At 45.7% G+C, this 47,949-nt stretch carries 40 protein-coding genes; 17 read left to right on the forward strand and 23 right to left on the reverse strand.

Features of this window, described 5'->3' with window-relative positions:
* The 5 genes from HZB61_00005 to HZB61_00025 all read right to left on the reverse strand — a co-directional run.
* Positions 1 to 239 (reverse strand): putative metal-binding motif-containing protein (locus tag HZB61_00005; GenBank protein MBI5054986.1); only part of this gene is annotated, 239 nt, incomplete at its 3' end.
* A gap of 195 nt (positions 240 to 434) precedes the next feature.
* Entirely contained in the window at positions 435 to 1,085 is a 651-nt protein-coding gene (locus tag HZB61_00010; GenBank protein MBI5054987.1) for a response regulator, read from the reverse strand.
* A 2-nt stretch (positions 1,086 to 1,087) separates the two neighbouring features.
* A complete protein-coding gene (locus HZB61_00015) occupies positions 1,088 to 2,530 on the reverse strand; it encodes a GHKL domain-containing protein (protein MBI5054988.1) in 1,443 nt (480 codons plus the stop codon).
* A 294-nt stretch (positions 2,531 to 2,824) separates the two neighbouring features.
* Entirely contained in the window at positions 2,825 to 3,112 is a 288-nt protein-coding gene (locus HZB61_00020) for a tetratricopeptide repeat protein (protein ID MBI5054989.1), read from the reverse strand.
* 175 nt (positions 3,113 to 3,287) lie between these two features.
* A complete protein-coding gene (locus HZB61_00025) occupies positions 3,288 to 5,615 on the reverse strand; it encodes a PBP1A family penicillin-binding protein (GenBank protein ID MBI5054990.1) in 2,328 nt (775 codons plus the stop codon).
* A gap of 264 nt (positions 5,616 to 5,879) precedes the next feature.
* On the opposite strand from HZB61_00025, the gene ileS reads away from it, so the two are divergent.
* Both ileS and lspA read left to right on the forward strand, forming a co-directional pair.
* The gene (gene ileS / locus HZB61_00030) at positions 5,880 to 8,687 is read left to right on the forward strand and encodes an isoleucine--tRNA ligase (protein ID MBI5054991.1); all 2,808 of its coding nucleotides are present in this window, start codon (positions 5,880 to 5,882) and stop codon (positions 8,685 to 8,687) included.
* An 8-nt stretch (positions 8,688 to 8,695) separates the two neighbouring features.
* Entirely contained in the window at positions 8,696 to 9,148 is a 453-nt protein-coding gene (lspA, locus tag HZB61_00035; protein ID MBI5054992.1) for a signal peptidase II, read from the forward strand.
* Between the two features lie 254 nt (positions 9,149 to 9,402).
* On the opposite strand, the gene tsaD is transcribed toward lspA, so the two are convergent.
* The 3 genes from tsaD to bamD form a co-directional block, all read right to left on the reverse strand.
* Complete coding sequence (gene tsaD / locus HZB61_00040) at positions 9,403 to 10,401, reverse strand: tRNA (adenosine(37)-N6)-threonylcarbamoyltransferase complex transferase subunit TsaD (GenBank protein MBI5054993.1); 999 nt, start codon at positions 10,399 to 10,401, stop codon at positions 9,403 to 9,405.
* 243 nt (positions 10,402 to 10,644) lie between these two features.
* Positions 10,645 to 11,268: a bifunctional precorrin-2 dehydrogenase/sirohydrochlorin ferrochelatase gene (locus tag HZB61_00045; protein MBI5054994.1), complete on the reverse strand. Its 624-nt coding sequence runs from the start codon at positions 11,266 to 11,268 to the stop codon at positions 10,645 to 10,647.
* Positions 11,265 to 12,035, reverse strand: coding sequence for an outer membrane protein assembly factor BamD (gene bamD, locus HZB61_00050; protein MBI5054995.1), 771 nt, complete (start codon positions 12,033 to 12,035; stop codon positions 11,265 to 11,267). The genes HZB61_00045 and bamD overlap by 4 nt, the downstream gene beginning before the upstream one ends.
* Positions 12,036 to 12,174: 139 nt before the next feature.
* On the opposite strand from bamD, the gene HZB61_00055 reads away from it, so the two are divergent.
* The 6 genes from HZB61_00055 (at position 12,175) to HZB61_00080 (ending at position 20,268) form a co-directional block, all read left to right on the forward strand.
* The gene (locus HZB61_00055; protein ID MBI5054996.1) at positions 12,175 to 12,981 is read left to right on the forward strand and encodes a CbbQ/NirQ/NorQ/GpvN family protein; all 807 of its coding nucleotides are present in this window, start codon (positions 12,175 to 12,177) and stop codon (positions 12,979 to 12,981) included.
* On the forward strand, positions 12,981 to 15,224 hold the full coding sequence (locus HZB61_00060; GenBank protein MBI5054997.1) for a hypothetical protein: 2,244 nt from the start codon (positions 12,981 to 12,983) through the stop codon (positions 15,222 to 15,224). The genes HZB61_00055 and HZB61_00060 overlap by 1 nt, the downstream gene beginning before the upstream one ends.
* Positions 15,225 to 15,246: 22 nt before the next feature.
* Entirely contained in the window at positions 15,247 to 16,392 is a 1,146-nt protein-coding gene (locus HZB61_00065; GenBank protein ID MBI5054998.1) for an aminotransferase class V-fold PLP-dependent enzyme, read from the forward strand.
* Positions 16,393 to 16,409: 17 nt separating this feature from the next.
* Positions 16,410 to 16,793, forward strand: a complete 384-nt coding sequence (locus HZB61_00070; protein ID MBI5054999.1) for a hypothetical protein — start codon at positions 16,410 to 16,412, stop codon at positions 16,791 to 16,793.
* A 39-nt stretch (positions 16,794 to 16,832) separates the two neighbouring features.
* Positions 16,833 to 19,526: an excinuclease ABC subunit UvrA gene (gene uvrA / locus HZB61_00075; protein ID MBI5055000.1), complete on the forward strand. Its 2,694-nt coding sequence runs from the start codon at positions 16,833 to 16,835 to the stop codon at positions 19,524 to 19,526.
* Positions 19,527 to 19,761: 235 nt separating this feature from the next.
* Positions 19,762 to 20,268, forward strand: coding sequence for a cytochrome P460 family protein (locus HZB61_00080; protein MBI5055001.1), 507 nt, complete (start codon positions 19,762 to 19,764; stop codon positions 20,266 to 20,268).
* Positions 20,269 to 20,282: 14 nt separating this feature from the next.
* On the opposite strand, the gene hflX is transcribed toward HZB61_00080, so the two are convergent.
* The 4 genes from hflX to polA form a co-directional block, all read right to left on the reverse strand.
* Entirely contained in the window at positions 20,283 to 21,791 is a 1,509-nt protein-coding gene (hflX, locus tag HZB61_00085) for a GTPase HflX (protein MBI5055002.1), read from the reverse strand.
* 265 nt (positions 21,792 to 22,056) lie between these two features.
* On the reverse strand, positions 22,057 to 23,139 hold the full coding sequence (locus tag HZB61_00090) for a Fic family protein (GenBank protein MBI5055003.1): 1,083 nt from the start codon (positions 23,137 to 23,139) through the stop codon (positions 22,057 to 22,059).
* A 454-nt stretch (positions 23,140 to 23,593) separates the two neighbouring features.
* Positions 23,594 to 24,427 carry a Bro-N domain-containing protein gene (locus HZB61_00095; protein MBI5055004.1) on the reverse strand — a complete coding sequence of 278 codons (834 nt, stop codon included), beginning with the start codon at positions 24,425 to 24,427 and terminating at the stop codon, positions 23,594 to 23,596.
* A gap of 197 nt (positions 24,428 to 24,624) precedes the next feature.
* Entirely contained in the window at positions 24,625 to 27,276 is a 2,652-nt protein-coding gene (gene polA / locus HZB61_00100; protein ID MBI5055005.1) for a DNA polymerase I, read from the reverse strand.
* A 209-nt stretch (positions 27,277 to 27,485) separates the two neighbouring features.
* Here polA and HZB61_00105 point away from each other — a divergent pair, with 209 nt between their 5' ends.
* The 3 genes from HZB61_00105 to nrfD are packed head-to-tail and all read left to right on the forward strand — an operon-like array spanning position 27,486 to position 30,333.
* Positions 27,486 to 28,118 carry a hypothetical protein gene (locus HZB61_00105; protein ID MBI5055006.1) on the forward strand — a complete coding sequence of 211 codons (633 nt, stop codon included), beginning with the start codon at positions 27,486 to 27,488 and terminating at the stop codon, positions 28,116 to 28,118.
* Positions 28,119 to 28,138: 20 nt separating this feature from the next.
* Positions 28,139 to 29,080: a 4Fe-4S dicluster domain-containing protein gene (locus HZB61_00110; GenBank protein ID MBI5055007.1), complete on the forward strand. Its 942-nt coding sequence runs from the start codon at positions 28,139 to 28,141 to the stop codon at positions 29,078 to 29,080.
* Between the two features lie 32 nt (positions 29,081 to 29,112).
* Positions 29,113 to 30,333 carry a polysulfide reductase NrfD gene (gene nrfD, locus HZB61_00115; GenBank protein MBI5055008.1) on the forward strand — a complete coding sequence of 407 codons (1,221 nt, stop codon included), beginning with the start codon at positions 29,113 to 29,115 and terminating at the stop codon, positions 30,331 to 30,333.
* A gap of 119 nt (positions 30,334 to 30,452) precedes the next feature.
* Here nrfD and cysC read toward each other — a convergent pair whose 3' ends face one another.
* Entirely contained in the window at positions 30,453 to 31,100 is a 648-nt protein-coding gene (gene cysC / locus HZB61_00120) for an adenylyl-sulfate kinase (protein MBI5055009.1), read from the reverse strand.
* A 28-nt stretch (positions 31,101 to 31,128) separates the two neighbouring features.
* Positions 31,129 to 31,827, reverse strand: a complete 699-nt coding sequence (locus HZB61_00125; GenBank protein MBI5055010.1) for a sulfotransferase domain-containing protein — start codon at positions 31,825 to 31,827, stop codon at positions 31,129 to 31,131.
* 154 nt (positions 31,828 to 31,981) lie between these two features.
* Here HZB61_00125 and HZB61_00130 point away from each other — a divergent pair, with 154 nt between their 5' ends.
* A complete protein-coding gene (locus HZB61_00130; GenBank protein MBI5055011.1) occupies positions 31,982 to 33,970 on the forward strand; it encodes an ATP-dependent helicase in 1,989 nt (662 codons plus the stop codon).
* Here the strand turns inward: HZB61_00130 and HZB61_00135 are convergent.
* Together HZB61_00135 and HZB61_00140 are read right to left on the reverse strand one after the other, a co-directional pair.
* Positions 33,906 to 35,900, reverse strand: a complete 1,995-nt coding sequence (locus tag HZB61_00135) for a PAS domain S-box protein (GenBank protein ID MBI5055012.1) — start codon at positions 35,898 to 35,900, stop codon at positions 33,906 to 33,908. The genes HZB61_00130 and HZB61_00135 overlap by 65 nt on opposite strands.
* A gap of 2 nt (positions 35,901 to 35,902) precedes the next feature.
* A complete protein-coding gene (locus tag HZB61_00140) occupies positions 35,903 to 36,757 on the reverse strand; it encodes a substrate-binding domain-containing protein (protein ID MBI5055013.1) in 855 nt (284 codons plus the stop codon).
* A 213-nt stretch (positions 36,758 to 36,970) separates the two neighbouring features.
* On the opposite strand from HZB61_00140, the gene xth reads away from it, so the two are divergent.
* Positions 36,971 to 37,753: an exodeoxyribonuclease III gene (gene xth / locus HZB61_00145; protein ID MBI5055014.1), complete on the forward strand. Its 783-nt coding sequence runs from the start codon at positions 36,971 to 36,973 to the stop codon at positions 37,751 to 37,753.
* Between the two features lie 228 nt (positions 37,754 to 37,981).
* On the opposite strand, the gene HZB61_00150 is transcribed toward xth, so the two are convergent.
* The 3 genes from HZB61_00150 to HZB61_00160 all read right to left on the reverse strand — a co-directional run bounded on the left by HZB61_00150 (position 37,982) and on the right by HZB61_00160 (position 39,206).
* The gene (locus HZB61_00150) at positions 37,982 to 38,452 is read right to left on the reverse strand and encodes a hypothetical protein (protein MBI5055015.1); all 471 of its coding nucleotides are present in this window, start codon (positions 38,450 to 38,452) and stop codon (positions 37,982 to 37,984) included.
* A complete protein-coding gene (locus tag HZB61_00155) occupies positions 38,418 to 38,795 on the reverse strand; it encodes a helix-turn-helix domain-containing protein (protein MBI5055016.1) in 378 nt (125 codons plus the stop codon). The genes HZB61_00150 and HZB61_00155 overlap by 35 nt, the downstream gene beginning before the upstream one ends.
* A gap of 165 nt (positions 38,796 to 38,960) precedes the next feature.
* Positions 38,961 to 39,206: a recombinase family protein gene (locus HZB61_00160; GenBank protein MBI5055017.1), complete on the reverse strand. Its 246-nt coding sequence runs from the start codon at positions 39,204 to 39,206 to the stop codon at positions 38,961 to 38,963.
* A gap of 333 nt (positions 39,207 to 39,539) precedes the next feature.
* Between HZB61_00160 and HZB61_00165 the strand changes: the two genes are divergently transcribed.
* From HZB61_00165 to HZB61_00180, 4 genes are all read left to right on the forward strand, one after another.
* Positions 39,540 to 39,932: a TIR domain-containing protein gene (locus tag HZB61_00165; protein MBI5055018.1), complete on the forward strand. Its 393-nt coding sequence runs from the start codon at positions 39,540 to 39,542 to the stop codon at positions 39,930 to 39,932.
* Positions 39,933 to 39,942: 10 nt separating this feature from the next.
* Positions 39,943 to 40,749, forward strand: a complete 807-nt coding sequence (locus tag HZB61_00170; protein ID MBI5055019.1) for a hypothetical protein — start codon at positions 39,943 to 39,945, stop codon at positions 40,747 to 40,749.
* A 274-nt stretch (positions 40,750 to 41,023) separates the two neighbouring features.
* Entirely contained in the window at positions 41,024 to 41,806 is a 783-nt protein-coding gene (locus HZB61_00175; protein MBI5055020.1) for a hypothetical protein, read from the forward strand.
* Positions 41,803 to 42,690 carry a metal-dependent hydrolase gene (locus HZB61_00180; GenBank protein ID MBI5055021.1) on the forward strand — a complete coding sequence of 296 codons (888 nt, stop codon included), beginning with the start codon at positions 41,803 to 41,805 and terminating at the stop codon, positions 42,688 to 42,690. Before HZB61_00175 ends, HZB61_00180 begins: the two co-directional genes overlap by 4 nt.
* A gap of 419 nt (positions 42,691 to 43,109) precedes the next feature.
* Here the strand turns inward: HZB61_00180 and HZB61_00185 are convergent, their stop codons facing one another.
* From HZB61_00185 to HZB61_00200, 4 genes are read right to left on the reverse strand one after another with little or no spacing between them, the layout of a single operon-like run.
* Positions 43,110 to 44,315, reverse strand: a complete 1,206-nt coding sequence (locus HZB61_00185) for an ABC transporter permease (protein ID MBI5055022.1) — start codon at positions 44,313 to 44,315, stop codon at positions 43,110 to 43,112.
* Positions 44,315 to 45,052 (reverse strand): ABC transporter ATP-binding protein, encoded by a 738-nt coding sequence (locus tag HZB61_00190; GenBank protein ID MBI5055023.1) that lies wholly within the window; start codon positions 45,050 to 45,052, stop codon positions 44,315 to 44,317. The genes HZB61_00185 and HZB61_00190 overlap by 1 nt, the downstream gene beginning before the upstream one ends.
* Complete coding sequence (locus HZB61_00195; protein ID MBI5055024.1) at positions 45,049 to 46,335, reverse strand: efflux RND transporter periplasmic adaptor subunit; 1,287 nt, start codon at positions 46,333 to 46,335, stop codon at positions 45,049 to 45,051. The genes HZB61_00190 and HZB61_00195 overlap by 4 nt, the downstream gene beginning before the upstream one ends.
* 21 nt (positions 46,336 to 46,356) lie before the next feature.
* Entirely contained in the window at positions 46,357 to 47,820 is a 1,464-nt protein-coding gene (locus tag HZB61_00200) for an efflux transporter outer membrane subunit (GenBank protein MBI5055025.1), read from the reverse strand.
* Positions 47,821 to 47,949: the final 129 nt, after the last annotated feature.

Below are 47,949 nucleotides of genomic sequence, written 5' to 3' on the forward strand. Positions count from 1 at the left end.
AAGTCCAGCCTGCCGTCACAGTTGTTGTCTTTGCCGTCGCATATCTTCGGCGCTCCGGGATAGACTTTGTTGTCGTTGTCGTTACAGTCTGTTAACTTTCCCTTCGGACATGAAATGTCTCCGGGGCTGCCGTAACCGTCTGAGTCATTGTCTGTACATGCCGCGTGAACCGGAACAAATGACAGGGCAAGCACAAGTACAGAAAACAGGATGATAAAAATTGATCGATACTTAAACATAATCCCTCCTCTTTTTTAAGTCTTTAATTGGTTTTATTCCAACGTGTTTGATTTGTACGCTGGTACTTTAGTTAATTTAAAGTACCGCAGGGAAGGGATTCAATAGAAATGTTACTTACTGATTCGGTGTATTTTGTGAATAAAAATTCACAGATTGAGGGGGAATTGACTTAGAAAACAAGGTTGAATGCCGGATCATTTTGAGAGGTAATTCTCTAAAATCTTCATGCACTCCAGGGTCTTTTCACCTTCTTTTGTAAGAAAATATGACTTCTCTTTGTCCTGCTCAATGATCCCGGACTCTTTAAGATTCTTAAGATGAAAAACTACTTTTGTGTGGTCTTCTATGTCCAGCGCCTTTGTTATTTCCATAAGGTGCAGGCCTCTGTTCTGGTGGAGCAGTTTGATAACTTTTCTCCTTATGGAATTGGTCAAAGAGCTTAGGGTAAAATCCATGTCCAATTTTTTAATGCCTTCTTCAAATCTGGACTCTTCCAGCGCGCGCCTTATTATTGCGTGCAGGTCTTCTATCTTGAAGGGCTTGGATATGTAGTCGCTTGCGCCTTTTTTTATCGCCTTAACTGCGTTATCAACTGTGGCAAAGGCGGTAATCATAATTACCTTCGTCCCCGGACTGCGCTTCCTGATTTCTGCAAGCGCATCCATGCCGCTCATCTTCGGCATCATAAGGTCCAGAAGCATAACATCAAATTTATTTGCTGTAACTTTCTCAATGGCCTCTATCCCTGTGGACGCTTCGTCTGTATGGTATCCCTTCTTGCTCAGTATCTCGGAGAGATTGGCCCTTAGTTCGCTATCGTCATCAACTATAAGGATGTTTTTCATATTCAAAATTTTCCCGCATTTTTCCCGTTTGCCGCAGGGAGTCTGACAGTAACTGTCGTCCCCAGTCCTTCCCTGCTCTCTATGTCTATCTCGCCATTGTGCTGGTTAATGATGCCGTAGCATAGCGATAAACCAAGCCCTGTGCCGCTTCCGACTTCCTTTGTAGAAAAAAAAGGGTCAAATACCTTTAACAGGTTTTCCTGAGAGATCCCTGTGCCGGTGTCGGCTATCTTTATTTTGACCCAGCTGTCGGAATGCGAGCATTCTATGTTGATATGGCCGCTCTCAGGAATAGCTTGAATGGAATTGGTCAAAATGTTTATAAAAACCTGCGTTAATTGTACCGCATCTCCCATCACATTTGATACATTCAAAAGCGTCTTGTGTACAATCACATTCCTTAATTTATTCTTAAGCAATGAAAGCGCTTCATCAATGACGGTGTGTATGTTAACGGGCTTTTGTACAGGCTCAGTTATACGGGAAAACTGCAGCAGGTCTTTTGTAATGGCGGCTACCCTGTCTGTATTTTTTTCTATGGAGTCAACCCTTCTTCTAATCTCATGGTTGTCCATGCCTTCTAATTCATCTCTCAACATTTGCACATTTAATGATATGCTCGTAAGCGGATTGTTTATCTCATGCGCGGTGCCGGCGGCAAGCCGTCCGAGGGGCGCTAATTTTTCATAACGCGCAAGCCGCCTTACCTGCTGTTCCAGACTTCTCCTGGTTTCTGTATCGAATATATTCAATGCCCTCACGACGAAATAAGTAATAAGGACAGCACACAGTCCGCGCAGGCCCTCTACCGGAACCTGAAAATAAGGCACTGCTATGCGGGAGGGGAACAGCCCTGCAAAAATACCGTAAAGTAAAAATATGACGCCGGCATAGAAAAGCTTTCGTGAAACAGGAATGCCTAAGCCTTCTTCCCTTAATGAATACATTATTAATCCGTAGGCTGTCAGGAGCCCTCCAACAAAACCAAAGGTCTTTCTCGTCAAGATCTCTAATTGTTCAAATAATTGATGACCTATGCTGAATCCTGTATTCAACAGATAGATACACCAGAAGAGAAATAGAATAGCAGGAATTCCCTTTAACCATTTCTTAATGCTGTTATGGGTTAGTGATATAAGTGATAAGCCGAACAGCAACAGGAACAAGAATGACAGTACAGCAACAAATACCGCTACCATTTTTACCCAGAAGACCTCGTGCATCAATACATATCGTCCTTTTAAAAGCAGGTAGAGTTCAAGCCATTCGTGTGTTCCATGTGTGAACCCGAACCACGCCAGCAATTGAAGATGGTTTGCAAGTTTCAGGTCACTTGTCTTTATCTTTAATACAATGAACAGACCTAACAACAAAAAGGAAAGACCATAAAAGAAATACAGGTGGCCAATTGGAGGGATGTCAGAAAACACGGCAAAATCAATCATTCCTAAACCTCAAGGCTGCCATGGAAGGGAGCTGCTGCCTTCCCATTTCTTTTTTTAATGGAAAAAAAACCACCTTAAAGATTTGAGCAAAAAAGATACCAAACGAAAGATATTGTAAAATCAAAGTATTGAGCAGACACGATGCTGATGGATTGCCATCCTGGCATGTCATTACGGCATGAAGCTCAATCTCAGAGGCTTCGGAGGGCGAAGGGCGAAAATTATTTTATCAGTGACATCTTATTATGCGATCTGCGCCCAGTACAGTATTTATCTCTGTAATAATTACTTTTGTTACTTTGGAACGATCGGCGCGTAAAAAGATTCCAGCTGATAAGCCCTGTCAAAATACTCCTTGGCCACGTCCATCTTTTTCATCTTGTAATAAGCGTAGCCGATGAAGTAGTAGGTCTTCGGGTCGGGTTTTTTCTCGGCCTCATCTTTCATAATGCTGATGGCCTCGTCCATTTTGCCCTGGAAATAAAGAGAGTAGGCCTTTTCCATCGGCGTCTTCTGCGCCCAGGCCAGAGAGAAGGACAAGGTGAAAGCAATAATTAATAATGTTACGATAATTTTTTTCATAAGCACCTCCCCGTAAATGTTAGCATATTTCCCGTGTATTTTAAAAAGTATTTGAAACCATTTCTGTGATTGTAATCGCTATTACAGTTGCGAGTAACCAGTAGCAACTGACGAGTTGGAATTTTCATCTATCTCGTCACTCGTTACCCGTCACCTATCACTATTCAATTGCAGCTCAATCCGCCTCATGCTCAGGCTCTTCAGGCGCGCCGAATTCCATTTTCTTTTTTCTGACGGCTTCCCTTTGGGACTTTGATGAGTATGCCCTGGGGACAGTCCCCTCTTTGAAAAATTCCACCATTTTTTCCGTATCACTTGTAGCGAGAAGTCCGGTCAGCGGATCAATCACCGCGGTAACAATGCCTTTGGGTAAAGGAAAGGTTTTGTTCGCGGGCACGTCTTTCATAAAGTCCATCCATATTGGCAGCGCGGCTTTTGCCCCTGTCTCCCTTGCCCCAAGCGGCCGCATGTTATCAAAGCCAACCCACACTCCCGCGGCCAATTCAGGGGTATATCCTACAAACCACGCATCCTTGAAGTCGTTAGTTGTCCCCGTCTTTCCCGCTATCGGCATCTGCAATTCCCGCGCGCGCTTGGCGGTCCCGTATTTCACCACATCCTCAAGCATCGATGTGGCAAGAAACGCGGTCTGAGCGCTGATGACTCCTGTGCCTTTGGGCTGATTATTTTCAAGGACATTTCCATCAGCATCCAGTAAGTATTTAATTGCGATCGGATTTATTTTCATTCCGTCATTGGCAAATACGCAAAAGGCGGAAGTGAGTTCAAGCGGTGTGACACTCAGGCTGCCGAGGGCGAGAGACAGGTTGTAAGGAAGCGGACCGGGAATGCCGAGTGCGCCTGCGAATTTAATAACGTCCTTGACGCCGACTTTTTCAAGCAGTTTTATCGTGACAATGTTCCTTGAATACGCGAGCGCCTCTCTCAATCTTGTGGGCCCGTGGAACTTCCTGTCATAGTTTTCAGGCCTCCATTCGCCGAACTGTTCAGTCGAGTAACTTACAGGCTCATCCACTATCGTGCTTGCCGGAGTGTAGCCGCTGTCCATGGCCGCCGCGTAAATTACAGGCTTGAACGCGGAGCCCGCCTGCCTCTTCGCAAATACAGCCCGGTTGAATTCACTCTTTCCGAAATCATATCCGCCGACGATGGCCTTGATATAACCGGTGGAAGGCTCTACGGCAACAATTGCCCCCTGCACAACAGGCTCCTGCTCAAGCTGAAAAACAGGCTCATTGCTTATCATCTCTTTTACCTTGACCCTGATGACATCGCCTGACCTCAGAATGTCAGGGAGCTTGAAATATCTGAAATCCTTGATCACCTTGCCGCTTGAATCAAGTAATCTTTTTGCCCATGTGGTGTCAGGCAGGAATATCCTGCCGGTAAAGCCCCTTGCTTTGACAATCGCCTGCGAGTCGGAAACTGTAATCACAGTCGCAGTCATGATGTCGCCCTGCCGCATGACAACTTTCCCGAACGGTTTTTCTTCCTTTAACTCATTCTCCAGGATAATGTCTTTGTGTCCGATCGCCCCTCTGTAGCCCTGCCTTTTGTCCAGCTCCCGCAGGCCGTTTTGCATTGCCCTGACAGCGGCAGCCTGCATTCTTTTATTCAACGTCGTATACACCTTGAGCCCGCCTTTATACACCTTTTCAACGCCGTATTCGTCTTCAAGATATTTTCTGATATATTCGAGGAAATAATTTTGCGTATACAGTTCATACCTCATACTTGAAAGATGAAGGGGCTGCCTGTATGCCTTTTCCGCTTCATCTTTGGTTATGTACTTTTCCTCCTCCATTCTTCTCAGAACGATATGCTGCCTTTCCTTTGCCTTGTCAAGATCGCTGTATGGCGAAAATTTGCTCGGCGCCTTGACGAGCCCGCCGATAAGCGCGGCCTCCGCGAGGTTTAAATCAGAAACAGACTTGCCGAAATAAGTCCTCGCCGCCATCTCGACACCGTAAGCGCCGTGTCCGAAATAAACCTTATTAAGATAAAGTTCGAGGATCTCTTCTTTTGTCAAGTTCTTTTCGATCCTGAATGCCAGGGTCGCCTCTTTTAATTTTCTGACCACGGTTTTTTCGGGGGAAAGGAAGATCACCTTCGCAAGCTGCTGGGTGATAGTGCTTGCGCCTTCCTTTATCCTGCCTGCGATAATATCTTTTAATATCGCCCTTATGATCGCGATGTAGTCGATGCCTTTATGCTGCCAGAACCTTGAATCCTCAACAGCCACAACAGCGCGTATTAAATTTTCAGGGATCTTGCTGATGGGCACGAATATGCCTTTTTCAACCTTGAACTCGCCGACGAGGCTATCGTCATCCGCGTAGACCTTTGTCCCGTTTGCAGGGACATAGCCTTTGATCTCATTTATTTGCGGGATGTCCTTTATCAGCGCAAGATAGCCCCCTACGGCTGAGCCTGCTATTAAGACGAGTACAAAGATGAGAGTGTTAAATAAAAATTTTTTCATATCGATGATTATAGTAACGATTTATTTGAACTGTCAATTAAAGATTCCGCGCAGCTTGCTGCGGGAATCTTAATGCAATGAATTATTATTTTCTTCATTCGCTCGCTTGACCCTGCAGCAAGTTTGCAGGAATACGCTCGCTACCCATTTATGGTAGTGCGTTGTTGACACAAGCTTCTCAATGATGTTAAATTTTTTGATTAAATCAGCCCTCTCCGTTTTAATACAAAAAGAGGTATAATTAATCTTGTCGCTCAAAAACATATGACCACTGATTATAAAGATACATTAAATCTTCCCAATACTGCATTTCCCATGAAGGCGAATTTGGCCCAGAAAGAGGTGGAGCTGCTTGCCGTCTGGGAGAAAAGCGGGACTTACCACAAGATGCAGCAGAAAGACCGGGCCAAAAGCTACATCCTGCATGACGGCCCTCCGTACGCAAACGGCAATATTCATCTGGGACACGCCCTCAATAAGATCCTTAAGGACATGATCGTGAAATATAAGGCAATGAAAGGGCACTACGCGCCTTACGTACCGGGCTGGGACTGTCACGGCCTTCCCATTGAGCATCAGGTGGATAAAAACCTCGGGGCCAAGAAAGAGAACACGACCATAACGGAAAAGAGAAAACTTTGCAGGGAATATGCCGCGAAGTTTTTAGACATTCAACGGGAGGAGTTTAAACGCCTCGGCGTATTCGGCGACTGGCAGGACCCGTACATTACAATGTCTTTTCTCTATGAAGCGACTATAGTCAGAGAGCTTAACAGGTTTGTTCAAAATGGCTCTGTTTATAAAGGGAAGAAACCCGTTCACTGGTGTCCGACTTGCGTGACTGCGCTTGCCGAGGCAGAGGTGGAATATGCTGACAAGGAATCTCCTTCAGTCTATGTGAAGTTTAGAGTGAAAGATCCAAGAGGTAAGTTCTCGCCGGATGCCGTGAAAGGTACGTACTTTGTAATATGGACGACAACCCCGTGGACGCTCCCTGCAAATATGGCTTTGGCGCTGCACCCAAAATTTATTTACCGTCTTGTCCAGACACCTGAAGGGGAACTGATACTCGCTCAGGACCTGATTCAAATCTGCATGGAGAAATTTGGATATAAAGAAGGCGATTATAAAATCACAGACGGAGGATGGGCCGGCTCAGAGCTCGAAGGCATTGTTTGCAGACATCCGTGGATTGAAAGAGATGTGCCTGCAATTTTAGGCGAACATGTGACCCTGGACCAGGGCACCGGAATAGTCCACACAGCTCCGGGTCATGGTGAAGAGGATTATGAAATAGGATTGAAATACGGATTGGATGTGTATGCGCCGGTTGATAAAAAGGGTTGCTTCACTGATGAGGTTGAAGGTTTTACCGGTCAATTTGTTTTTAAAGCCAACCAGGAAGTTATTAATAAGCTCAAAGAAGAACATGCGCTTCTCGGTGTACCTGAGAATATAAAACATTCCTATCCTCACTGCTGGAGATGCAAAAGGCCAGTGATCTTCAGGGCCACGGAGCAGTGGTTCATTTCTATGGAGAAAAATGATCTGAGACATCGCGCCCTTGATGAAATTAAAAAAACTAAATGGGTCCCGACATGGGGTATGGACAGGATCAACGGGATGGTAGAGAACCGGCCTGACTGGTGTATCTCAAGGCAAAGGTCATGGGGCGTGCCCATAGCATTGTTCCAGTGCAAAAAATGCAAGCAATTCATAAACGACAAAGCGGTTATGGAAAGGATTGAGCAGGAATTTGCACAGCATGGGGCGGACATCTGGTTTGAAAAGACCGAGGCGGAGCTGCTTCCCGCTAACTACAAATGCGCAAAGTGCGGCTCACAGGAGTTTATAAAAGAGATGGATATCCTTGATGTGTGGTTTGATTCAGGCGTAAGCCACGCGGCGGTCATGGAGGCTGATGAGCGGCTCACGAGTCCTGCTGACCTTTATCTTGAAGGCAGTGATCAACACAGGGGTTGGTTTCAGAGTTCGCTCCTCACTTCTGTCGGCACTCGCGGCAGGGCGCCGTATAAGGCAGTCCTCACCCACGGCTTTGTTGTGGACGGGCAAGGGAAAAAGATGTCCAAGTCCCTCGGCAATGTTATTTCGCCTCAGGAAATTACAAAGAAACACGGCTCTGAAATATTGCGGCTCTGGACTTCATCTGCCGATTACAGGGAGGACATGAGGATCTCAAATGAGATCATGTCCCGTCTTGTCGAGGCATATAGAAAAATCAGGAACACCTGCCGGTTTCTTCTTGGGAATATAAATGACTTTGATCCGGCGATGGCGGAATTAAGTAAGATACAAAAAGATGACTTACTTGAGATAGACAGATACGCCCTGAGCATTCTTCAGGGACTGATCAGGAAAGTAAGTACTGCCTACGAGACCTTTGCGTTTCATGAGGTCTACCATGCCATATATAAGTTCTGCGTAATTGACATGAGCTCATTCTATCTTGACATCCTCAAAGACAGGCTGTATACATTTAAGGCTGGCTCAAAGGAGAGAAGGTCGGCGCAGATAGTTTTATATAACATATTGATATCATTAACAAAAATGGTAGCTCCAGTCCTGTCTTTTACTGCTGAAGAGATCTGGCAGCATATCCCCGGTAAGAAGGAAGAGAGTGTGTTTCTTTCTACCTTTCCGGAGGTGAAAGAAGAATTTATTGACACGGAACTGGAGCAAACCTGGGAGAGGCTTGCAAAGGTTCGTGATGAAGTCAATAAGGCATTAGAAATTAAACGCCAGGAGAAAGTTATCGGCAACGCCCTTGAAGCAAAGGTTACATTATTCGTAAATGAAGAAATGTCTCAACTCCTTGAAAAATACAATGAATTTCTACCGACACTTTTTATAGTCTCTGCTGTAGAAGCCTTGAAAGATTCAAAGGCGGCTGAAACTGCATATCAAAGTTCAGAAGTTGAAGGGCTTTCCGTCTTTGTAGAAAAGGCAGAGGGAAATAAGTGCCAGCGGTGCTGGAACTGGGACGTCAATGTCGGAAAATATGAGACCCATCCCGAGCTGTGCAAAAAATGTTATGAAGTGATTGCATCGTGAGGAAAGTCATGCTCATAGCTATAATTGCTTCTCTTGTTGTGATTACCGATTACATAACTAAAAAGGCTATCGTCGCCAAACTTACACTCTTTGACAAGATTGATGTGCTGCCATTCTTAAGGATAGTTCATGTGGAAAATAAAGGGGCCGCCTTTGGGCTTTTCGCTAATCTCGGCAATAATATATTTATGGCAATTTCAGTTATCGCAATTATCGCGATCCTGGTATATGTATCCAAATTTGCTAAAGGAAGCGAGGTGTTTTCTTTTTCCCTGATTCTCGGCGGCGCAGTCGGGAACTTGTTAGATAGAATTACCACTGGGAAGGTAGTTGATTTTATTGATGTTTATATTAATAAATGGCACTGGCCGGCATTCAACGTGGCAGACTCCGCGTTAACAGTTGGGATCATGTTGTTTATCTGGTCGAGTTTAAAATCCGGGAAACCTAAAGAAATCTGAGAGATATGCCGTTAATCACTTTAAAAAATATAACGACACAAATGAGAGGTAAAACCAATGAATAAAACATGCGGTCATAATACAACCTCACAGGATACGGAAAAGAAATCAAAAATTAAAAACTTCTTTGAAAAGCAGGCGACCAAGCTGAGACAACGCAAATTTACATGTCCGATCTGCAAAGAAGTCTTTCACGGACTCTCCAAGCTGAGCGCCCATCTCAAGAAACACTGCACGTGATAGTCTGTTGAAGGTCAGTCGTCGGCTGACCCAAGCGGCAGATAAGCCTTTGGATTTAAGGAAAGATCTACTGTTTTCGCGTTTATAAGATGATGGTATCCTGCGGCAGCTATCATTGCCGCATTGTCAGTGCATAAGTGCAGCGAAGGAAAATAAACCTCAAAATCTTTTTCAAGAGCTTCCCGCTTGATATTTTCTCGTAAGGCGCTGTTTGCGGCTACTCCTCCAGAGAGAATGATTGTTTTAATACCGGTTGCTCTCGTCACGTCAATTATTCTGTTTGTCAAACTTCCCACAACAGCGGATTGAAAGCTTGCGGCAATATCCTCTTTGCTTGCCTCAGGGTTTTTTCTGACATAGTTTAATACCGCAGTTTTTAATCCGCTAAAACTAAAGTCGAAACTATCTTTAAGAAGCGCCTTTGGGAAGGCCACAGCTTGGGGATTCCCTTTTGACGCAAGCGCATCAATGATCGGGCCACCGGGGTATCCAAATCCAAGGAGCTTCGCCACCTTATCATATGCTTCTCCCGCGGCATCATCCCTTGTCCTGCCCAATTCAATATATTGTCCAAAGCCGTCCACCTTGTATATGCTTGTATGCCCGCCTGATACTACAAGGGCGAGAAAGGGAAACTCGGGCTTAGTCTCAAGAAATACTGAAAATATATGCCCCTCCAGATGATTTACGGCAACCAGCGGGACAGTGTGGACAAATGAAAGTGATTTCGCAAAGCAAACCCCGACAAGGAGCGAGCCGATCAACCCGGGCCCATGACTTACTGCAATCGCAGAGATATCACGTATCCCAACCCCGGCTTGCTTTATTGCCTCATCAACAACGGGGCAGATCATCTCCAGGTGTCTTCTTGATGCAAGCTCCGGGACTATGCCGCCATACTTTTTGTGGATTTCATTCTGGCTTGAGACGATATTTGAAATGATACTGCTTCCATCCATAACAATAGAGGCGGCGGTGTCGTCACAGGATGTATCTATTCCCAAAATCAGCATCTTCAAATATCATTGTTCCACGTGGAACATATTTTCTTTCTGCTATATGATGTCTTCAAAAAAGATTTTTAATACGAAATGAAAGTCTATTCCAGAATTTCTATAATCGACAAACAGTTTATTACATCTCTGCTTTAGGGGCTATAGTGTTCAAGCCTTTAACTCTATGCCCTCAGCTTTTCAAAGGTGTCGCATAGAAATTCTTCCACAGCCTTCCATTTCAGCAACCATTGGGCGCAGAGTTCATAATGGATAAACCTGCTGATTAATATATTCAGAGGCAGCCCGAAAGCCGTTTTTTCTAAGAATGCGAAAGATGTTTTCTGAAGCAAGAGATTTAAGAAGTTTCTCCCTTTTTTTATTGTCCAGTAGTTTCTTTATCGCCCTGTTACGGGTTGATTCGACAAACTTTAAATAAAGTGCAAATTCTTTATCGTAAAGTTTTTCCATTTCTTTTCTAATGGCCTTTGAGATTGCTGGACTCGCGCCTTCAGTTGAGATAGCAATAGTCAAAGGCCCGCGCCTTACGATTGAAGGTGCGATAAAATTTCCCTCTGAGGGCAGATCAATTACATTTACGAGATGTCCCGCCTCACGCGCTATCTGGGTATTTACCTCAGTGGAAGAGGTGCACGCGATTACGACAAAGGCGTCTTTAGTGTCTCCAGTTTTATAGGCCCTTATAATATGTTTAATCTTCCCTTTATCTTTAAGTATCCGTAAGTTGCGTGTAATTTCAGGGCTTATTATTTTAACCAAAGCTCCTGCCTTGAGAAGTATGCGCACCTTTCTTTCCGCAACACGGCCTCCTCCAACTACAACTGTTTTTTTATTTTTCAGATTCAAAAAGACGGGATAATATTTCACTTTTTTTCTTTAAACGAAGTGATGAGTTCTCTCGCATCATTGGCACGTTTTATTGTGGGGAATTTTACAATTAGAGAAGTCAGGGCATTTATCGCCTTGTCACGCTGTCCCAGATTTTCATAAGAAAGACCGAGATAATAAAGCGTTTCAGATTCTTTCATTGAGTCAGGGTAGTTTTCAAGCAGGCCGGTAAAGCGCTGCACTGCCGCATTGTAAGAGCCTTTTTTATAATAGAAATTTCCAATGGAGAATTCATATTCAGCAAGCACTCGCCGGCACACGGTTATCCTGTCGTCGACAATATCCATGTATGGGTTTCTGGGATAATCCCGTCTAAGCTTTTCAAATTCCTTTAAAGCCCGTTGAGCATAAGAGTAACTGATGTCAACGGTTGTTATCCTTTTAAAAAAGCTCAGTGCCAGATTATATTGAGCGTAAGGCGCATACTTGCTATATGGATATGTATTCAGGAATGTTTCGTATTCAACCGCTGCTTCATCATAGGAGGCGTCCTCAAAATATGTGTCAGCGATGCGAAGCTTGGCCAACGTTGAATATTGCTGAGAGGCATCCTTTAATTTAATTTTTTCAAGAAGCTCCCTTGCTTCCGCATAGGAGCCGGCAGATATAAGGTCATTTGCCTTTTTCAAAGATCCTTCAGGGTCAAAAGGCGGTTCCTGGACCTGGGCGGCCGAGCATCCAAGCACAATCAGGAGGATAAGCAGAAAAAAGATTTGCCGGACATATTTAGTTTTTTTGTATTTCATAACTTCCCTTATTACAAAGTAAATAATTTTATCTTAACGCAAGTATTTTTATCAAACTGTATCGCGCAATAAAAATAATAACTTTATAACTAATTGTTCAGTTTACTATCTGTCATGAATTTATTACAATTAACTTATTATGAAAACAATAAAGACGGAAGAATATATTATCGAAGAAGAGCCGTACTATCTGCCTTCAGGCAGGGAGATAGAGATATTTGAGGCAGCTTACAAGAATCAGATACCGGTCATCTTGAAGGGACCAACCGGATGCGGCAAGACCAGATTTATGCAGCATATGGCCTGGAGATTGAAGAGACCTCTTATTACTGTTTCTTGTCATGATGATCTCACTGCCTCCGACCTTGTTGGCAGATATCTTGTGCGCGGAGGGGAGACGGTATGGGTTGACGGGCCTCTTACAAAGGCCGTGAAGGTCGGCGGCTTCTGCTATCTCGATGAAATTGTCGAGGCGAGGAAGGACACCACAGTCGTAATCCATCCCTTGGCGGATGACAGGAGGATCCTCCCCATAGAGAAGCTGGGCGAGACACTACAGGCGCCTCCGCAATTCCTCTTCAGCATATCCTACAATCCGGGATACCAGAGCATCCTCAAAGACCTCAAGCAGTCTACACGTCAGCGGTTTCTTGCAATTGAGTTCAGCTATCCTGACAAGAAGCTTGAAAAGCAGATCATAATGCACGAATCCGGTATTGATGAAACCACTGCGGAAAGACTGGTGAGTTTCGCCGAAAAAACTCGTAATCTGAAAGACAGGGGGCTGATCGAGGGGGCAAGCACAAGGCTTTTAATTCACGCTGCAAAATTGATCTCTTCCGGCATTGAAACGACAGAGGCCTGCAAGACCGCAATTGCCGAGCCCCTTACCGATGACCATGAAATGCTGTCGGCCCTTTCCGAACTAATAAGCTCCATATTTTAATGCATGAGATTGAAGAGAAATATATTGAGCAATTAAAAGAAGAGATCATAAAAAATCTACGCCTGGATTTTTTTGATGATGAAGAGATAAAAGCGATCTTAATGGACCTGACGTCCTTTGACAAAAAGATAAGACAAAAAGCTGTTGCCCTCTGCCAGACCCTTTCCCATAAAAGCTCATCCCTGGTCCCGACTACAATTAAACGCGTTAAAAACGCCTCCCGATTCCTTGTGCCAAGAGAGATGGAAAAATGGATAAACCACGCCTATGATTTGTTAGACCATCAGGGAGTTGATCCTTTTTTAGGTTTTATTTCAAGGATGGATGCTGAGACCCTTTGGAATTTTCTGATGCCAAAAGGGCTTTCACTTCAGGAAGTTGCGCCGTTTCTTGAAACTTATCTGAGGGGCATATCGGGGCTTGAACTGAAGGTCATGCCAAACAAAGAATCTTATACCAACACATCAACGATATATCTTCCTCCCTTTTTAGACAAATATGAAGAGCACGATAAAAATCTTCTGATTTATAAATTCATGGCAGCCCACAAATGGGCACAAATAGTACAGGGCACACTGACCCCTGACGCAGCCACACTAAAAGCCTTTCTGAAAGATGATGTTACAGCCCATCCCGACATAGAAACCTTCTTCGGACTTTTTCCTGAAAAGGAACTCGCGATCGATCTTTACAACCTTATTGAAGCCTTCAGGCTTGAATCATTTCTTAAAAAAGAGCTCCCCGGACTTATGAGAGAAATGCGTAACATTAAGAAAGATTTCATTAAATTCAGGGCCCCTCTTTCAAGCCTTTCAGAAAAAGCAGCGTTTGTTGAACTGCTTTATCAGTCTTATCTGAGGGGAGAAACTGAAACCTCTTTTTTAAACAAAGAGATCGGAGAAATTTTAAATCTGAAAGAAGAGACCGGTAATTATGAAAGCATGACAGCCCTTTTTAAACTTTATGACATGGCAATTAAATTTGCAGGCACTTACCAGCCGCGAAGTTATCTGCTTCTTCTTGGTGCAATAAGGCCGGAAGAAATCTCCGTTCATTTGAAAGAGGAGAGACGGGCGCACAAAAAGAGGCTTGAGGGCTTCGTCACAAAAATCATAAACATGCCCTCATTTGATCCTCAGAAGATGTCCGCGCATAAGAGCCTCTTTCGGGACAGGATGGCTGACCCTGCGAAAGAATACCTGCTTATCAAAGGCAGGATAATCGATCTTGACACCGAGACAAAAGACTTTATCGCTGAGAGGGGCGGGATACCGGGCGGCGTAATGGTCAAGGGGGCAGACATTGGCGGGGCGGGAAGTCCTATCACCCTGACCGAACTAATGGAAGAAGAGGAAATATTTCAGGAGGCTACGGGCGGGATAAAATATGATGAATGGGATTATAACAGGGGAGGCTACAAGAAAAAGTGGTGTACCCTTTATGAACATAATATCCATCCGGTGCACGACTCATTTGTGGAGCTGACCCTCAGGCGTTACAGCGGACAAGTCAGCGTGCTGAGGAAGAAGTTTGAACTTTTAAACAGAGAACCCAAGATAATCAGAAGACAGAAGGACGGAGACGATATAGATATTGATGCAGTTGTCGATGCGTTTTCAGACATACACGCGGGCCTTTCACCGGCTGAAAATTACTTCACAAAATACGACAGGCAGCAAAGGAACCTCGCAGTATTGTTTCTTATCGATATGAGCGGTTCCACAAAGGGCTGGGTAAATGAGGCTGAAAGAGAATCCCTTATACTAATGGCTGAGGCGCTTGAAGCGCTTGGTGACCGGTATGCTGTTTATGGTTTTTCCGGCATGACAAGAAATAAGTGCGATTATTATTGTGTAAAGAGTTTTGACGAACAGTACTCAGACATTGTAAAGCGGCGCATCAGCGGCATAGTCCCAAAAGACTACACCCGCATGGGGCCGCCTATCAGGCACTCAATATCTCTTCTTAAATCTGTTGATGCAAGGACAAAGCTGCTTATCACTCTCAGCGACGGGAAGCCGGAAGATTATGATGCGTACAAAGGCAACTACGGCATTGAAGATACCAGAAAGGCGCTCATAGAGGCAAAGGAATACGGGATCCATTCCTTCTGCATAACCATTGACAGAGAGGCAAGCTCGTACCTGAAACGCATGTACGGTGAGGTAAATTATACAGTGATAGATGATGTCAGGAAGCTCCCGCACAGGATCACGGAGATTTACCGGCGGCTTGCAACCTGATTTATCAGCTCGGATTATGACTATGAAAGAAGAGGGCCGGGATTATTTTCACAATGAGTTCAATCTGCGCGAGGGACTGATATACCTTAATCATGCCGCTGTATCCCCGTGGCCTGTACGCACGGCAAAGGCTGTGCAGCAGTTTGCGGAAGAGAACATGGTCCAGGGTTCTTTGAATTATCTTAAATGGATCGAGGTTGACAACGGACTGCGCGCACAGGCGAGGGAACTTTTAAACGCCCGTTCAAAAGACAGCATTGCCCTTGTCAAAAATACCTCTGAGGCCCTGTCTTTTGTGGCATACGGGCTGGACTGGAAGGGGGGTGATAACATTGTCAGCGCCGATCAGGAATTTCCATCCAACCGCATTGTCTGGGAGTCGCTCCGTCAAAGAGGTGTTGAATTCCGCGAAGCTGACATCAGTAAAACAGAGAGTCCCGAGGATGCTCTTTTCTCAATAGTCGATAATCGAACACGTCTGATTACAATCAGCTCCGTACAGTTTTCAACAGGCCTCAGGATGGATATTGCACGCATCGGCGAGTTTTGCAAAAGCAAAGGCATCTTATTTTGTGTTGATGCGATCCAAGGTCTCGGAGCCTTGCGGTTTGAAGTTGAAAATATTGGCGCGGACTTTGTTATGGCAGATGGGCACAAGTGGATGCTCGGCCCTGAAGGGCTTGGACTTTTTTACTGCCGTCCTGAAGCAATGGACCGTTTGAATCTTACTCAATACGGCTGGCACATGGTTGAGGCCGCAGGGGATTTTGACCGCAGGGGTTGGAGCATCGCAAAGACAGCCCGCCGCTTTGAATGCGGAAGCCCCAACACCGTTGGCATTCACGCACTCAGCGCGAGCCTTTCACTTTTGTTGGAAACAGGAATGGAGCAGGTGGAAAGAGATGTGCTGAAAAGAAGCGAATATCTTTTTGACAAGATTACGTCAAACCCTGAACTCGAATTGCTCACCTCAACAGCTTCAGGCCGCTATGCCGGCATCGTCACTTTCAGAAGACGCAATGTTGATCCGGCAGCGCTTTACCGTCATTTGAGTCAGAACAATATAGTATGCGCCTTGCGCGGAGGAGGTATTCGCCTGTCGCCTCACTTCTACACCCCGTATGATCATCTCGACCGCGCGATAGATCTTGCCAATGATATTTCATAAAACATAACCGGGTCTCTATGCGTCCTAAACATAAACAAATTTTTTCCGGCGGCATCCTGGCGACAATCGGATATTTGCTGTCGCCGCTCTCGTGGTGGAATGATTTGTATTTGAATATCCCGCTCGCATACGTCTGTGCCTGGCTGGCAAGCTTATTATATAAGCCTGCATTTCTTCCCGTATTTATTGTCTCTTACTGGATAACAAACATAACCGGCTTTGTACTGATGCATAAGGGAATAGAAAAAATTGCGGGAAAAGAAGTCAAAAAATCATTTTCAAAAAAAGTCCTTTTAAAGGATCTCGCGCTTTCATTGGCGTATACTGTCTTGATAATCATCCTGATTAAATTACATATAATCAGACCCATCGAGCAGTACTTCACCAGCCCTGCTTTGTAACCATTCCAAACCCCTCTCAATACCTGTTACAATATTCGGATGTCCAGACACGAACTCATAATTGAAGGGGCCAGGCAGAATAACCTGCAGAATATAAGCCTCCGCCTGCCGCACAATACCTTCATCACAATAACAGGCGTTTCCGGCTCAGGCAAGTCTTCTCTTGCGTTTGATACGATCTTTGCCGAAGGCCAGTGGAGGTTTATAGAATCCCTTTCAACCTATGCCCGGCTATTTCTTGAGAAGCTCGACCGTCCGGACGTTGATTCTATACGTAATATCAGGCCGGCGATCGCGCTTGAGCAGCGCAATACCGTAAAGACCTCACGCTCCACTGTCGGCACAACTACGGAGATATATGATTACCTCCGCCTGCTCTATGCAAAAATAGCTGAGCCTCACTGCCCGAAATGCGGCAGGAAATTAAAGTCGTGGAACCCCTCCCTTGTGGCAAAGGAACTTATCGAAAAATATCCTGATAGAAAGGCGATGATCATCTTTGACTCGGATGATACCGCGGAAGAATTACAGAAGAAGGGTTTTCACCGTCTTCGTGAAAAGGCCCCGTCCGGTCATGAAGTAATTCTTGACAGACTTGTTATAAAAGACGAACCGCGTTTGTCAGATTCAATTGAGACCGCGTGGGAGCACGGAAATAAAAGTGTGAAGGTTGAGCTTGTCAGCGATAGGGAAGAAAAGAACGAAATCCTTCATTTTATTTCCGAGCTGAAATGTCTTGACTGTAATATTGAGATCATGAAGCCTCAGCCCCTGCTATTTTCCTTCAACCATCCGCTTGGCGCGTGTCCGAAGTGCAAAGGCTTCGGCAACATACTTGAATACTCCGAGGACTGCCTCATTCCAGACAAAGACCTCACACTTGAGAAGGGGGCCATCGAACCCTGGAGCAAGCCTTCAAACAGATGGTGGTACAGGCAGTTTGCAAAGGCCGCCAAGGCGCGCGGCATAAATCTCAAGGTCCCTTACAAGGAGCTTTCCGATGAGGTGAAGGCGCTGATATTCAGCGGAGCAAGTGACTTTCACGGGATGAACGATTTCTTTGAATATCTTGAGAGCAGGCGGTACAAACTTCATGTCCGAGTTTTTTTAAGCAGGTACCGGAAGGCGGTCACCTGCGATCATTGCCTTGGCAGCAGGCTCCGTCCGGAGGCGCTCGCATTCACTGTCGGTGGATTGAATATAGCCCGGATGACAAACATGCCCATCGCGCAAATGAACAATTATTTTTCAACCCTCGGCCTCACTGAATATGAGCGAGAGATTTCATCTGAGATACTCAGACAGATTGATCTCAAGCTGAGTTTTTTAATGCGCGTCGGGATCGGTTATCTCACGTTAAACAGGGAAGCGAAGACCCTCTCAGGCGGCGAGTCGCAGAGGATAAATCTTGCAAATCAATTAGCGTCAAAATTGACCGGCACCCTCTACGTCCTTGATGAGCCAACCGTCGGCCTTCATCCAAGGGACGTTGGCAGGATTGCGGAAATTCTGAAAGAGCTTGCCGCTGCGGGAAATACTGTCATCACAGTGGAGCATGACAAGGCAATTATTAATTCTTCAGACTGGATCGTTGAGATCGGGCCCGGCGGAGGAAACAGGGGAGGCAAGGTGCTCTTTTCAGGACCAAGAGAAGATTTTCTCAAGACAGATACTCTCACCGCAAATTATCTGAAAAACATAGAACGGATCCCTGTTCCAAAGATCCGAAAAAAAGGCAGCGGCAAAAAACTCTTGATCAAGGGAGCAAGCGGAAACAATCTGAAGCACATAGACATCAATATCCCTCTTCAAACCCTGACCTGTGTAACAGGCGTATCAGGCTCAGGCAAGAGCACCATTGTTGAGGACACGATTTACAAGGCGCTTGCGAGGCATTTCAAGATCGAGTTTGAAACCCCTGACCCTTTTGAATCCGTCAAAGGACTTGAGTATCTGAAAGGGGTCAAGATCATTGATCAGCACCCGATCGGCAAAAGCCCGCGCTCAAATCCTATCACATACATAAAGGCGTTTGACCACATAAGAAAGGTTTTTTCAGAACAGCATGAAGCGAAAATGATCGGGCTTACCCCCGGGCACTTTTCATTCAATACAGAAGGAGGGCGCTGCGAGGCTTGCAGCGGCGCGGGTTATCAAAAGCTTGAGATGTATTTTTTCGAGGACCTGTTTGTAAAATGCGAAGAGTGCGGCGGCAGGCGATACAAACCTGAAGTTCTCACTGTAAACTATAACGGGAAAAATATTCATGAAGTCTTAGCCCTTACTGTTGACGAGGCAATTGAGTTTTTCAAATCCATTCCTTCCCTTGCGGACAAATTAAAACTCATGTCCTCAGTCGGACTCGGCTATCTGAGGCTGGGACAACCTGCAACAACACTTTCGGGCGGAGAGGCCCAGCGGCTGAAGATCTGCGCGGAATTAGGCGTCCTCAACAGGAAAGACTATCTCTACATACTTGACGAACCCACAGTCGGCCTTCATTCCGATGACATAAAAAAACTCCTGAAGGTCCTCAATCACCTTGTGGACGCAGGCAACACCGTGCTTCTGGTCGAGCACAATTTAGATGTAATAAAATGCGCCGACTGGGTCATTGACGTAGGACCCGAAGGCGGTGACGAGGGCGGCTACGTTGTAGCTGAGGGGACGCCTGAGAAAATCATAATGAACACAACATCCCATACCGGACTGTTCCTGAAAGAATATTTGTAAGCCTGAAAACCTGTTCCAGAATTTCTATAATCGACAACAAAACAGTAGCTGGTAGTTAGTAGACAGTAGATATGGGACCCCAACTACTTACTGCTATCTACTGACTACCTTTTCAAGGTGTCGTATAGAAATTCTTCCACAGTCTTTCATTTCGTAACCGCAGAACGGATTCGGAAATGCAGGCTATCTTGACTACCTCTGAATTAATGATATTATTTTCACAGGAGGTGTGAAAATGAAAACAAGGTTTATGTTCTTAATCAGTCTTCTGTTAATAGCGGCGAGCATAACATATGCGGCTCAAAAGGCTGTGCAGCCTGCCCCGAACGGAATTACGATGCCTGAGGGTTACAAAGACTGGCGGATCATTGCCCCGTCTCACCGCAGTGATAACAACACTATCAGGGTTGTCCTTGGAAATAATACAGCGATACAGGCGGCAAGGGAAGGAAAGACCAATCCCTGGCCGGATGGAACGGTCTTTGCAAAACTTGTATGGAAAAATAAGACCCACGAGAACTGGCCCACCGCGACAATCCCCGGAGAATTCGTCCACGCGGAATTTATGATAAAGGATTCCAAAAAATATCCTGCAACAGGCGGCTGGGGTTTTGCCCGCTGGCTCGGCATGGAGCAAAAGCCTTATGGCAAGGACGCCAACTTTGTGCAGGAGTGCTTCGGCTGTCACACGCCGGTGAAGGACAATGATTATGTGTTTACCCATCCGGCAGTGATGCCGTAAAGTACGGAAGTGCTTTACAGCGGCCAGAGTTTATTCTCTATCGCAGCCATGAGCTTGTGAAATGTTTCCGGTTTTTTGGCTGAGATGGAAATACCGCCGAACCGTTTGCAAACATTTTCGACTACTTCCCTGTTCACCAGGTCCTCTTTGTTGAAGGCCAGCAACTGCGGTTTTTGTGAAACACCCAGATCGCTGAGTATCTTGTCCACGGATTTCATGTGCTGTTCAAAGCGAGGGTTCGATACGTCAACAACATGAAGAAGCAGGTCCGCGTCTTCAAGTTCTTCAAGGGTGGACCGGAAAGCAGAGAACAGGTCCTTCGGCAGGTCCCGGATGAAACCGACAGTATCGGTGATGATCACGTCTCTTTCTTTTGGGAACCTGAGCCTCCTGCTTGATGTGTCGAGTGTCGCAAACATCTTGTCTTCAACAAACGTCGCGCTTTTTGTGAGGTTGTTGAGCAGCGTTGATTTCCCTGCATTTGTATAACCGATAATTGAAATTATCGGAAGCCCAAGCTCAACCCTGCGCGACTTCCTCTGCTGCCTTGCGCGGCTCAGGGATTCAAGCTGTTTTTCAAGCAGGGTTATCCTGTCTCTTACCCTTCTTCTGTCAACTTCAAGCTTCATTTCACCAGGGCCTCTTCCGCCGATGCCGCCCATTAAGCGGGACATCGCGGTCCCTTTACCGGTAAGCCTCGGAAGCCTGTAGCTCAATTGCGCAAGCTCGACCTGCACCTTTCCGTCCCTGCTGTGCGCGCGCCGGGCAAAAATATCGAGGATGAGCTGTGAACGGTCAATGACCTTCAGCTCCGTCAGATCACCTATCGCTTTAATTTGTGAAGGATTCAGGTCCTGATCAAAGATCAACAGCGTTGCGCCCTTATTCAATGCATTTATCACCAGGTCTTTTATCTTTCCCTGGCCCATGAGAAACTTAGGGTTGATCTCCTTCGGTTTCTGTAGCACGGTGTCGAGGACAACGACATTGCTTGAATCCGCAAGCTCCTTCAGTTCTTCCATTGATTCTTCCTGCGCGTGCCTCGGCCCTGTTGATACGCTTACAAGGATCGCGCGCTCACGCTTGTCTTTTACATCAAACCCTTTTCTCTGGGATTGCAGGCTGTCCTCGGTTGCCGAGACCATCACATCAAAGTCTTCAAAGGCGGTCTCGATCCTTTGAAAAGGGAAAGGCCCTTTTATTTCATATGATGTTTTTGCATCGGTTGAGAAAAGATGAGCAAGTGAAACATTGTCAGGCTGTCCGTCCTTTAATCCAATGACGATAAGAGCGTCAAGCCTCAGGAGTGAAAGGTCTGTAATGTCATCCTGATTTATCGCCTCGCTCTTAAGGTGTGTATGGATCAGCCTGAGGCCGCGGAGGACCTTTCTGCCGAGGGGATGATTTTCAAGTTCGGGAATAAATATCCCCCTTGCATCACCCACGATCACATGATGTATATCTCCGTCCCTGTCAGCAAGCACCCCGATCTGCCGCCCAATCGCGTCAGACCATTCAGCCATGTACCTTGCGAGCTCAGCAGTCAGCGCCTTGTCTTTTGGAATACGCCTCCTGTAGATTTTCTCAAGCGCCTTGATCTCGCTTCCCTTTAAGCCTGAGATGTTACCGTGAACAGATGGGATGATGACCTCCGTGATAAAGTTTTATTTGTAATTATAACAAAAGGGGAGAATGGGGGTATTATCTCTTTAATTCACTTTTTAATACAGGAAGTGTCCCTGCTGGTTTCTTATTAGCCAACCGAGATAATCATATTGTATTTGTCCCTTAACCATGTCCCTTAATGTCCCTTATCTTTTCTGAAATTGCTGGAGAAAGCAGATAATGCGTGCCCTTCTTTTCACCCTGTTTTACCAGCAGCTTTTTTTCAACGAGACCGGTCAAGTCACGCGTTGACGTTCTTTTTATGCTATTGCAAAGAGACTGGCATTGCTCATTATCAATTTGATCATTAATGACTAAATATCTAATGATTTTGTCCTGCCTCGGATTCAAACCATAAGCGGCAAACTCTTTAAGAACTTTTTCAGAAATGATGACCCTTTTACCCTTTTCCTGAATTTCCGTCATCTGTGAGCGCAAGCCGGTCACAAAATATTCAAGCCAGCCGGTCATGTCCATATCATTGTTGCTGACCGACTGAATGGCCTTATAGTAGGCCGGCCTGTCTTTGTCGTAATATTCGGAAATGCTGAACAGCCGTTTGAAGTCGTACCCCGTTTTGTAGAGAACAAGAGTGGACAGAAGTCTCGCAGTTCTTCCGTTGCCGTCAATGAACGGATGAATATGGACAAACTGAAATTGCGCGATTCCTGCAAGAAGAACGGAAGGAAGTTCTTCTGCCCCGTTGAGCCAATTTACAAATTTCCGCATTAGATGCGGTACTTCAAGAGGTGAGGGAGGCGTATAAATGATCTCGCGGGTTCTGGAGTTGGCAACGTAGTTTTGAATCGTTCGATAATTGCCGGGGTCCGCCTTCTCGCCGCGCACGCCTTTGACCGTAACCTTGTGAAGCTCCCTGATAATGCCTTCGGTAATCGGGTCTTCCTTTCCAAGATATTTCGATATGAAATCCATAGCTTTTTTATAATTCAAAAGCTCCTTTTCATCGTCACGATTAATGCCCTTAAGCTTTTTGCCTTCAAGAATGTTTTGGGCCTGTTCAAGGCTTAATGCCGTGCCCTCGATATGAGTGGAATGGTGGGACTCAAGGATAAGGGCTTCTTTCTGCATGTCGGCAATCCATTCGTCCTTGAGCTTGACCGCGTCAAGAAAACCGCGAACGCGCTCGATTTCAACAAGGGCCTTGTTGATCTTGGGTGTTATTGTGAATTTCGGATTAAACGGCATTGTTTAATTCCCGCCCTCTTTCCTCAATGACGAGGTTGCGTTTTAATCGCCAACTCGTTTGAGGGTGCCGGATATTGCGGCCTTTTTCCATTACCGTTATTTTATTCCTTCTTCTATTTTGTATGACATAGTAATTTCATAGATGCTTATTCAGTATCAATTTTTCTTTTAATCCATTGGGGTAGATGAAAGATAATTTCTTCCTTTCAAAAATTGGAGTTGCTTTATGTATAACCCGATAAAGCTAAATCAACCTTTGCCGGTTGTTGTCCACTTTTAATTTCGTCCAACTTGCCAAAGGGAAGACCTTCAAGTTCTTCAAGAACATCCTCAATTTCTCAAAGAGTTTTGATTTCCGACAATTTTACTTTAAAAGTGATAAAAGTTTAAAGCTCGGCTTTGATAAGCTTCTGAAGCCTCTCGATTTAGTGTTTGCACCATATAAATATTCCTTCTACCCCTTAATCCTTCTTTTCTCGCTCACACTTAATTCCTTGAAATTCTCACTTGAAACAACTTTTTTGCCTGAGCGTTTCTCAATATCTTTCCTGGTCCTGCCCGCTACCGCCCCGCCGTCCTTAGCATCTTTTTTCAGCGGGACAAAACCCTTTGAGTCTCTGTCCCTCGTCAGTTTTGTTGTAGTAGCCTCGGCAAGCATCGTAAGAATAAGTTCGATGTCGTTCATGTGGTCCCGCAGGTTTTCTCTTTCAAGGTTCTTGAGCTTCTTGTATTCCTCAACCTTAAGATCAAATGTCCCCTGCATGATCTCATTAGTCAGGATTGCGAATTCCCTTTCCGTCTGGACTCCCCTGTTGTTCCACTCTCCTGTAAGGCCCTGGCGAACAGCGATCCCGCGCAGCCTTTTGTCAATCCAGTCTTTGGGATAACCCTTTTTCTCATAAAGCTCCTTCATCCTCTCCATTGCCAGTTGAGGGTCTTCGATCTCGTCAATCCTTTCCTTTCCAACTTTTGCCAGCCAGCGTTTCAACGGTTCAACTCTTGGAGAAGGAATTGACTGGATGACACGAAACATGGTTTCGGTATTGGCGCAATCGGTTAGGCGCATCTTGCCGTCAGGAGCAGCCATTTTCAAGTGTACGATTTTTTCGTACGTTTCGTTAAACCCCTCATTAACAAGCTTTCTTTTAAGATCGCTCCAGTATCGCTTGGGAATACTGCTGTCAGTTAAAACCTCGATAACATCAATGATCGAAAACCACCACTCATTGTTATGGATGGTTTTTCTGATCCTTTTCCCTTCAAAGATAGTTAGCTTGTTTTCTTCCATATGTCCCCCCTCCTTTGAAATTATACTTGGATGTTCAATTATACAATATAAGCAGAATTGCCTGATAATAAATTTGGCTTAAACTTAAAGGGAATTAACATAGATTCCCGCTTACGACATGCCAACAACAGGTGCTTTAGGCACGGGAATGACGACCCCTGTTTTTCTATGCTTTCTACTAACTACCGGCTACCATCTCAGTGCGCCCCGGCCCAGTTTTTCCCGATACCGATGTCTACTTTAATGGGGACGTCGAGCTTGACTGCGTTTTCCATTTCTTCTTTAACGAGCGGCATGATTATATCTTTCTCGCCTTCCGGTACTTCAAATAATAATTCATCATGGACCTGAAGGAGCATCCTTGTTTTGAGATTTTCCTTTTTCAATCTCCGCCAAATGTTCAGCATCGATATTTTAATTATATCAGCGGCGGAGCCTTGCACCGGGGTGTTGATTGCAAGCCTCTCGCCAAGCTGTCTTGTATTTTTGTTTGAGCTCTTGAGTTCCGGTATCGCCCTTTTCCTATTGAACATTGTCGCAACGAATCCCGTCCCGGTTGCCTGCCCGATTGTTTTGTCCATATACTCTTTGACACCGCCGTGTTTTGCAAAGAAGGTATCTATGTAATCCCTTGATTCATCCGGCGGGATCCCAAGCTGCTTGCTCAATCCGAACGGGCTGATACCGTAGACAATGCCGAAGTTCACTGTCTTTGCGCGCCTTCTCATTTCAACTGTAACCTCATTGGCTGAACAACCGAATAGTTCTATCGCGGTCCTTGTGTGAATGTCGCCGTCATGCTGAAAGACCTCGATAAAGCCTTTGTCCCGGCTCAAATGCGCAAGCACGCGAAGCTCTATCTGCGAGTAGTCGGAAGAAAGAAGCAGGAAACCCTCTTCTGCTATAAAGGCCTCCCGTATCTTTGTGCCCCATTCACCCCTGATCGGGATGTTCTGGAGGTTCGGGTCAGAGCTGCTCAGCCTTCCGGTTGCGGTAATTGTCTGATTGAATGATGTGTGGAGCCTGCCTGTCTTTGGATTTACCAGCTTCGGAAGCGCGTCAACGTATGTGTTCTGGAGCTTTGACAATCCTCGGTATTCAATGATCTCTTTAGGAAGTTCATGCTCAAGCGCAAGCTGCTCAAGCACATCAATGTCTGTTGAATATCCTGTCTTGGTTTTTCTAAGGGTCCGCAGGCCGAGCTTTTCAAACAGAATCTCCTGAAGCTGCTTCGGCGAGTTGATATTGAATTCTTCGCCCGCGATAAAATAAATCCTCTTTTCAATGCTCGCAAGCTCCTGCGTCAGTTTTCTGGAAAAGGTATCCATCAAGGGGACATCGATCTTCACGCCAGCCATTTCCATGTCAGCAAGGACTTCAACCAAAGGCATTTCTATCTCATGAAATAATTTTGCAAGGCCCTCTATTTCAATCTTCGGCCCAAGATGGCTTTTCAATTTCAAAGTAACAGCAGAGTCTTCGCCTGAGTATTTTGCTGCGCTTTCTACTGAGACTTCCCTGAAATTAAGTTTGCCTTTATCGGTGACATCATTAAATAAAAGTTTTTTGATGCCGAGATATTCCATGCAGACGTCTTCGAGTCCATGATTTGTCTTGTTTGGATTCAAAAGATAAGAGGCGAGCATGGTGTCAAAGTTAATTCCCTGTAAATTCATTCCCTCATTTTTCAAAATGATGAAGTCGTATTTAATGTTGTGACCGGTCTTTTTAATCTCAGGGCTTTCAAGAATCGGTTTCAACTTCCCTAACACATATTCTTTAGATAGTTGTTCCGGCACGCCAAGATATGAATGGGCCAGCGGGACGTAAAAAGCTTTCTCAGGATGTATAGAAAAAGATATGCCGACAAGCTCCGCTGTAACCGGCGACTTGGAGGTCGTCTCGGTATCAATTGTTACCTCATCTTTTATTAATGAGAGAGCGTCTTCAAGGGTGTTTTTATCAAGGACAGTGATATATTCCGTTTTATCATCAGCGGATGTCTCCGGAACGAGCTTTATCAGACTGCTGAACTCGAACCTGCGGAAATACTCCATTAACTTTGCCCATTCCGGTTCACCGGGTTTCAGGTCTTTGACCTTTACATCAAGAGGAACGTCAGGATGGATCGTTGCGAGCTCTTTGCTGAGCTTAATGTTCTCAATATTGTCAGACACGGCTTTTTGCGCCTTGGCGTTTTTGATTTTGGAACGGTTTTGCAGGAGGTTGTCGAGGCTGCCGAATTCCTGCAAAAGCTTTACAGCGGTTTTTTCTCCGATGCCGGGGGCGCCTGGAATATTGTCTGACGTGTCTCCCATGAGGGCGATGATCTCAGGAAAGCGGGACGGCTCAACGCCAAAGCGTTCAAGGACGTCTTTCTCCTCAGTGATCTTCTCCTTCATGGTGTCATACAATTTGATCTTCGGGCTTACCACCTGACACATGTCCTTGTCTCCCGTGACGATAAAGACATCAAGCCCTTCCGCCTCTGCCTCTTTTGCAAGAACGCCCAATATGTCATCGGCCTCGTAACCGGGCTTTTCAATCGTCAGAATATTAAAAGCATCGATTATCTCCTTGATCAACGGGACCTGCTGCCTGAGTTCATCCGGCATTCCCGGACGGTGTGCTTTGTACGCCTCGTATGCTGCGTGTCTCGTGGTCGGGTGCGGCGTGTCAAATACTATCGCAAAATAATCAGGGTTTTTCTCTCTCAATATCTTTAATATCATGTTGGTGAAACCGTAAATCGCGTTGGTGGGAAAGCCGCTTGAATTGGACAGATTTCTGATAGCGTAGAATGCGCGGTAGAAGTAAGAATTGCCGTCAATGAGGTAGAGGGTTGGCATGGATTTAAGAGTATCAAATGTGTTACATTAATGCAATTAAAGCCCCGGTGCAATCGCTGAGCGGAGACTTTTTTTAATAAGCGATAATTATATTTGGATAATATTTTTTGTTTTGACTCCTGCAATTTTTTCTCTTATACTTTTAACCCTGAGTAGCAGTCTTAAATCACTTTTCTTTTAATACTAAATTTATTGAAGGAGTATAAAATATGAAACGCTCCATCTTTATGCTCTCCCTGCTCATTGCAGTGTGTTTCTGCATAGCATCTCTTCCTCATTACGCAATCGCTGTTCACGAAGAAGCCCCGGTACATGGCGAGCCTGCTATTAAAGAAGAGGTCCCCTTTGACACGCCTGTCGAAGAGATAGCCAAATATCTTGCCCCCATGAATGAATTAAACATATTCCCATGCGCAGACTGTCATGACGCAAGCTGGGAGACAAATTCTCAAAAACGCGAATTAGGGCCGCCGCACGATGAAACCCCGGGTAAGTTCCTGAACCACGACTCTGAAAACAGGTGGTGTCTTGATTGCCACAGCGCAAAAAGCAGAAATATGTTTCAGCTCTTAAACGGCAAGCTTGTCGAGTTCAAGGAATATTATAAAGTTTGTGAGCAGTGCCATAAGAGGATCTATCGTGAATGGAAGATGGGCGTACACGGCAAAAGGACCGGCATGTGGAATGGCGACAAGCAGTGGATGCACTGCACCCAGTGTCACAATCCGCACAATCCGCCGTTTCAGCCTATAAAGCCGATGCCGGCGCCGAGAAAACCCCTGAGTGTGAGATTAACGGATACGACCGAGAGCGTTGCTGCTGAGAGCAAGGCTGCTCACTAAAATATATTGGAGGCGGAGCAATGTCAGAAGATACAAAAGAAAAAAACAATAGCCTGATAACAAGGCGGAAACTTCTTGCCGGTCTTGCAGCTGGCGCTGCTGCACTTGCTTTACCAGTAAAAAACGCTGACGCCTATGTTGTTGAAGAATATTTAAGGCAGCATTTTAAACGGCTGACCCCTGAAGAATTAAAGGGCATCCTCAAAAAGACTGAAGAGGAATTATCATTTAAATACGGCAAGCAGATCAATGTAAAAGCGACCCCTCCAATGGACAATGTTTTATACGGCTACGCCCTCGACCTCTCGCGGTGTGTCGGCTGCAGAAGATGTGTATACGGATGCGTTAATGAAAACAATCTCTCCAGAAATCCCCAGATCCAATGGATAAAGGTATTGGAGTTTGAGAAAGAAAACCCAAAGTGGCAGATACTTGAAGAATCAAACCGCTATTATGAACCAGAACAAGTCCCTGAAAAGGGGAAATTTTATGTCCCTGTTCAGTGCCAGCAGTGCAAAAACCCGCCTTGCGTAAAGGTATGTCCTGTTCAGGCCACCTGGCAGGAGCCGGACGGGATAGTGGTGGTGGATTACAATTGGTGTATCGGCTGCAGGTTCTGCATGGCTGCCTGTCCGTACGGCGCGAGGAACTTTAACTGGGGCAAACCGTACGTGCCCAACGAGGAAATTAATCCCAACATGCATTATCTCGGCAACAGGCCTCAGTACAAAGGCGTGGTCGGCAAATGCACATTCTGTATTCAAAGGTCCAGAGAGGGCAGATACACGGCCTGTGTTGAGGCGTGCCCGGTCGGCGCGAGAAAGTTCGGCAATCTTTTAGATCCGAAAAGCGAGATACGCTATATACTTGAAAACCTGAAAGTGTTCAGACTGAAAGAGGAGCTTGATACCAACCCCAAATTCTTTTACTTTTTCAGCATGGGTATGCCGGTCAAAAGTTAAAAGAAATACTTTTCATAAAGGGAGATATTACTATGCCAGTGGATACAATAAACGGAATTGCAAGAACCATATTCAAAGGCAGCAAAGCTTACAAGACCTGGGTAGGAGTTCTGTCATTATTTGCGGCACTCGGGATTGGTCTATATTATATACAGGCAACTCAGGGTCTTATCGCAACTAACATGAGGGACCAGGTTTCCTGGGGCTGGTACATTGCCAACTTCACGTTCCTTGTCGGTGTTGCCGCCGCAGCCGTTGTGCTTGTCATTCCTTACTATATATATAAATACAAGCCTATCGGCGACATCGTGCTTATCGGCGAATGCATGGCGGTCGCCGCGGTCTCAATGTGCCTCATGTTCATCCTGCTTGACATGGGCAGCCCTGAAAGGTTCTGGCATCTTATCCCCGGTCTCGGCATCTTTAATTTTCCGCAATCTATTCTGACCTGGGACGTTGTCGTATTAAACGGTTACTTGGCCCTGAATTTATTCCTTGTAGTCTACGCACTTTCAAAAATCTATCAGGGTCAGGAATATAAAACGAAATTTATCTGGCCGTTCATTGTATTATCCATCCCTGCCGCGATCAGTATCCATACAGTTACTGCATTTTTATATCTCGGACTTCCGGCGAGGCCTTTCTGGAACGCAGCGGTATTGGCGCCAAGATTTATAGCCTCAGCATTCTGTTCAGGGCCTGCTTTTATGCTTCTTATTTTCCAGATAGTCAGGAAAAACACCAAATTGAACATCAAAGATGAGGCGCTTTTCAAGGTCGGGGAATTGATTACATGGGCGATGGCCTTTAACCTCTTTTTCCTCATAGCTGAAATATTCAAGGAGCGTTATTCCGCCACTGCTCATCTTGCCCCGATGAATTATCTCTTTTATGGACTTCACGGGCATGATCATCTTGTTCCCTGGATATGGACCGCGGTAATATTTAATTCAATCGCCTTTTTGATTTTACTGATGCCGTCTTTAAGGAAGAATTTCACAACGCTTAACATTGCATGCGTGCTGATCTTCATAGGGGTTTATATCGAAAAGGGCATAGGGCTGGTCTTCCCTGGTTTTGCCCCTGATACGTTGGGCGAAATATACGATTACATGCCTAATTCGCTTGAGCTTGTGATCTCCCTTGCCGTCTGGGCGATCGGGCTTTTGATTTTTACCGTATTCGCAAAAGTTACAATAGCAATAAAGACAGGCGAAATCGGCCACGCCGGCGCAGCTTCACACGAACACTAATAAACAATTTTTTTATCAGCGATGGCAGGAGGCAACAGCCTCCTGCCTTTTTTATTAATAAAAATGCCGCCGGAATCATCCCGGCGGCATATGGATCAACACTAAATTATAAGCAACTCTTAATCTGAATTATCTGAACAGGCGTTGCATTTCAACTCCTCAATCAGTCCCTTGTCATTCAAGTGCTTAACAATTGTGTCAACAGTCTCCGATAAGGTCAACCTGTTAGTCTCAACCACAATATCCGGGCAATCAGGCACTTCATAAGGATCGTTCACGCCTGTAAAGGACTTTATCTGTCCTGAAAGCGCTTTCTTGTAAAGCGACTTGGGGTCTCTTTCAATACAAACGCTTACCGGACAATTTACAAAGACCTCTATAAATTCATTTGCTTCAACAAGGCTCCTGGCGGTCTCCCGGTCTTCCTTAAACGGCGAAACAAAGGCACAGATGGTGATTATGCCTGCATCAACAAAGAGTTTTGCCACCTCCGCAATCCTGCGGATATTTTCCTGCCTGTCTTCCTTTGAAAAACCGAGGTCCCTATTAAGTCCGTGACGCATATTGTCGCCGTCAAGGACATATGTATGCGCACCCATTTCGTGCAGCCGTTTTTCAAGCTCACGGGCAATTGATGTCTTGCCGGAGGCTGGAAGCCCTGTCAGCCATATAACAACTGAGGCGTGCCCTTTGAGTTTCCTCCTGTCCGCTTTTGAAATCTCGAATGCCACCCAGTAGACATCACTCTTTGGTTTTTTTGAGTCCATAATTTTTCTCCTTATTAAAAATAAAATCTTACAAGTAACCCAGGTCCCTCAAACGTGCCTTGATTATCTCCGGATCTTCAGTTTCTTCAGAGGCTGCAAATTGAGCTGTCTCATCGGATTGCTGCGCCCGGTTCCTGTATAAAGAACTATCCACGACTTTTGTCATATCCTGCATATTCAGTTTTGTTCCAAGAAAGCTGCCGATATTTTCAGCTGCAGCAACAGGGTCATCTATCGCATCTGAATAATTCACATAGAGCACTTCCATGTTCTCCTGCTGCCCCATCCATTTCTTTACTTCTTCAAGATGGACCGAATAGTTTTGCCTTAAGACATTGTCATCAATATTGTCTTCCTTCTGCTGAAGCCTCGCGGCCATTTTTTTCTGCGAAGCCAGGATCTCGTCAATGCTTCTCAGCATAAATATGATCCTGTATCTGAATTTTTTATCCATATTCAGATACCGCAATAAGGGCGAAACTATTTTGACCACCTTGCCGCGCGCGAGATCAAGCCACGAGTTATCTTTCTCTAAGTCCTTCACCTTCTCAAACTCATAATATCCTTTCGGATTGTCCTCGTCGGGCTTCCTGATATTATCAATCAATAAAGGCATCTTACACGCGTCCAGCATTTTCATCATCATTGAAGTGCCTGAACGTGGGAGCCCGGAAACTACAATTATAGTGTCACCGGGATTACATCCATTTGATGGAACATTGGCCATTAGCTGTCTCCTCGTTATTTACATTTAAAAAAACAGAGCTCAGTCAAAAACCTGAACCCTCCTGTTTATAATATAACGGCAGAAACTGCCGGAAAGTTTAATGCCGGTTTGACTCTGATTTAACCTTCTTTTATACTGAAGCTGTGCAACTTAAATGAAGAAATACGAAATCAAGACATCTTCCGCTTTTAAACCTTCAATAGATTATTCATCGTATCTCAATTCTGAACAGCTCAACGCGGTAACGTCCGGCCACGGCCCGTCTCTTGTCATTGCCGGAGCTGGCTCGGGAAAGACAAGGGTTGTTACTTATAAGGTAGCATATCTTATGGAAAAAGGCATACCCCCTTCAAGAATAATGCTTCTTACCTTTACCAACCGGGCGGCGCGTGAAATGCTCCACAGGGTGGAGCTTCTGATAAAGGGAGAGGCAAGAAAGGTATGGGGCGGTACGTTTCATCACACCGGCAATATTATCCTCCGGCAATATGGCGATGAGGTCGGGCTGAACACCAATTTCACAATCCTTGACAGTGAAGACACGAAAGACCTCATAGACTCCTGTGTAGCCGAGCTTAACCTGAGGGCGGACAAGATGTTTCCAAAGGGAAAGATAATCCTTGAGGTCATTAATCGCGCAACAGGCTCTGAAAGGACGATTGCCGATGTAATTGAGAATGACTTCTCGTACCTTCTCGTTTTCGCGCAAGAGATAGAGAAGGTGAGTGAGCTGTATGTTAAAAAGAAGAAGGCCATGAGCCTCGTGGACTTTGACGACCTGCTTTATTACTGGAAAAAGATCTTAGTTGAGGCCCCGGCGATAAAAGAAAAACTTTCAGACAGGTTTCTCTACATCCTTGTGGATGAATATCAGGACACAAATAAAATCCAGGCGGAGATAGTCGACCTTATGGCATCAAAACACAGAAACCTCATGGTGGTCGGGGATGACGCCCAGTCCATTTATTCTTTCAGGGGCGCGTGCTTTGATAACATAATAAACTTCCCGGAGAGATATCCCGACGCAAAGATCTTCAAACTCACCACAAACTACAGGAGCACCGAAGAAATCCTGGCCCTTGCAAATGAGAGCATCTCCTGCAACAGGAGGCAATTCCCGAAGTCACTGGATTCGGTCCAGAGAAGGGGCGCCCTGCCCGCGCTCGTGCCTCTTCAAAATTTATCGCAGGAAGCGGAGTTTGTATCGCAGCGGATACTCGACCTCATTGACGAAGGCGTGCCGCTGAAAGACATTGCGGTCCTCTACCGTTCGCATTATCAGTCCATGGAATTACAGATGGAGCTGACAAGGAGAAGGATACCGTACGAGGTGCGGTCGGGCATGAGGTTCTTTGAACAGGCGCACATAAAAGACATCATCTCATACCTGAGGGCCGCCTTAAATCCGATGGATGAGATTTCCTGGACCAGGATTTTGAAGCTCATCCCCGGTATAGGAAACGTGACCGCAAAAAAGGTCTGGGAATTCATCAGGGCCTCGGAACATCCCTTTGAGACGGCAGTGTCGGAGGACATCACAAAGATGCTTTCACGCAGGGCAAAGGACAACTGGAAGACATATAAAACAAGCCTTGAGACGTTAAAAGACGAAACCGTTTTAAACCACCCCGCAGAGGCAATAAGGGAGATACTTGAGAGTGGTTACATTGCCTACCTGCAAAGCAATTATGAAAACTACGAAGACAGGCTGGAGGACATCGAGCAACTGTCAAATTACTCCGGGCACTTTCAATCCACAAGAGAATTTCTGAGCGACCTTGCCCTGCTGACAAGTGTTCAGGCAGAAGATGTAGTCGAGCCGGAAGAAGAATCTGAATCGATTGTCCTCTCTACCATTCACCGCGCAAAGGGGCTGGAGTGGTCCAGGGTATTTATGATCGGGCTTGCGGACGGCAGTTTTCCAACTTCAAAATCCATGGGCAGCCTTCAGGGGGAGGAAGAGGAGAGGAGGGTTTTTTACGTTGCCGTCACAAGGGCAAAGGACGAACTCTATCTCTGCTATCCTGTCATGGATGACAGATGGCAGGGCGGCTCCATTATAAAAAGGCCCTCTCAGTTTATCCAGGAGCTGCCGGAGAGGACTTACGAGAAGTGGGAGATAGAGGGACAGGAAGCCGGATAGAAAAAGTCGTCCCCCTGTCAGACGTTTTTTCAAGATGGATCTCGCCGTGATGCTGCTCAATAAGCTTTTTCGTGACCGCTAATCCAAGTCCGGTCCCTTTAGACTTTGTCGTAAAAAACGGCTTAAATATCCGGTCCTTCATTTTACCGGCAATCCCTGTTCCTGTATCGGAGACGGTTACCTCAATGGAATGCGTATCCGGCTGATAAAATGTTCTGAAGACCAATTCCCCGCCCGTTGGCATTGCGTCCACGGCATTTATTATCAGGTTTAAAAAAGCCTGCTGCAATTGAAAAGGGTCTGCCATTATTTCCGGCACCATGCCGTCAAATCCTTTTATGATCTTTACTTCTACTGCCCTTGAGGAGGGGCAGGCATGTTTTAGAGAAAACTCAATGGTCTTATCAAGGAGGTCATTAATATTTACGGTCATTAACTGAGGCTCGGACTGGGTGACGAATTTCAGGAGGCTGTTTATTGTCAGCTCTATCCTCGCCACCTCATCTATCGACTTTGATAAAATAATTCTGTCCTCTTCCGAAATGTCATATTCTTTATTGAGCAATTCAATAGATGTTTTGATGCCTGCCAGAGAATTCTTGATACCCTCGGACAGTCCCGTGGCCCATTCACCGATCAGTTTCATCTGCTCCACCCTTTGAAGCGCTTCCTCGATACGCTTGTGCTCCGTGACATCCTGGACCGTGCCGATCAACCTTGTACTCTCTCCCTTATCGTTACATATAGTCAGCATTCTGGCGCGGACAAACCTCTCTTCTCCGTCAGAACGAATGATCCTGTATTCAAGGCTTAAAGGCCAATTGCATGACGCTGTGGAAAAAATCGTGTCCTTTAACTTCTGCCTGTCATCAGGATGAACAAGGGCAAGAAAGTTGTCCACGGTAGGTTCAAAGCTCTCAGGGTCAACCCCGAAAATGCTGTACATTTCTTTGGACCAGAACCCCTTTAGATTGACAAGGTCTCTCTCCCAATGGCCCAGATGCGCAACCCCGGCGGCCTCCGCGTAACGCTCCTCGCTTTTCTTCAGCGCCTCTTCCATTTGCATGCGTTCGGTGATGTTTCTTACTATGTCCGTTGAGCCGGTCACTTTTCCATTCTCAAAGATCGCGGACGAGTTGATCTCTATATCCAGCCAGCTTCCGTCTTTTGCACGCATCTTCCCGGTAAAGTTTTTATAAGAGCCCCTGCTGCTTAACTCTCCAAACTTTTCCTTTAGCGCGGGGACCTGGTCCGGGCTGATTACATCAAGGATTTTCATTCTCAGAAATTCCTCTTTTGAATAACCGAATATCTCAACAGCCTTTTTGTTCACATCAATAAAATTGAAGTCCGGATCCAAAGTGAATATCGCGTCATTTGCGGACTCGACAATTCCCCGGTATTTCTTTTCTGACGCCCTTAGCGCCACCTCAGAGCTGCGAATGGCCCGGAGAAAGGTGATACGCAGAAATAAAAACCCTCCGAGCCATACAGGCAAAACTATTGCCGTTATGATCCCGGCGCGCATCACAACAGGATACAGGGAACGGACAATCTCAATCCGTCCCACGACTTTCCCGGAGTCAAAAAGTTTTGCGCTTTTCATAATGACCGGAGACTTCAGCGGGACCTCATTTTTGACGATCAGTTCATTTCGCGTGTTGTATACAAACCTTGACTCAGGGAGTGCCCCTTTCTTTTGCTGCGCTATAAGCTCTTCGATCCTCATTTGTTCGAATTCCCACATCAGGGGATTAGAGCTGATGATCTGCGTAATTGTGTTCGCCTTGATCTCGGCCTCGGTCTCAAGACTTCCTGATGTATTTTGATATGTAATAAGAAAATATCCGAGGGGGAAAATAACGGTCCCGCTAAACATAAGCGCGGTTGACAGCCAGGTAATGATGCGGGTCAATTTTGCGGTCTTCACAATTAGTTGTCAGGATTACCCGGCAATACCAAATGGCCGGATTCTTCCAATATCCTTCTGCCTTCATCTGAAAAGATAAAAGCAATAAATTCCCGGACGCGCCCGGGAGGCCCCGGTTTGACCACCAGGTATAATGACTTGGAAAGCGGATACCTGCCGTCCGCAAGTGATTTTACGCTTGGGAGTATGCCCTCGTAGGGAAGAATTTTTACGCGGCGTTTCTCAGAAATGATTTGCGCTAAAGTAGAGAAACCGACTGAACCGGAGACACGTTCAACCAGATCGGCGCAGTCCTGGTCGGTCAGGGCGATCAACATGCCCGGGCGGGACAAGGCGGCGTCAACAGCTTTGCTCATTTCCGGGGACATCCCTTTTATGGCAAGTGTGTCGGATTCACCGGCGGGGCGAAGCACCAGCCGCACCTGTTTTCCATCAGGCCATTGATTGAAATCCCCCCGGTATATCTTAAGAATGTCATCGGTGTTCAAGCCTGTGACCGTTACGTCCGGATTAGAAATGAGCAAAAGCGGGGTCATGGCATATTTGATTATAGATAGGTTTTTTGAATCCTCATTATCCAGCAAAAGCCTGGAGCTGAGGCCTATATCTACTGCACCCTTACTGACTGCCTTGATACCGCCGGTGCTGCCCAGGCTGGGCATGACCTCGACCTTGACGTCAGGATGGGATTTCTCAAAGGCAGCGGCAAGAAGCTTCATTGGACCAAGGGCGTTGCCGGTGCCCCCTATTTTCAGGACCTCTTCCGCGTATGCAGGCTGGATGTGTATCAGAACTGAAATTACAAGCGCGGCTATAAAATTCCGCACAAAATGTTTCACACTACAATGCGTCGACATAAATTAAATGTACCTCATTTTTAATAAAATGGCAAAGGACGGGAATTTCTATACGACACCTTGAAAAGGTAGTCAATAGATAGCAGTAAGTAGTTGGGGTCCCATATCTACTGTCTACTAACTACCAGTTCCTGTTTTGTTGTCGATTATAGAAATTCTTCCACAGCCTTTCATTGCAGCAACCATTCATGTTATAAAATCAAAGGCTGAGCTATGATTATGAAGGTCGCGAGTTTCAACGTTAATTCGATCAGGGCCAGGTTGAACATTGTTATTGACTGGCTGAAGAAGGAATCGCCGGATGTTCTCTGCCTTCAGGAAACTAAGGCGACTGATGCTGATTTTCCCTTGACAGCATTTAAAGAGACAGGTTATCACGCCGTGTTCCGGGGAGAGAAATCCTACAACGGAGTTGCCGTCATCAGTAAAGAGACGCCTGAAAATATCCGGGCAGGCTTTGATAAAAACGGCTCTGACGGCACCCGCCTGATCACGGTCACTATCAATAATATTCCTGTGGTCAATACTTACGTCCCGCAGGGGTTCCATCCTCTTTCTATGAAATTCAAAGAAAAGCTTGAATGGTTTCAGAGGCTGCATGAGTACTTTAATAGAAATTTCAAACCTGACAAGCCTCTCGTCTGGGTTGGGGATTTCAATGTCGCGCCTGAGGCCATCGATGTTCATGACCCAAAGCGCTTGCTCGGAGAAATAGGCTTTCATCCCGATGAACATGCGGCCCTGAAGAAGATCATGCAGTGGGGCTTTGTTGATGTCTTCAGGATGCATCAGCCCGATGCGGGGCAGTACACTTTTTACGATTACCGCGCAAAGAACGCGATAAAAAGAAAAACAGGCTGGCGCGTAGACCACATCTGGGCCACACGCCCTCTTGCTGAAAAGTCAGTCCGCGCGTGGATCGATATGGCCCCGAGACTACTGGAAAAGCCGTCTGACCATACGCCCATCGCGGCTGAATTCAAGATAGAAAGTTAAATCTGCTGCACGGAAAGAAAGGATATTATTTAGCCACGAATCAACACGAATTTTCACAAATAAAATAAGGCGCCCATTGCCCAAGAGCCTATTTTTATGTTTAAGGCAACCAGTGCCGGGAGCGTTTAATAAAATCGTTGAGCACCTGCAGTTGCATATCAACTTTTTGATTGTGGCATAGACGGCAACGGTCTTCTTTTTTTGTGAGATATTTGGCGGGACCCGGATTTATTGCTTTTCTGATTTAATTGTCTTTAACACATCTTTTAGCACAGGCAGCACGAGTTTATCTTTTGAACGGCCAGCCGCCTGTTTGCTTTTAATAATCAACTCAAGCGGCAGTACCGACACTTTAAAATTATCCAGAGATATTTTTATTGCCTGTTTTTTGATTTCGGCATATTCGCCTAAACCATGCACATGAGTTACAATGTCAAAAAGCTTTACGTCGTCTCCAGCGAACATAGGAGCGTTGTTTCCAATAGGAGGGATATAAATGGACTTAACTTTTTTTAAGGCTTTAGTTAACTGAGGGTTGGCCAAATCCGCAAACCAAAGATCAATATCTTGAGTAACAACCGGTGCGCCTTGTAAAGCGGCCGCTGATAGGCCGATAATCATGAAATCAACCTTGTGGCGAACTAATTCCCGTAGAAAACGGATTTCATTTTTGTTGAATATGAGGTTGTTTTTGACCACGGGTCAAGGCCCTCCTTAAACGTTCAATTGGCGGTTCGCGCATTAATAATAACGTGTGTCTGATATTGTCCCGGTCAATATTTTTGTATTTCCTGGCTATCTCATCTACTTTATTTAGTAAAAGTTTCATCTTTTCCATCTCTTGATTATCTTCGGTAAGAAATTCTGAAGGAGACATATTCAGGCTCTTCGCAATAGCTCTGATAGATTTAGGCAAGACATATTCCTTACGCGCTAATGTATAAAAGACATTGCGGCTTACCCCTGCCTGCTTAAGCAGTTCAGAGAGCGTAATATTCTGCTGACGACACTTGTCTTTAATTATTTCGAGTGATATTCTCATGGTAAATATAGTGTACCATAATATGGTACACGCAGCAATACTTTTTACTTGTTGACAGTCTTGCGATAAATGTTACATCCTGCAATTATTAAGTGCTTGTTCTGATGGCGTGAACATTGGTAGGTATTATCCTCAACGTTTAAGCCCATGGGAATTTATTGACTCTTAGATGTTATTGAGGTTTTCTCTCAGCACGGGGAATATGGGCACACCCCCATATTTATTGTAGAAATACGGGATATGTCCCTGGTCAATCCTTGTATTTGCCCCGGTGTAACCATGATCGATATATGTTTTATACAGCTTCCAGCCGGAGCGTTTTATAAAATCGCTGAGCTCCTGCAGTTGCATATCAACTTTTTGCTTGTCGGTTGATACCCTGGCATATACGGCAACGGTTTTCTTTTTCATGCGCTCATTCCTGTTAAATCAGGGTGCGGAAAAAACCCCTTTAAAATCCGGACTATTAACTTCGTTAAAACAAAGTGTTTTTTATTATACAAAATGGTGCGGAAAAAACTAATGTTTTTTCCTCAGTAGAGATCACATCAAATTTATGTGCTATTAGGCAGATAACTGCATAATATGACAAACGGAATATTAGTCAACACGGTTAGTGTAATGAAGATGAATAGTTACGCCAAATAAACAATTTTTATTTTATTTACTCGGCTAATATTTATGTTATTATCTATAAAATTATCTAATAACTGGTTGCCCTATACCAATATAAAGGAGGAAACAATGGCAAACAAAAAGAGAGTCTTTATCAGCTTTGATGTTGACCACGACAAAGGCACTAAAGAAATGCTTGCAGGTCAAGCCAATCTGCCAGATAGCCCGTTCGAGTTTAAGGATGCATCTGTGAAAGAGCCTCTAATTGGTGACTGGAAGGAGAAAGTAAAACGGCGTATGGATAATATAGACGTTGTGATTATTCTCTGCGGCGAGAAGACTCATACAGCTACAGGAGTTGCGGCTGAATTGACAATTGCTAAAGATAAGGGAAAATCATACTTTCTTTTAGCTGCATACTCCGACAAGAATTGTACAAAACCCACATCGGCATCTGCTTCAGACAAAGTCTATAACTGGACATGGCCTAATTTAAAGGCCCTTATTGCTGGGGGTAGATAGGCACTATCCGATGAAATTGTTTATTATACATAGGTTCAAAGAAAGAAGGCAGGCCAAACTGCTTTTTAAAAAAAGCGGCTTAGAAATGGCTGCAAAATTTGATCTGATTTTTCTTGATAGTGTCAGCTGCAAAGATTGGAAAGACCAAGCGATTAAGGCAATCTCCCAAGCAGAAACCGTTATAGTTTACGATCGCGAATCTTGCGAGAAATCAGAAAACGCAAAATGGGAAATCAATAAGGCCGGAGAGAGCAATTTGCCTATTGTGGACATTAATCCTAATGATGCTCCATCTGTAGTGTGTTCAAAGTTGAAACCATACTATGATCTCGAAGCGGAGTTCAGCGAATGCTTCAAGAAAAAAGGTGGAACAAGTACGCTGGATCTCTACAAGTTGATGATCGAGTCTTCTGAAAGCCTTATTCAGCGACGACAGAAAACAAATGCATTTTTCATAACGGCTATAGGAAGCCTCTTGGCCATTGCTGGTTTAATGGTAAAGACTGGAGCGTTACATTCTGGTACAATTTGGCTGCTTTATGGGTTTTCTGTGGTGGGTTTTCTATTGTGCAACTCTTGGAGAAATCTCATAGACAATTATGGGAAGTTAAACAAGGCCAAGTTTGACGTTATCCTACGGCTGGAACAAGACCTTGATGCCCAAATATATGCAGCCGAGTGGGTATCTTTAGGTAAGGGATTGCGTCCACGCAAATACAAATCATTCACTTCAACGGAAAAAAACGTTCCGCTTTATTTCGCGATGCTCATATTAATCCTTACTCTTATTGCCGTGGGTTGGCAGATAAGTGGCTAACTATTCACTGGTGCGGACGCAAAAAGCCGCGCCGCATAGTTCAACCATTAAAATCCCCACTTTAATCGTTAATCATCAAACTGTTATTTCATCTGAATTCTTGAGAAGCAGGTATTCTCAGTAAATATTAAAACGAGAGTACCTGCTACTTTCCAGAATATATCAATGTTTTCCTCTTTTTCCCGGAAAGGGATCTCACCTGTTAAATAAAGACATGCTATAGTATTAACAGGCAGGAGAAAATCGTTTGTAGCTAAAATGTGGGGCTCGAATTTTGAGGGATTCGTCTAAAATCATAGGGCAGGACAAATTACTCGAGAAAGAAGTATATCCGCGTCTTAAGAAGTCTATTCCCTTTATCGTGACCGGTCAGCGAGGCATCGGCAAGAGTGAGATTATCAGATGGTCTTTTGCTCATTATTTATCAGACAAGGTCTTCTTTTCAGGGGCGCTGTCATATGGTGACATCCTGAAACTTATTGCTGAGGCTCAGGGTATCGAGGAATACAAGAAGATGAAGAACACGGATTTAGAGCGTGAGGTTATCAAATCAAAAAAGATTGCGCTCTTTATGGACGACATAGAACGTGCGACACCGAAACTTATACATTTCCTGACAGCTTTGAACGAGACCTGGACAATATACATGAGCGGGAATGAGCCGTTCCGGGAAGAACTGAAAAGGCTGACCTGGGGCAAGCCGAAAATAAAAGTAGAGCCGATAGACACCAAGGACCGGCTGCGCCTTGCCGAATACTGCATTTCAAAGACCGGGTCAATGATTGCCGGTCACGAAATAGCGTCAAAGTCGCGCGGTGTTCCGGCCCGGGCATGGGCAATAGCAAAGGGCGAAATTGTCCGGAACGAAGGTGAGAGGGTATCAGGAGAAGAAATTAATATAGCCCCGGTGTTCCTGGTAGTCGTTGCCGGCATTATGGTTTTGCGTTATGTCGGCAAGGGAATGGGCGAGCAAGATTTATATATGCTCGGTGGTATGGGTATGGCCGCTGGTTTATTTATAAGATATTTCATATCTAAAGCAGAACGTAGTAAATGACGGCCCCGACACACATAGCGTTCAGTTTAGCGACAGCGCTTTTATTCGGTGCTGAAGGATCAACCGTTCTCGGACTTGCGGCCGGCGGCGCATTGCTGCCCGACATAGACCATCCTCAAAGCGCTATTGGCCGGGTGTTCTTTTTCTTTTCTATTCCGCTTAATAAATATTTCGGACATCGAGGCTTTATTCACTCCGTCATCTTGTGGCTGCCGCTTACGGTATTAGGATCCTTTTTCTTTAAACCAATGCTATACCTTGGAATGGGCGCATTGTCTCACTGTCTCCTTGATTGTCTGAACATCTCAGGCGTTGCGCTTCTCAAACCGGTAACGGAAAAGATCTTTGTTCTTGCTTCTCAGAGGTACAGGATCGGCACAGGATCCCGTCAGGAGTTTATTCTTATGATGGCACTCGGTTTTGTAGGCTGGGGCGGCGGGTACATCGGGAGCCAGGGCGGTATAAGGACGATGCTTCAAGCTTTCATGGGTAATTATCAGATGGCCGTTGACCGGTATAAACGGGAAGGCACTAAGCAATGTTATTTTGAAGGTAAGCTACGATTAGCAGACGGCAATATCAAAGAGGGATCCTGGCTTGTGATCGGGACGGAAGGATCCGGACCATTTACGCCGCTTGCTGTATATGACAGGGAAGAAAATAAAATTATTCATGTCCCGGATCAGGCGGAGTTTCTTAAGGCTAAGATCAAAGTAACAGAAAAAGATTGGCATACCTTAAAACTGTCCGGGCCGTCGCAACTGACAAAGGGGACTGTTTATTTTAAGCCGGGGAGTAAGTGGCATATTGCGAAGGAAGGGGAGTATGTTTTTGGGGTTTTGCAGTATGAGGGGGATGTAACTTTGAAGCCGTCAACGTTGTAGTATATTTAAAGATTACCTATATGTATCTTCAAACTTTATTGATATCGAATATTAATAACTGTTCGCATGTATCAATAAATTCAATTATGATCCTGGGGGCTTGATTTATTCCTGAAAGAGAGAGGTTCGGATCACTGATTGAATCTGTACTACGGCATGAAAGACGCGTTTTTGAAAATCATAACGTCTGCCGTCTTTGTTAAATCTATTTACAAATTTATTTTCAATGATAGTCCCTGTACTAATTGCTCTGAACTTATTTACGAATTACGGATTTCAGCCGGAGTTCCTTTAAAAAAGGAATAGATTCAAGAAGCCTTGATTGTTGTTGCTAAGTTCTCCCTAAAAAGTCTTATGACAGCACTTTTTGAAAAATATAGATTATATCTGTAATTGCCCGTATCAGATGTATCTTGTCTTTACTCATGACGAAGAGCATCAATGGGGTCAAGTCTGGCTGCACGTCTTGCCGGAAAGAAACCGAAGATCACACCAATCACAGCAGAAAACAGGAAGGAAAGCAGGTTGATACCAGGATTGAAGATGTATGGAACCTGCATAAGTCGAGCTACGACAATCGAAGCTGCTGTCGCCAGAGCGATGCCGACCAATCCACCCAGCGATGAGAGCACCACAGCTTCCACGAGGAATTGTGTGAGCACATCATTCTCAAGAGCGCCGATGGCGAGTCGAACACCGATCTCACGGGTTCGCTCTGTGACTGACACAAGCATAATATTCATGATGCCGATGCCGCCGACAAGGAGGCTGACTGCCGCAACCGCTCCCAACAATGTCGTAAGCAATTGAGTGGTGCCGGTGAGCATTTTTGTGATCTCCTTCATGTCCATCACATTAAAGTTATCATCATCGCTCGCTGAAAGATGACGCCTCTCCCGCATTAATCTTCTGATATCACTCTGGGCTTTTTCAGTTGATGAGCCTTGCTGGACAGAAATCTGAATAAGACCGACATCCTGATTGCCAGAGATACGCCGATGAAAGGTGCTCAAAGAAATAACCACAATATCATCCTGATCCATGCCCATAGTGCTCTGGCCTTTTGCTTCCAACACCCCTATTACATCACACGAAAGTTTTTGCAGACGAATCTTTTCCCCTAAAGCCCCTTGCCCGCCGAACAGTTTTTTGCGGACTGTCTCCCCAATAATACATACCGCCGCGCCGCTGCGTAACTCGCTCTCACTGAATTCCCTGCCCGCCCCGATAGACCTGTTTGTTACCTTTAAATATTGATTATCGGTTCCAGTCACCTGAGTTGTCCAATTTTGGTTGCCGAATATGGCCATAATTGACTGCGACGATACCGGCGCCACAGCAGCAATTGAGCTGATTTCCTTTGCAATAGCATCAGCATCGTTTTCTTTGAATGGAATATTGCCGGTAGACTGACCGGGCCCCAACCTCTTTCCTGGACTTATCATCAGCATATTGCTGCCCATGCTTGCGATCTGTTGCTGGATCTGGGCCGTGGCTCCTCCGCCGATGGTAACCATTGTAATTACTGCTGCCACGCCTATGACAATACCAAGTACAGTAAGAAATGATCGCAGGATATTGCGTCTGATTTCCCGTAAAGCCAGCAATATTGTGTTCCACAACATTATTGGGGCCTCCCTTTTTGCTCGTCCGACGAGACCAGACCGTCCAGGAAATGGATGATGTGCTTTGCGTAGGCTGCCATATCCAACTCGTGGGTAATCATGATAATGGTAATCCCCTGGTTGATGTTCAACGAATTCAGCAATTCCATGATCTCCCGGCTTCGGGCAGTATCCAGGTTGCCTGTGGGCTCGTCTGCAAGGAGCACGGCCGGTTCTGTGACAATAGCGCGAGCGATAGCGACCCTCTGTTGCTGTCCACCTGAAAGCTCACCTGGAGTATGAGACTCCCATCCCTTGAGTCCCACAATATCCAGAGCTTTAAGTGCTTGCTCTCTCCGCTGGTGTGCGGGGGCACCCCGATAGATTAGAGGGAGTTCTACGTTCTCAAGCGCAGAGGTACGGTTCAAGAGGTTGTACCCCTGAAATACGAACCCCTGGTAATAACGTCGCAGCAGGGCCCGCTGATTGCGGGACAGTTGTCCGACATCGACATCCCTGAACATATAAGTCCCGGCGGTTGGCGTGTCGAGGCACCCGAGGATGTTCATACAGGTAGATTTCCCCGATCCGCTCGGCCCCATTATAGCAACAAACTCCCCCTCATCGATGTGAAGATCGATACCTCGAAGGGCCTGCATTGATGCATACCCTTTACCATAGACTTTGGTTACTCCTCTGAATTCGATGAGGTGTTGTTCCGATTTACTAGCTTTTTGTTGCGCACCACCGGTTTTCATTTAGCACCTGTAATAAGATCGACCGCAACCTCCATACCGGGTTGGATGTCTCCGGTCAGTATTTCCGTCATGCGTCCGCTTGTTGAGCCCGTCGTGACAGAGACGGGGGACAGTTGTCCGTTCTTTAATATCCAGACCCTTTGCTGCTTTCCGTTGGTTGTTATGTCAATGCGCTGTTGGGTTCCGCTGGGCGGACGTGGGAGAAGGGAGCCGACCAAACCAGTGGAGGACTTTTCTTCCTGCTGTACGGGCGGTGTAAAACGAATTGCTGCGCTTGGTACCAGGATCGGATTTTCGATTTGTTTTACTGTTATGTCCGCAGTAGCCGTCATTCCCGGACGAAGGGACAAATCCGTGTTGTTGACTTTCAGCACGGTCTCGTAGGTCACGACCCCTGACGTCGTTGTTGAAGCGTAGCGGGCCTGAGTAATCCGTGCTTCGAAAGTGCGATTAGGATAGGCAGAAACGCTGAAAGTTGCTTTCTGGCCCTCCTGCACTTTGCCCACGTCAGCTTCATCTACATTCACGTGCAGTTCCATTTGCTTCAGGTCTTCGGCAAGAGTGAACAGCACAGGAGCTTGAAAGGATGCTGCCACGGTCTGCCCCGGCTCTATGTTGCGTGTCAGAACAACGCCATTGATTGGCGACCGAATAATAGATTTGGAGAGGTCTGTCTCATTTGCCTGAAGAGTGGCCTGGGCCTCGGTGACAGTAGCTATGGCGCTGGCTGCATCGGCCTTTGCCCGTTCAAAGGCCGCGTCTGCAGCATCCATCTCAGCTTGCGAGGGGACTTTACCATTGCTCAGTTCTTTCACTTTTTGAAGTTGTGAAAGTTTAGCCCGCGTTTCCGCAACAGTCGCCTGAGTTTGCAAGACCTTTGCCTTTGCTGACTCCAATGCAGCTTTGGATTGGGTTAATTGTGCTTCGAGTTTTAGAGTATCCAGCCTGGCCAGGACCTGGCCGATTTTTACTCTGTCGTTGTAGTTGACTTCGACGCTTTTGATTATACCGGATAATTCGCTGCCTACACTGACCGTGTTTGTAGGCTGCAAGGTGCCGGTTGCGGTGACAATGACCGTAAGTTCTCCGCGTCGGACTTGCTCGGTTTTGTATTGTGGTACGGTTGTCTTTCCTGCCGCTTTCCACATGATTACGGCTGCCACTGCTAAAATTGCCACTAAGGCAATGACAAGATATCGCTTCAGACCCTTGCTGAACATAGGGGCGTGGTGCAGTCCCAGGGTCTCTGTAATATCCGATTCCGGCTCAATTTTCGATTTCATTTCTCTTCTCCATTTCAAAAGCTATTTCTTTTCAGCAGGATCCATTGATGTCCAACCGCCTCCAAAGGCTTTGTACAGGCGGACCAGGTTAGAGGTTACGGTTCCGCTGCTCTGGGCCAGTTGATCCTGAAAGGTGAGTAGTGAGCGCTGCGCCTCCAAGACATTATTAAAATCAGTCAGCCCACTCTGGTACTTGTATTTTGCAAGCTCAACAGCTTTTTGGGCCGCCTGTGCTGCCTCTTGAAGATTATCCCTTCTGTTTTGCTCTTCCGCGTAGGCGACGAGAGCGTTTTCCACATTTTCCAGTGCACTGAGAATGGCAGCTTCATACTTATTCAATGCCTGCTCATGAAGCGCTGACTGCACTTCTATGTTTTGTCGGATAGACCCGCCCTTGAAGATCGCCCACGTGATTCCGGGTCCAAAGCTTGATGACCACGTTTGTGAGGCGGGAGAGGTACTCACTTTCAATGTTTCGATTCCGATGGATCCACTTAAGGTTAACTTGGGGTAGAGGTCTGCGGTGGCCACGCCGATCCTTGCTGATTGAGCAGCCAATTCGCGCTCTGCTCTTCGCACATCCGGCCGGTTTCTAAGAACATCGGCCGGTACGCCTATTGCAAGCTTAAGGGGAATAACCGGAATTGACACTTGCTGCTCCAGTAGACTATGTACCTTTCCAGGTTGTTCTCCCAGTAAAACAGCAATACGGTTCAATGCCTCTTCCTTCCCGGTGCGAAGGGTTGGCAGCGAGGCTCGGGTGTTCTCGCTGTTATAACGTGCCTGCTGTACTGATAGTTCATCACTCAGCCCTGCCTCATATCGCCATAAGGTCAACTGGTAGGTTTCGTTTTGTGTTTCCAGATTACCTTCCGCAATAGCCAATCGTGATTGAAACGTTCTCAGATCGATGTAGTTTACAGCTACTTCAGCGAGGAGAGAGACCACCACATCGCGCAAATCCTCCTGACTGGCTCCGACATCTGCTTCAGCAGCCTCGACGGAACGTCGAACACCGCCAAAGATGTCAATTTCCCAACCTGCGTCAAAGCTTGCTGTATAAAGGTCACTTGTTTCGCTGGTCCTGTTAGTCCCGGTATCTTTACTGCTTTCAGTCCAAGTTGCAGAGCCTACGGCATCGAAGGTCGGGAATAGACCGGCCTTGGCTATACCCCGGCGAGCGCGAGATTCACGAACCCGCGCCCGTGCCTTCTTTAGGTCGAGGTTGCCCGACACAGCACGATCGATCAGGCTGGAGAGTGCAGGATCGTTGAGCGCAAGCCACCACGCAGCCAGCGTCTTGGGATCCATCTCCCCGGCGATCAGACCGCTTTTTAGTTCGCTGTGCCATGTCGTGGCTAATGATGTGTCAGGCCTGACATAATCTGGCCCAACAGTTACGCAACCAGTCATTATCAGTACCACTGGTATCCATGAAAGACGCGAAAGATAACTAATATAAGTCTTTTTGTATAAAAAACTCATAGTTTTCCTTTTAAAGGTCTTGCCACCTTGGTTCGTCTTAAAAATGTTTTCTTCCCGGACTCAGCCTGTACTTTGTGTATCCCGGCCAGCGAAAATTGCACAACATGGTCTGCATATTTCTCAATATCT

This window comes from Nitrospirota bacterium, from assembly GCA_016214845.1.
Classification (GTDB): domain Bacteria; phylum Nitrospirota; class Thermodesulfovibrionia; order UBA6902; family UBA6902; genus SURF-23.

Bases quoted from the DNA above. Each gene is read 5' to 3' on its own strand.
- HZB61_00010 (MBI5054987.1), bottom strand. From the start codon at position 1,085: ATGAAAAACATCCTTATAGTTGATGACGATAGCGAACTAAGGGCCAAT.
- HZB61_00015 (MBI5054988.1), bottom strand. From the start codon at position 2,530: ATGATTGATTTTGCCGTGTTTTCTGACATCCCTCCAATTGGCCACCTG.
- HZB61_00020 (MBI5054989.1), bottom strand. From the start codon at position 3,112: ATGAAAAAAATTATCGTAACATTATTAATTATTGCTTTCACCTTGTCC.
- HZB61_00025 (MBI5054990.1), bottom strand. From the start codon at position 5,615: ATGAAAAAATTTTTATTTAACACTCTCATCTTTGTACTCGTCTTAATA.
- ileS (MBI5054991.1), top strand. From the start codon at position 5,880: ATGACCACTGATTATAAAGATACATTAAATCTTCCCAATACTGCATTT.
- lspA (MBI5054992.1), top strand. From the start codon at position 8,696: ATGCTCATAGCTATAATTGCTTCTCTTGTTGTGATTACCGATTACATA.
- tsaD (MBI5054993.1), bottom strand. From the start codon at position 10,401: ATGCTGATTTTGGGAATAGATACATCCTGTGACGACACCGCCGCCTCT.
- bamD (MBI5054995.1), bottom strand. From the start codon at position 12,035: ATGAAATACAAAAAAACTAAATATGTCCGGCAAATCTTTTTTCTGCTT.
- HZB61_00055 (MBI5054996.1), top strand. From the start codon at position 12,175: ATGAAAACAATAAAGACGGAAGAATATATTATCGAAGAAGAGCCGTAC.
- HZB61_00060 (MBI5054997.1), top strand. From the start codon at position 12,981: ATGCATGAGATTGAAGAGAAATATATTGAGCAATTAAAAGAAGAGATC.
- HZB61_00065 (MBI5054998.1), top strand. From the start codon at position 15,247: ATGAAAGAAGAGGGCCGGGATTATTTTCACAATGAGTTCAATCTGCGC.
- HZB61_00070 (MBI5054999.1), top strand. From the start codon at position 16,410: ATGCGTCCTAAACATAAACAAATTTTTTCCGGCGGCATCCTGGCGACA.
- uvrA (MBI5055000.1), top strand. From the start codon at position 16,833: ATGTCCAGACACGAACTCATAATTGAAGGGGCCAGGCAGAATAACCTG.
- HZB61_00080 (MBI5055001.1), top strand. From the start codon at position 19,762: ATGAAAACAAGGTTTATGTTCTTAATCAGTCTTCTGTTAATAGCGGCG.
- hflX (MBI5055002.1), bottom strand. From the start codon at position 21,791: ATGGCTGAATGGTCTGACGCGATTGGGCGGCAGATCGGGGTGCTTGCT.
- HZB61_00090 (MBI5055003.1), bottom strand. From the start codon at position 23,139: ATGCCGTTTAATCCGAAATTCACAATAACACCCAAGATCAACAAGGCC.
- HZB61_00095 (MBI5055004.1), bottom strand. From the start codon at position 24,427: ATGGAAGAAAACAAGCTAACTATCTTTGAAGGGAAAAGGATCAGAAAA.
- polA (MBI5055005.1), bottom strand. From the start codon at position 27,276: ATGCCAACCCTCTACCTCATTGACGGCAATTCTTACTTCTACCGCGCA.
- HZB61_00105 (MBI5055006.1), top strand. From the start codon at position 27,486: ATGAAACGCTCCATCTTTATGCTCTCCCTGCTCATTGCAGTGTGTTTC.
- HZB61_00110 (MBI5055007.1), top strand. From the start codon at position 28,139: ATGTCAGAAGATACAAAAGAAAAAAACAATAGCCTGATAACAAGGCGG.
- nrfD (MBI5055008.1), top strand. From the start codon at position 29,113: ATGCCAGTGGATACAATAAACGGAATTGCAAGAACCATATTCAAAGGC.
- cysC (MBI5055009.1), bottom strand. From the start codon at position 31,100: ATGGACTCAAAAAAACCAAAGAGTGATGTCTACTGGGTGGCATTCGAG.
- HZB61_00125 (MBI5055010.1), bottom strand. From the start codon at position 31,827: ATGGCCAATGTTCCATCAAATGGATGTAATCCCGGTGACACTATAATT.
- HZB61_00130 (MBI5055011.1), top strand. From the start codon at position 31,982: ATGAAGAAATACGAAATCAAGACATCTTCCGCTTTTAAACCTTCAATA.
- HZB61_00140 (MBI5055013.1), bottom strand. From the start codon at position 36,757: ATGTCGACGCATTGTAGTGTGAAACATTTTGTGCGGAATTTTATAGCC.
- xth (MBI5055014.1), top strand. From the start codon at position 36,971: ATGATTATGAAGGTCGCGAGTTTCAACGTTAATTCGATCAGGGCCAGG.
- HZB61_00155 (MBI5055016.1), bottom strand. From the start codon at position 38,795: ATGAGAATATCACTCGAAATAATTAAAGACAAGTGTCGTCAGCAGAAT.
- HZB61_00160 (MBI5055017.1), bottom strand. From the start codon at position 39,206: ATGAAAAAGAAAACCGTTGCCGTATATGCCAGGGTATCAACCGACAAG.
- HZB61_00165 (MBI5055018.1), top strand. From the start codon at position 39,540: ATGGCAAACAAAAAGAGAGTCTTTATCAGCTTTGATGTTGACCACGAC.
- HZB61_00170 (MBI5055019.1), top strand. From the start codon at position 39,943: ATGAAATTGTTTATTATACATAGGTTCAAAGAAAGAAGGCAGGCCAAA.
- HZB61_00180 (MBI5055021.1), top strand. From the start codon at position 41,803: ATGACGGCCCCGACACACATAGCGTTCAGTTTAGCGACAGCGCTTTTA.
- HZB61_00185 (MBI5055022.1), bottom strand. From the start codon at position 44,315: ATGTTGTGGAACACAATATTGCTGGCTTTACGGGAAATCAGACGCAAT.
- HZB61_00190 (MBI5055023.1), bottom strand. From the start codon at position 45,052: ATGAAAACCGGTGGTGCGCAACAAAAAGCTAGTAAATCGGAACAACAC.
- HZB61_00195 (MBI5055024.1), bottom strand. From the start codon at position 46,335: ATGAAATCGAAAATTGAGCCGGAATCGGATATTACAGAGACCCTGGGA.
- HZB61_00200 (MBI5055025.1), bottom strand. From the start codon at position 47,820: ATGAGTTTTTTATACAAAAAGACTTATATTAGTTATCTTTCGCGTCTT.